Source organism: Aurantimicrobium sp. INA4, from assembly GCF_027924525.1.
In the GTDB taxonomy this organism is placed as follows: domain Bacteria; phylum Actinomycetota; class Actinomycetes; order Actinomycetales; family Microbacteriaceae; genus Aurantimicrobium.
In genome coordinates, this window is sequence record NZ_AP027040.1 from 745373 (window position 1) to 803043 (window position 57671).

Annotated in this window: 51 protein-coding genes and 1 tRNA gene (2 of these 52 running past the window's edge); 30 read left to right on the forward strand and 22 right to left on the reverse strand. The window is 48.1% G+C overall.

What is annotated here, in order from left to right; all coding sequences use genetic code 11:
* Positions 1–611 carry the start of a glucose-1-phosphate adenylyltransferase gene (gene glgC, locus AINA4_RS03735; protein WP_281787585.1) on the reverse strand. Its footprint begins 628 nt before the window's first position, so 611 of the gene's 1239 nt are visible here — the first part of the coding sequence; the start codon lies at positions 609–611; the stop codon falls past the left edge of the window.
* A 95-nt stretch (positions 612–706) separates the two neighbouring features.
* Here glgC and glgA point away from each other — a divergent pair, with 95 nt between their 5' ends.
* The 3 genes from glgA (at position 707) to AINA4_RS03750 (ending at position 3044) form a co-directional block, all read left to right on the forward strand.
* Positions 707–1891, forward strand: a complete 1185-nt coding sequence (glgA, locus tag AINA4_RS03740) for a glycogen synthase (protein WP_281787586.1) — start codon at positions 707–709, stop codon at positions 1889–1891.
* 20 nt (positions 1892–1911) lie between these two features.
* Complete coding sequence (locus tag AINA4_RS03745; protein ID WP_281787587.1) at positions 1912–2697, forward strand: ATP-binding cassette domain-containing protein; 786 nt, start codon at positions 1912–1914, stop codon at positions 2695–2697.
* Positions 2698–2792: 95 nt separating this feature from the next.
* Entirely contained in the window at positions 2793–3044 is a 252-nt protein-coding gene (locus tag AINA4_RS03750) for a type B 50S ribosomal protein L31 (RefSeq protein WP_096381219.1), read from the forward strand.
* A 58-nt stretch (positions 3045–3102) separates the two neighbouring features.
* Here AINA4_RS03750 and AINA4_RS03755 read toward each other — a convergent pair whose 3' ends face one another.
* A complete protein-coding gene (locus AINA4_RS03755) occupies positions 3103–3804 on the reverse strand; it encodes an exonuclease domain-containing protein (RefSeq protein ID WP_281787588.1) in 702 nt (233 codons plus the stop codon).
* A gap of 68 nt (positions 3805–3872) precedes the next feature.
* Here AINA4_RS03755 and AINA4_RS03760 point away from each other — a divergent pair, with 68 nt between their 5' ends.
* Positions 3873–4769 (forward strand): alpha/beta hydrolase, encoded by an 897-nt coding sequence (locus tag AINA4_RS03760; protein ID WP_281787589.1) that lies wholly within the window; start codon positions 3873–3875, stop codon positions 4767–4769.
* Positions 4769–5854 carry a glycosyltransferase family 1 protein gene (locus AINA4_RS03765; RefSeq protein WP_281787590.1) on the forward strand — a complete coding sequence of 362 codons (1086 nt, stop codon included), beginning with the start codon at positions 4769–4771 and terminating at the stop codon, positions 5852–5854. The genes AINA4_RS03760 and AINA4_RS03765 overlap by 1 nt, the downstream gene beginning before the upstream one ends.
* On the opposite strand, the gene AINA4_RS03770 is transcribed toward AINA4_RS03765, so the two are convergent.
* Entirely contained in the window at positions 5819–6685 is an 867-nt protein-coding gene (locus AINA4_RS03770) for a Sir2 family NAD-dependent protein deacetylase (protein WP_281787591.1), read from the reverse strand. The genes AINA4_RS03765 and AINA4_RS03770 overlap by 36 nt on opposite strands.
* A 61-nt stretch (positions 6686–6746) precedes the next feature.
* Between AINA4_RS03770 and AINA4_RS03775 the strand changes: the two genes are divergently transcribed.
* From AINA4_RS03775 to AINA4_RS03785, 3 genes are all read left to right on the forward strand, one after another.
* The gene (locus tag AINA4_RS03775; protein WP_281787592.1) at positions 6747–7550 is read left to right on the forward strand and encodes an RNA methyltransferase; all 804 of its coding nucleotides are present in this window, start codon (positions 6747–6749) and stop codon (positions 7548–7550) included.
* Positions 7551–7593: 43 nt separating this feature from the next.
* Complete coding sequence (locus AINA4_RS03780) at positions 7594–9384, forward strand: DEAD/DEAH box helicase (protein ID WP_281787593.1); 1791 nt, start codon at positions 7594–7596, stop codon at positions 9382–9384.
* Between the two features lie 86 nt (positions 9385–9470).
* A complete protein-coding gene (locus AINA4_RS03785) occupies positions 9471–9932 on the forward strand; it encodes a hypothetical protein (protein ID WP_281787594.1) in 462 nt (153 codons plus the stop codon).
* A 38-nt stretch (positions 9933–9970) separates the two neighbouring features.
* Here the strand turns inward: AINA4_RS03785 and AINA4_RS03790 are convergent.
* Positions 9971–10053: transfer RNA gene (locus AINA4_RS03790), tRNA-Leu, on the reverse strand.
* Positions 10054–10159: 106 nt separating this feature from the next.
* On the opposite strand from AINA4_RS03790, the gene AINA4_RS03795 reads away from it, so the two are divergent.
* Positions 10160–10984 carry an undecaprenyl-diphosphate phosphatase gene (locus AINA4_RS03795; RefSeq protein ID WP_281787595.1) on the forward strand — a complete coding sequence of 275 codons (825 nt, stop codon included), beginning with the start codon at positions 10160–10162 and terminating at the stop codon, positions 10982–10984.
* On the opposite strand, the gene AINA4_RS03800 is transcribed toward AINA4_RS03795, so the two are convergent.
* Positions 10981–11904 carry a PAC2 family protein gene (locus AINA4_RS03800; RefSeq protein WP_281787596.1) on the reverse strand — a complete coding sequence of 308 codons (924 nt, stop codon included), beginning with the start codon at positions 11902–11904 and terminating at the stop codon, positions 10981–10983. The two genes, AINA4_RS03795 and AINA4_RS03800, sit on opposite strands and share 4 nt — an antisense overlap.
* A gap of 65 nt (positions 11905–11969) precedes the next feature.
* Here AINA4_RS03800 and AINA4_RS03805 point away from each other — a divergent pair, with 65 nt between their 5' ends.
* The 13 genes from AINA4_RS03805 (at position 11970) to AINA4_RS03865 (ending at position 28079) form a co-directional block, all read left to right on the forward strand.
* Complete coding sequence (locus AINA4_RS03805; protein WP_281787597.1) at positions 11970–12662, forward strand: HAD family phosphatase; 693 nt, start codon at positions 11970–11972, stop codon at positions 12660–12662.
* Positions 12659–13666: a tRNA (adenine-N1)-methyltransferase gene (locus AINA4_RS03810; protein ID WP_281787598.1), complete on the forward strand. Its 1008-nt coding sequence runs from the start codon at positions 12659–12661 to the stop codon at positions 13664–13666. Before AINA4_RS03805 ends, AINA4_RS03810 begins: the two co-directional genes overlap by 4 nt.
* Before the next feature lie 66 nt (positions 13667–13732).
* Complete coding sequence (locus AINA4_RS03815) at positions 13733–14680, forward strand: FKBP-type peptidyl-prolyl cis-trans isomerase (RefSeq protein WP_281787599.1); 948 nt, start codon at positions 13733–13735, stop codon at positions 14678–14680.
* A 6-nt stretch (positions 14681–14686) separates the two neighbouring features.
* Entirely contained in the window at positions 14687–15679 is a 993-nt protein-coding gene (locus AINA4_RS03820; protein ID WP_281787600.1) for a WYL domain-containing protein, read from the forward strand.
* Entirely contained in the window at positions 15679–16650 is a 972-nt protein-coding gene (locus tag AINA4_RS03825) for a WYL domain-containing protein (RefSeq protein WP_281787601.1), read from the forward strand. The genes AINA4_RS03820 and AINA4_RS03825 overlap by 1 nt, the downstream gene beginning before the upstream one ends.
* Before the next feature lie 35 nt (positions 16651–16685).
* Positions 16686–16892: a Sec-independent protein translocase subunit TatA gene (gene tatA / locus AINA4_RS03830; RefSeq protein ID WP_281787602.1), complete on the forward strand. Its 207-nt coding sequence runs from the start codon at positions 16686–16688 to the stop codon at positions 16890–16892.
* A gap of 7 nt (positions 16893–16899) precedes the next feature.
* A complete protein-coding gene (gene tatC, locus AINA4_RS03835; protein ID WP_348773308.1) occupies positions 16900–17724 on the forward strand; it encodes a twin-arginine translocase subunit TatC in 825 nt (274 codons plus the stop codon).
* A 2-nt stretch (positions 17725–17726) separates the two neighbouring features.
* A complete protein-coding gene (locus AINA4_RS03840; protein ID WP_281787603.1) occupies positions 17727–20168 on the forward strand; it encodes a DEAD/DEAH box helicase in 2442 nt (813 codons plus the stop codon).
* Positions 20169–21653, forward strand: a complete 1485-nt coding sequence (gene lnt / locus AINA4_RS03845; protein ID WP_281787604.1) for an apolipoprotein N-acyltransferase — start codon at positions 20169–20171, stop codon at positions 21651–21653. It begins immediately after the preceding gene.
* A gap of 37 nt (positions 21654–21690) precedes the next feature.
* Positions 21691–25206 (forward strand): DNA polymerase III subunit alpha, encoded by a 3516-nt coding sequence (gene dnaE / locus AINA4_RS03850; protein WP_281787605.1) that lies wholly within the window; start codon positions 21691–21693, stop codon positions 25204–25206.
* Positions 25207–25226: 20 nt separating this feature from the next.
* Positions 25227–26543: a histidinol dehydrogenase gene (hisD, locus tag AINA4_RS03855; protein WP_281787606.1), complete on the forward strand. Its 1317-nt coding sequence runs from the start codon at positions 25227–25229 to the stop codon at positions 26541–26543.
* Between the two features lie 4 nt (positions 26544–26547).
* A complete protein-coding gene (gene nrdR / locus AINA4_RS03860) occupies positions 26548–27015 on the forward strand; it encodes a transcriptional regulator NrdR (RefSeq protein WP_281787607.1) in 468 nt (155 codons plus the stop codon).
* The gene (locus AINA4_RS03865; RefSeq protein ID WP_281787608.1) at positions 27015–28079 is read left to right on the forward strand and encodes a quinone-dependent dihydroorotate dehydrogenase; all 1065 of its coding nucleotides are present in this window, start codon (positions 27015–27017) and stop codon (positions 28077–28079) included. The genes nrdR and AINA4_RS03865 overlap by 1 nt, the downstream gene beginning before the upstream one ends.
* On the opposite strand, the gene AINA4_RS03870 is transcribed toward AINA4_RS03865, so the two are convergent.
* Positions 28076–28633, reverse strand: coding sequence for a DUF3043 domain-containing protein (locus AINA4_RS03870; RefSeq protein WP_281787609.1), 558 nt, complete (start codon positions 28631–28633; stop codon positions 28076–28078). The genes AINA4_RS03865 and AINA4_RS03870 overlap by 4 nt on opposite strands.
* 42 nt (positions 28634–28675) lie before the next feature.
* On the opposite strand from AINA4_RS03870, the gene AINA4_RS03875 reads away from it, so the two are divergent.
* The 5 genes from AINA4_RS03875 (at position 28676) to AINA4_RS03895 (ending at position 33672) form a co-directional block, all read left to right on the forward strand.
* A complete protein-coding gene (locus AINA4_RS03875; RefSeq protein ID WP_281787610.1) occupies positions 28676–30058 on the forward strand; it encodes a dipeptidase in 1383 nt (460 codons plus the stop codon).
* An 81-nt stretch (positions 30059–30139) separates the two neighbouring features.
* Complete coding sequence (locus AINA4_RS03880; RefSeq protein WP_280798899.1) at positions 30140–30496, forward strand: iron-sulfur cluster assembly accessory protein; 357 nt, start codon at positions 30140–30142, stop codon at positions 30494–30496.
* Between the two features lie 136 nt (positions 30497–30632).
* Positions 30633–31523, forward strand: coding sequence for a cytochrome c oxidase subunit II (coxB, locus tag AINA4_RS03885; RefSeq protein ID WP_172418242.1), 891 nt, complete (start codon positions 30633–30635; stop codon positions 31521–31523).
* A gap of 9 nt (positions 31524–31532) precedes the next feature.
* On the forward strand, positions 31533–33245 hold the full coding sequence (ctaD, locus tag AINA4_RS03890; protein ID WP_281787611.1) for a cytochrome c oxidase subunit I: 1713 nt from the start codon (positions 31533–31535) through the stop codon (positions 33243–33245).
* A gap of 7 nt (positions 33246–33252) precedes the next feature.
* Complete coding sequence (locus AINA4_RS03895; RefSeq protein WP_096381164.1) at positions 33253–33672, forward strand: cytochrome c oxidase subunit 4; 420 nt, start codon at positions 33253–33255, stop codon at positions 33670–33672.
* 563 nt (positions 33673–34235) lie between these two features.
* Here the strand turns inward: AINA4_RS03895 and AINA4_RS03900 are convergent.
* The 4 genes from AINA4_RS03900 to AINA4_RS03915 are packed head-to-tail and all read right to left on the reverse strand — an operon-like array spanning position 34236 to position 38442.
* The gene (locus tag AINA4_RS03900; protein ID WP_281787612.1) at positions 34236–35837 is read right to left on the reverse strand and encodes a cytochrome bc complex cytochrome b subunit; all 1602 of its coding nucleotides are present in this window, start codon (positions 35835–35837) and stop codon (positions 34236–34238) included.
* Positions 35834–36898, reverse strand: a complete 1065-nt coding sequence (locus AINA4_RS03905) for a Rieske 2Fe-2S domain-containing protein (RefSeq protein ID WP_281787613.1) — start codon at positions 36896–36898, stop codon at positions 35834–35836. Before AINA4_RS03905 ends, AINA4_RS03900 begins: the two co-directional genes overlap by 4 nt.
* Positions 36899–36936: 38 nt before the next feature.
* Positions 36937–37737: a c-type cytochrome gene (locus tag AINA4_RS03910; protein ID WP_281787614.1), complete on the reverse strand. Its 801-nt coding sequence runs from the start codon at positions 37735–37737 to the stop codon at positions 36937–36939.
* Positions 37738–37758: 21 nt separating this feature from the next.
* A complete protein-coding gene (locus AINA4_RS03915; protein ID WP_281787615.1) occupies positions 37759–38442 on the reverse strand; it encodes a heme-copper oxidase subunit III in 684 nt (227 codons plus the stop codon).
* Between the two features lie 23 nt (positions 38443–38465).
* Here AINA4_RS03915 and trpD point away from each other — a divergent pair, with 23 nt between their 5' ends.
* A complete protein-coding gene (gene trpD, locus AINA4_RS03920; protein ID WP_281787616.1) occupies positions 38466–39518 on the forward strand; it encodes an anthranilate phosphoribosyltransferase in 1053 nt (350 codons plus the stop codon).
* A 105-nt stretch (positions 39519–39623) separates the two neighbouring features.
* On the opposite strand, the gene AINA4_RS03925 is transcribed toward trpD, so the two are convergent.
* Genes AINA4_RS03925 through AINA4_RS03940 form a run of 4 tightly spaced genes read right to left on the reverse strand, consistent with a single transcriptional unit; the run spans position 39624 to position 43482 of the window.
* Positions 39624–39890 (reverse strand): FGGY-family carbohydrate kinase, encoded by a 267-nt coding sequence (locus AINA4_RS03925; RefSeq protein ID WP_281787617.1) that lies wholly within the window; start codon positions 39888–39890, stop codon positions 39624–39626.
* Positions 39806–41029: a glycerol kinase GlpK gene (gene glpK / locus AINA4_RS03930; RefSeq protein ID WP_281787618.1), complete on the reverse strand. Its 1224-nt coding sequence runs from the start codon at positions 41027–41029 to the stop codon at positions 39806–39808. The genes AINA4_RS03925 and glpK overlap by 85 nt, the downstream gene beginning before the upstream one ends.
* A 29-nt stretch (positions 41030–41058) precedes the next feature.
* The gene (locus tag AINA4_RS03935) at positions 41059–42252 is read right to left on the reverse strand and encodes an MFS transporter (protein ID WP_281787619.1); all 1194 of its coding nucleotides are present in this window, start codon (positions 42250–42252) and stop codon (positions 41059–41061) included.
* 18 nt (positions 42253–42270) lie between these two features.
* Positions 42271–43482, reverse strand: coding sequence for an MFS transporter (locus tag AINA4_RS03940; protein ID WP_281787620.1), 1212 nt, complete (start codon positions 43480–43482; stop codon positions 42271–42273).
* A 394-nt stretch (positions 43483–43876) separates the two neighbouring features.
* On the opposite strand from AINA4_RS03940, the gene AINA4_RS03945 reads away from it, so the two are divergent.
* The gene (locus AINA4_RS03945; protein WP_281787621.1) at positions 43877–44476 is read left to right on the forward strand and encodes a DUF308 domain-containing protein; all 600 of its coding nucleotides are present in this window, start codon (positions 43877–43879) and stop codon (positions 44474–44476) included.
* 47 nt (positions 44477–44523) lie between these two features.
* Here AINA4_RS03945 and AINA4_RS03950 read toward each other — a convergent pair whose 3' ends face one another.
* Positions 44524–44982, reverse strand: a complete 459-nt coding sequence (locus AINA4_RS03950) for an NUDIX domain-containing protein (protein ID WP_281787622.1) — start codon at positions 44980–44982, stop codon at positions 44524–44526.
* A gap of 2 nt (positions 44983–44984) precedes the next feature.
* Positions 44985–45749, reverse strand: a complete 765-nt coding sequence (locus AINA4_RS03955; protein WP_281787623.1) for an SDR family oxidoreductase — start codon at positions 45747–45749, stop codon at positions 44985–44987.
* Between the two features lie 65 nt (positions 45750–45814).
* Between AINA4_RS03955 and AINA4_RS03960 the strand changes: the two genes are divergently transcribed.
* A complete protein-coding gene (locus AINA4_RS03960) occupies positions 45815–46537 on the forward strand; it encodes a glycerophosphodiester phosphodiesterase family protein (protein ID WP_281786231.1) in 723 nt (240 codons plus the stop codon).
* On the opposite strand, the gene uvrC is transcribed toward AINA4_RS03960, so the two are convergent.
* From uvrC to polA, 6 genes are all read right to left on the reverse strand, one after another.
* Positions 46522–48390, reverse strand: coding sequence for an excinuclease ABC subunit UvrC (uvrC, locus tag AINA4_RS03965; protein ID WP_281786232.1), 1869 nt, complete (start codon positions 48388–48390; stop codon positions 46522–46524). The genes AINA4_RS03960 and uvrC overlap by 16 nt on opposite strands.
* 4 nt (positions 48391–48394) lie before the next feature.
* Positions 48395–51247, reverse strand: a complete 2853-nt coding sequence (gene uvrA, locus AINA4_RS03970; protein ID WP_281786233.1) for an excinuclease ABC subunit UvrA — start codon at positions 51245–51247, stop codon at positions 48395–48397.
* 4 nt (positions 51248–51251) lie between these two features.
* Positions 51252–53330: an excinuclease ABC subunit UvrB gene (uvrB, locus tag AINA4_RS03975; RefSeq protein ID WP_281786234.1), complete on the reverse strand. Its 2079-nt coding sequence runs from the start codon at positions 53328–53330 to the stop codon at positions 51252–51254.
* 4 nt (positions 53331–53334) lie between these two features.
* Positions 53335–53928: a dephospho-CoA kinase gene (gene coaE / locus AINA4_RS03980; protein ID WP_281786235.1), complete on the reverse strand. Its 594-nt coding sequence runs from the start codon at positions 53926–53928 to the stop codon at positions 53335–53337.
* 63 nt (positions 53929–53991) lie between these two features.
* Complete coding sequence (rpsA, locus tag AINA4_RS03985; RefSeq protein ID WP_096381127.1) at positions 53992–55449, reverse strand: 30S ribosomal protein S1; 1458 nt, start codon at positions 55447–55449, stop codon at positions 53992–53994.
* 149 nt (positions 55450–55598) lie between these two features.
* Positions 55599–57671, reverse strand: partial view of a DNA polymerase I gene (gene polA, locus AINA4_RS03990; RefSeq protein ID WP_281786236.1) — the 3' portion only. Its footprint extends 645 nt past the window's final position; the window shows 2073 of its 2718 coding nt (coding positions 646–2718); its start codon lies off the right edge, out of view; it ends in the stop codon at positions 55599–55601.

A 57671-nucleotide genomic window follows, 5' to 3' on the forward strand; every position in this document is an offset into this window, starting at 1 on the left:
TCAAACACGTAATTACCCATGGAAACAAGAACTTCACTTGGATTATCTGGCAATCCAACCGCATCTGTTGGCTTTTCACGGAATCGTGAAATTTTTGTCACGTCCTTGTCGTCGACTTCGATGACACCAAACTGATCAGCAAGACGAATGGGTTGGCGAATTGCGGCGACAGTGGCTTTGCGGCCAGATTCAATATGAGCTTGAATCATTTGATCAAAATCCATGCGGTAGACGTGATCGGCGCCAACAACAACGACAATGTCAGGTTTTTCGTCACGAATGAGGTTCAAACTTTGCAAGATGGCGTCTGCGCTTCCAGAGAACCATCTTTTTCCCAATCGTTGCTGCGCTGGAACAGAGGCGACGTAGGAGCCAAGAAGACCAGACATTCTCCATGTTTGGGAGACGTGACGGTCCAAAGAATGAGATTTGTACTGGGTCAGGACCACTATTTGGCGAAGACCAGAATTAATGAGATTCGAAATCGCAAAATCAACGAGACGGTATTGCCCGCCGAAAGGGACTGCGGGCTTTGCCCGGTCCTCAGTGAGGGGCATCAGTCTTTTGCCCTCGCCGCCAGCGAGGACAATTCCAAAAACTTTCTTGGCCATTTCTCAACAGTAGGGCACCAAGGTAACGGTTTAGCAACATAAATATTTCTACGTTACGTTCGATAACTATTTGAAGGTGAGATAACGTCTTTGTCATGCGCGTTGATTTACTCACCAAGGAATATCCGCCCGAGATTTATGGCGGTGCTGGAGTTCACGTTGCTGAATTGGTGAAGGCATTGCGTGCCACTGATGAGATTCACGTTCGCTGCTTTGGCGGAGTTCGTGATGAACGTGATGTTACAAACTACCTGGTTCCTCAAGAACTACATTCAGCAAATGCCGCGTTGCAGACCATTGGTGTGAATCTCCTGATGGCAAACGACACAGTTGGGGCTGACATCGTTCATTCGCACACCTGGTATGCCAATGAAGCTGGACGGCTTTCTCAACAGTTGCATGGAATTCCTCACGTCATTACAGCTCACAGTCTGGAGCCTTTGAGGCCGTGGAAAGCAGAACAGCTCGGCGGCGGATACAAAGTTTCCAGCTCCATAGAGCTCAACGCATTTGAGAGTGCAGATGCAGTAATTGCTGTTTCCGCCGGCATGCGTTCGGATATTCTGCGAAGTTACCCCGATATCGATCCCAGCAAAGTGCACGTCATTCACAACGGAATTGATGTTCAGGCTTGGGCTCCAACATCTAATCCTGAACTTTTGGAGCGGTGGGGGATAGATTCGTCACGCCCTTCCATTGTTTTTGTCGGCAGAATTACACGGCAAAAGGGTTTGCCATATTTACTCAAGGCAGCTCAAGCCCTACCTGAGGATGTTCAACTGATTTTGTGTGCTGGTGCTCCAGACACTGAGGAAATCAAGCAAGAAGTAGAACTCAGGGTTTCTCAACTGCAGAAGAAACGTTCTGGAGTTATCTGGATTCCTGATCATCTGCCGCGACACGAGCTTGCAGCCATTTTGACCTCTGCTACTGCTTTCGTATGTCCCTCCATTTATGAACCTCTTGGAATAGTCAATTTAGAAGCGATGGCCTGTGGAATACCGGTGGTGGGAACAGCCACTGGAGGAATTCCGGAAGTTATTGAAGACGGAGAAACGGGTTGGTTAGTCCCTATTGAACAACTTCAAGATGGCACTGGGACGCCTCTAAAGCCTGAACAATATGTCGCTGATTTAGCTCAGGCAATGATTAATGCAGTCTCGGATATAGAACGGGCTCGTCGTATGGGTGTTGCTGCTCGCGAACGAGCACGCACGCACTTCGACTGGGCGGCAATAGCGGTGCAAACACGGTCAATTTACAACCTAGTTCGCGCATAACTAGTCGTTAGCATTGAAACATGGTCCAGGTTTTGAAGTTTTCTCACGCGTCTCTTGTTCGCGACGGGCATTCCGTTGTTTCTGACCTTAATTGGGATGTGACAAGTGACCAACGCTGGATCATCCTTGGTGCTAACGGTGCTGGGAAAACGTCTCTGTTAGATATGGCTGCTGGATGGGACATCCCAACAAGCGGGCAAGTGACTGTTCTCGACGAAGATCTTGCCACGGCAGACCCTGAATGGTTGCGTCCTCGAGTGGGCTATGCCTCCTCGAGCATGGCCAAGCGAATTCCTCCAACAGAAACAGTTTCGGACGCTGTTATTACCGCGGCGTATGCCGCGGCAGAACGTCGTGGTGAACAGTTTGAAGACATTGATATAAGGCGTGCCCGACGCGTTCTAGCAGAGTGGCGTCTTGAAGGTTTCAGCGATCGCACACTTATTTCACTTTCAGAAGGTGAAGCGAAGCGTATGCAAATTGCGCGCTCGATTATGACCGACCCAGAATTACTTTTACTCGATGAGCCAACAGCTGGACTTGATATGGGCTCTCGTGAAGAAATTTTGCAGATGTTGGGGTACTTTGCCGGCAATCCTTCAGCACCCGCAATCGTCATGGTCACCCACCATGTTGAAGAGATTCCACGTGGGTTCACCCATGTTCTTCTGATGAAGGATGGAACCGCTGCTTACGCAGGTCCTATTGAATCCACACTGACGGAAGCGAACCTTTCAGACGTATTCGGAGTAAAAATTTCTCTATTCACCAATGATGGACGCTACTCGGCGCAAGCAACCCTCTAGTTTCTGATAACATAATGAGTCGGCCCGCTGAAAAGCGCAGGCACAATGCTTCTTGTTCGTCGTCTGATGAACAACGTCAATTAAAGGAAATATCGATGAAGTCTGACATCCACCCCGAGTACGCACCAGTCGTCTTCCACGACCTGGCTTCGGGCGAGTCGTTCCTGACACGTTCAACCGCTACCAGCTCAAAGACTGTTAAGTGGACCGATGGCAACGAATACCCCGTCATCGACGTTGAAATCTCCAGCGCATCACACCCCTTCTACACTGGTAAGCAGCGCATCATGGACTCCGCAGGACGTGTGGAGAAGTTCAATAAGCGTTTTGCTGGTTTCGGTCAGTAATTCTCAAGTCTCACCAAAAAAAGCCCGGTCATGCGACCGGGCTTTTTGTGTTTGCAAGCTATCTGACAGGCCAAAGTCCATCTCCAGGGTAAACAGGTAGATTCTGACTCCGACGCCAGTTTGCGTAACTTTCAGCTTGTTCCTTGGCCCAGGTGACTTGGAGGTCATGTAGCTCTTCAGCGGGAAAAGCCAGGTCCGCAGCATACTTTTTCCCAATAGCTTGGGCAACGCGTCCTGCTGCAATCGCATCTGCCGCAGCATCATGGGCATCAGTGAGTGCAACACCATAATGAGCAGCGGCAGCTTCCAACGTTCTTTTACCCTTGCGGTATTTATCGACCTGCTTGTCAATAATGAGGGGATCGATTACTGGTCGGGGGAGTTCAAGTGGATCAAACCCATATCTTTTTGCTTCCCGGTCAAGAATTGTGAAGTCATAAGAAGCGTTATATGCAACGACGCCAATTCCCTGATCCATAAAGCTTGAAATGATCGTCAATAACTCATAAATGCTGTCGGGAGCTGGTGCGCCTTCTGAACGCATGCGTTCTGTCGTGATGCCATGCACAGCCGTTGCTTGCTCAGGAATTTCAATTCCGCAATCGATGAGCCAGTTATGCTCGTCTTCCACCTCGCCATAGGGGTTAAGGATGCTGACGTTCGCTGAGACAATACGTGTCGTCTCAGGGGCAATTCCCGTCGTTTCGGTGTCAAAAACAGCAATTACGTTAGCCCATTCGGGCAATCCAGTGTTGGTCACGTCATTCACTTTAGGTTCTCCGACGGACAAGCAGGCTTTAGCGGCTCGGTGCGCCTACACTTGAGGCAATGCCTGCTGTATCTCCTTATGCTTCCAAGCTTGAACAAATTCCAACCGTTCATGCTTCAGTCGACGTCTCTGGCCTCAGAACCGATTATTGGGAATATGGTGACTCATCATCTCCACTTCAATTGGTTTTAATTCATGGATTTCGTGGAGATCATCACGGCTTAGAACCCATCGTTGCCGAATTAGGGCCTGGTGTTCATGCCGTCGTACCTGATTTACCTGGTTTTGGTCTTTCAGAAGCGCTACCTTCACCAGCAAATATTGTCTCATTCAGCAGATGGCTCATTCAGTTTCTTGACGTAATCGGTGCCGACAAGGATGTCATTGTTTTGGGCCATTCTTTTGGCTCAATTGTTGTTGGTGCTGCCGCTGCTCAGGGCCTAACACAGCGCAGAATAATAATGATCAATCCCATAGCGGCGAATGCACTCAAAGGTCCCCGCGGCATCTTGACTCGTCTTGCAGTGCTCTACTACAAAGCAGCGGCTGCGCTGCCAGCACGTGCTGGTTATGCATTGCTGAAAAACAAAATGATTGTTCGCATTATGAGTGAAACCATGGCCAAGACTGAAGACAAAAACTTACGTGAGTGGATTCACGAACAGCACGATCAATATTTCAGCCTGTTTGACTCCCGGGACTCAGTTTTGGAAGCATTCGAAACTTCCGTTTCTAATGACGTCAGCATGTTTGCTCCCAATATTCATCAGGAATTGCTCATGCTTGTTGCTGATAAAGACGACATCACTGCACTGCCAGAACAGAAACTTCTCGCGTCACGAATTCCAGGAGCGCAGATTGAAGTAGTCGAAGGTGTTGGACACCTTGTTCATTATGAGGCTCCAGATTTCGCAGCCAAGCACATTCAGGCTTTCCTAGATGAGGCTAAAAAATAATGCGCATTGCTTTTGACTGTCGTTATGTGCGCATCGATCATCATGATGGGATTTCGCGCTTTAGTGCTCGACTTGTTGAACACCTCATTCCATTGGTTAGACGTAACGGTGATGAGCTCATCATGCTCATCAGTGATCCTCAACAGCTTGCTATGTTGCCAGAACTTCCATTTCACCTGGTTAGTTCTCCTACGAGTATCAAAGAACGCGGTATCGCAAAGCAGATCAACTCAATCTCTCCGGATATTGTGTTCAGTCCCATGCAGACAATTGGTTCCCGGGGACGCAAGTATCGACTAGTTTTGACCGTGCACGACTTGATCTACTACGCACACCCCACCCCGCCACGAAATTTGTCGTGGCCCATTCGCTTATTGTGGCGGCTCTATCACACAGCCTGGTGGCCTCAACGTTTTCTACTTTCACACAGCGATGCAGTTGTGGCCGTTTCAGAGACAACCAAACAACTCATTCACGAGAACAAACTTACTTCCAAGCCTGTATACGTTGTCCACAATGCTGCAGACAGCATTTCTGAAGAGATTGACGTAGCGGTTGCCAGCGAAAGATCACAATCCCTTGTGTACATGGGCTCCTTCATGCCATATAAAAATGTTGAAACGCTCGTCAGGGCAACAGCTCTACTTCCAGATTTCACCCTTCATTTGTTGAGCAAAATCTCTGATGCTGATCGCACGCGACTGCAAGAAATTGCTCCAAATGCTCAAATCCATTTCCACAATGGAATTTCTGATGAGGATTACTTTGATTTGCTCTCCCACGCCACAGCGCTAGTTTCAGCTTCTAAAGACGAGGGTTTTGGTATTCCTCTTGTGGAAGCAATGAGCCTAGGCACTCCTGTGGTTATTTCAGACATTGGCATTTTTCATGAAATTGGTGGAAACGCTGCCCTTTTTGCTGATCCTGAGAACCCTGAATCTTTTGCGAACGCAGTTCATTCGCTCATAAACCACGAAACCTGGAACACTGCATCTGAAGCAGCTCGCCGACAAGCAAGCAAATTCAGCTGGGAAAGTTCTGCTGAAGAACTATTCGATGTCCTCGTAAAGGTAGCCCGAACCTAATTCATGAGCAAGAGCCGTCAAGATTGGGCTCGTACCACCGTCAAGTTTTATTGCAGCCTTACGATCGCCCTTTGTCACACCTTTATTGATGATGGCTATCGGCATTTTCTCGCGCCTAGCTTGATCTACTAATCGCACAGCAGAATTCACTGCTAAAGAAGATCCAGCCACAATGAGTGCATCTGCGCGTTTGACAAGGCTTTGAGCAGCAGCAAAGATTTTTGCTGGGACGAATTCCCCAAAAAAGACAACATCAGGCTTCAAAATTCCGCCGCAGACCGTACAAGCTGGAATCTTTACCTCGCCGAAATTAGATACATCGACATCACCATCAGGCGCAAGGACAATATTGCTTAGGTCTTCAAGCCACGGATTTTCATCACTCAGTTGTTGTTCAATGCTGACACGATCAAACTGTTGGCTACATTCCAAACAAATCACTCGATCAAGTGAGCCGTGCAAATCTACTACGTGAGAATTTCCAGCACGGCGATGCAATCCATCTACGTTTTGGCTGATAACACCCTCGATGATTCCACCTTGTTCCATGGCGGCGATTGCGAGGTGTCCCTGGTTAGGTTCAGCTTGTGAGAAGCTTTTCCATCCGACGTGTGCGCCTGCCCAATAACGTTTTCTGGCAAGTTCGCTGTTGAGAAAGTCAGAAATGTTCATGGGGGTGCGTTTAGAGGCACCTTTACCGCGATAGTCGGGAATACCGGAATCGGTAGAGACTCCCGCGCCTGTCAGTACGGCAACGCGTCGACCTGCAACTAATTGCACTAAAGAATCCAACCCATCAATGTGGGTGGTTTCTTGGACAATTGCGGCCATGGCCGCAAGCCTAAGTCATCTTCGTTTCGTTCATGTTTCAGAAAACTGGCAAACTGAGGCTATGTCCACGGTTCTGAGACTTTCTGATCTATCTGATCCCAGGCTTGTAGATTTCACTCAACTAACAGACGTTGCTTTACGAAAGGTTCTCGAACCTGAAGGTGGTCTGTATTTAGCTGAATCCATCAAAGTCATTCAACGCTCACTTTCTGCAGGCCACGTCCCTCGTGCTGTTTTGATTCAAGAAAAGTGGCTCAATGACGTAGAGCCACTAGTTGCCCAATATGACTGTCCGATCTTTGTTGCACCGCCTGAACTTATTGCAGAGTTGACGGGTTACGACATGCACAGGGGAGCAATGGCTTCGATGAATCGTCCCCGATTACCTGAGCTGAGTGAACTTCTCTCTGGCGCAAAACGTGTTGTTGTTTTGGAGGATATCGTCGACCACACAAATGTAGGGGCGATATTCAGGGCTGTAGCTGGTCTTGGAGCAGATGCCGTGCTCATATCTCCTCGCTGCGCTGACCCGCTCTATCGTCGATCTGTTCGCGTCTCGATGGGCACAGTGCTCCAAGTTCCTTGGACGAGACTGCCTGAGTGGATTCACGCGCGAGAGATTCTCCACAAATTTGGTTTTCATATATCAGCGCTTGCTCTTTCCAACCAGGCCATGTCACTTAAGGACTTCGTAACAAATCCGCCAGAAAAAATAGCATTGGTTTTTGGCTCTGAGGGCGATGGACTTTCGCGAGAAGCGTTAGGTATCTGTGATTCCGTCGTGACCATTCCAATGAAACATGGTGTTGATTCTCTTAACGTCGCCTCAGCAAGTGCTGTCGTTTTATACGCACTCACCGAGTGAACTCCACACTCATCACTGTCCGATTTCATAGACTAAAAAAACTATGACCGGGGAAACGACACATATTGGTTCGTTTGCCGCAGAACATCTCTCTCCTGCATATCCCGCTCGAGCTCCATGGGGAACTGCAGATAATTTACGTGCTTGGCAAACCGAAGCCTTAGACGTTTATTTCAAGCACGAGCCTAAAGACTTCCTTGCAGCTGCGACTCCAGGCGCAGGAAAGACGACCTTCGCATTGCGTCTCGCAACAGAGCTGTTTCGCCGTCGCGTGATTGATCGCATTACTGTAGTTACTCCAACAGAACACTTGAAAACACAGTGGGCTGATGCTGCGCACAAAGTAGGCATTCGGCTAGATCCGCATTTCACCAATGCGCACAAACGTCACGGTAAACAGTTCCATGGTGTTGCTGTGACTTACGCACAAATTGCGATGAAGGCACATGTGCACAAAGACCTCACGGAGTCAGCTCGGACTCTGGTCATACTAGATGAGGTTCATCATGGCGGAGATACCCTCAGTTGGGGAGACGGTATCAGAGAAGCTTTTTCACGAGCAGAGAGGCGTCTTTCTCTCACAGGAACTCCTTTTCGTAGTGACACAGCACCTATTCCTTTCGTGAGCTATCTCCCTAATCGTGACGGTGTACTAGTTTCTCAAACCGATTATGACTACGGATATGGCCGTGCATTACAGGATGGTGTTGTCCGTCCTGTCATGTTTATGGTTTATGCCGGGTCCATGCGCTGGCGGACCCGAGCTGGGGACGAAATGGAAGCACGTCTTGGGCAGGACAACACCAAGGATGTGACTGCTCAAGCCTGGCGTGCAGCTCTTGATCCAGGCGGAGACTGGATTCCTCAAGTCCTGACTGCGGCCAATAATCGCCTCAGTGAAGTCCGACATTCAATCCCAGATGCAGCTGGTCTAGTTATCGCAACTGATCAGGATGACGCCAGAGCATATGTACGTATTCTTCACACAATTACTGGCGAACAACCCACCGTCGTGCTCAGTGATGAGGCTGGTGGAAGCCAAAAGATTGAAGAGTTTTCTTCTTCGAACAACAGGTGGATGGTTGCTGTCCGGATGGTTTCTGAGGGCGTAGACGTTCCTCGACTAGCAGTTGGTGTGTATGCAACAAGTGCATCTACACCCTTATATTTCGCACAAGCTGTCGGGCGCTTTGTTCGTGCACGACGCCGAGGTGAAACTGCGTCAGTCTTTTTGCCCAATGTTCCTTCACTCTTAGCTTTAGCTCAGGAGCTCGAACTTCAACGTGATCACGCTCTCGAATTCAGGACTAGTGCTGCCGAGAGTGATTATCCGGAAATGTCTGAATTTGAACTTGCGCAGAGGGAAGAACAAGCTTCTTCACAAATAGATGAAGAATTCAATGAGTTCGCGATATTAGGTTCAGATGCAAACTTCGACATGGTCATGTATCAAGGGGAGGAGTTTGGTGGCTACGCTGAACCAGGTTCTCCCGAAGAACATGACTTCATTGGTATTCCTGGTTTATTAGAACCAGAACAAATTGCTGACCTTCTGCGCTTTCGACAGCGACGCCAAGCTCAACGGGGAAGTGGTCGCTCTCGCGATGTTGCCGAGAACCGCAGTATCCCTCTGCATAGAAGCTTGAAAGAGCAGCGGGCTTTGTTGAACTCCTTAGTTGCGTTATGGAGTAAACAAACAAATACGCCACACGGCGTTATTCATACTGAGCTTCGTCAAACATGCGGGGGTCCGCCCGTTGCTCAAGCAACAGTTGCTCAACTTCAAGCACGTATTGATTTGATGAGGCGACGTATTTCTTCCCCCGTGAAATAACTAGATATAGGACTTAATTTCGAAATACACGCAACATGCGGTGTTTCAATCACAAGTTGAAGGTTTTTTGTAAGTACTATTTCTTCATGTCTTGCATACGATTCAACACCCCAGCACAGCGTGCACAGCTTGATATGTTGCGTAACGACAAAAAACTCAACGAAACAGCTGTAGCAAAATTCCTAGGCCCAGAGTTTGGTGAGACCAAGATCAATCGCCTCCGGACCATGGCCCTGGATAAGAATCCAAAAATTCGTGAAAGTGTTGCCTTGAGTTATCACGTACCTGAAGAGGTTATGTGGAAGCTTGCAAAGGATAAGAACGAAGGTGTTCGTATCTGTGTTGCACGAAACGAAACCACTCCTTGCGACATTCTTCGTTTCCTTGCTTCAGACAAGAGTGAACAAGTACGCAGTTGGGTTGCTGTGAACTATTTTGTTCCGCAGGATGTCATGGAAACTCTGGCATCCGACAAGAGCGCATCGGTTCGCAAGCTCGTTGCATGGAAAGCCTCACTTGCAGAGAAAGAACTTCAAGCAGCAAGTTAAAACAAGAAATCCCCGAGAATCTCGGGGATTTCTTATTGTGCGCGAAGGGGGACTTGAACCCCCACGTCCTTACGGACACTAGCACCTCAAGCTAGCGCGTCTGCCATTCCGCCACCCGCGCAGGTGATGGTAGATAACTACCGAGAAACAACATTAGCACGAAGAATTATCTTCAAAGTGCACTGTGCCTCCTCGTACTGAGGTGTAACACAACTACTGTCGAGGTTATGGGTTTTTTTGACGCACTTTTCCTCGGGTTTATTCAAGGTCTGACAGAGTTTATTCCCGTTTCCAGCTCAGCACACCTGAGGATTATCGGCGAATTCCTGCCCAATGGAGCTGATCCTGGGGCAACATTTACTGCCATTACTCAACTTGGAACAGAGGCAGCCGTTGTTGTCTACTTTTGGAGAGACATTGTTCGTATCGTTAAACAATGGTCACGTGCACTAGTAGGAAAAGCACCAAGAAACGACCCAGATGCACGAATGGGCTGGCTCATAATTGTGGGCTCGCTGCCCATCATCGTTTTGGGCCTTGTGTTTCAGGACGAAATTGAGACCACTTTCAGGTCGTTGTGGCTGGTTGCAAGCATGTTGATCATTTTCGGCATTCTGATGGGTATCGCTGATGTCGTTGGGAAAAAGACGCGCAGCCTCCAGCAACTGACCGTCGGTCGGGGTGTTGTCTTTGGCTTCGCCCAAGCTCTAGCTTTGATCCCAGGGGTTTCTCGTTCCGGCGGAACCATTACAGCTGGACTGTTTATGGGGTTCAGTAGAACTGCAGCAGCTAGATACTCGTTTCTTTTAGCTCTTCCAGCAGTTTTTGGAAGTGGCTTATATCAACTTGCAAAAAGTTTTTCAGGACCCCAAGTTTTTGGGCCTCTGGAAACATTATCTGCAACCGTTGTCGCATTTATTGTTGGCATTGGCGTGATTGCCTTTTTGATGAACTGGCTTAGTAAACACAGCTTCTGGCCATTCGTTGTCTACCGGGCTGTACTTGGTGGAACCATATTGGTTCTCTTAGCCACAGGTGTACTTCAAGGCTAAACGCCCTTGGGTGGCTCATTTCCTTCAGGTCCAGGTTTATCCGTTGAACGCAGAAAACGTTCAAATTCCTGCGCCAAAGATTCACCGGTTGCTTCGGGAGAATCAACCATGTCTCTTGCTTGTTCAAGTTGAGAAATGTAGGCGGACATATCTTCGTCTTCTGCGGCAAGTTTGTTGATGTTTTCTTCCCACGCTGCAGCTTCTTCTACGAGCTCTCCTCGAGGAATAACGACATCGACAATTTCTTCGAGTTTGTCGATGAGCGCCAATGTTGCCTTCGGGCTTGGACTTTGATGGACGTAGTGGGGAACTGATGCCCAAATTGCAACGGTGGGAATATCTGCTTCCTCTGCAGCGGCAGCAATCACACTCAAGATACCCACGGGGCCTTCATAACTACTTCGTTCAACATCAAGTTCATGTCGTACAGCAGCGTTTTCACTACTGACAAAGGTTGATATAGGACGGGTGTGCGGTACATCGGCCAGCATTGCACCGAGAAGAACTATTGCGGAAATGTCTGCTGCGAGAGCAATATCCAAAATTTCGTTCGTGAAAGTGAGCCAGTTTCGACTGGGCTCTACGCCCTGCAGTAGATAAATATTTCCTGAATTGGTGCCTGTAACATCGAGCAAATCATTTTCTTGAACTTCATGAACGACATCGCTAGGAACCATGGGGGCATAGAGAATTGAGGTCGGCCATGTCAGAGAACGATTTCCATCGTCATCGAAACCGATAACAGGTCGATTGAACTGGAAGTCGTAGTACGTTTCTGGATCCACAGTGTGGAGCGGAACAACATCTAGTTGTTCTTGCAAAGTTCGGACAGCTGAGCTGGCGGCTTCGCCTGCGTCATTCCACCCTTCAAAAGCAACGACGAGAAGTCTGCCGCGAAAAGGATGACGGTCTTTGTTCACCTGAAATGCCCCGATCTGTTTCAAGATAAGAATATCGGCCCACCACTGACAAGTAGGCTAGTCGAGTGAGTATCGGCAAACCCAACGAGCAGATTCGTCCAGCGGCAATACTGTGGGACATGGATGGCACAATTGTCGACTCAGAAGAGTACTGGATCATTGCTGAACAAGAACTAGTTGAGTTATTCGGCGGATCGTGGTCCCACGAAGATGGTTTAGCTCTGGTTGGTAATGGTTTGCCAACCACTGCGGTGAAACTCCAAGAACGAGGCGTCACGCTATCAGTTGATGAAATTATTCAAACGCTGACTAATCGCGTTCTTGAACAATTGGAGATTGCAGTTCCTTGGCGCCCAGGCGCTGTAGAGCTTATCCGTCAGTTTCAAGATGCAGGTTTGCCCCAGCTATTAGTGACAATGTCCATTGAACGAATGGCTCGTGCCGTTATCGCACTTATTCCGGGTACCCCACTTCACGATGTTGTTGCGGGAGACAATGTGGTGGTTTCTAAGCCAGATCCGGAGGCTTATCTTCTTGCTGCAGAAAAACTTTCAGTAGACCCACGACATTGCGTTGCTTTTGAAGATTCACCCTCGGGGGTTCGTTCAGCATCCGCTTCGGGGGCATTCACTGTTGGAGTAACCAATATAGTTCCGCTGGAGAATCAGCCAGCAGACGTAATTTTAAATACCCTCGCTGGCGTCGATGCTGAACAAATTTTCAACTTATTTGCACAACGATCACAGGCAGCCCAATGAATCACAACGTCTCTCCCCGTTATTTACCCGGCCCCCTGCGAGCAGGTGATCGATGCCAACTGACAGATCCCAAAGGAAAAATCAACACTGTTTCTCTCAAACCTGGTGATGAATTCCATACACATCGTGGCGTCATCAAACATGACGACATCATTGGCCTACCTGATGCTTCAGTTGTGCTGAATAGTTCAGGCATTGAATATTTGGTGATGCGACCTTTGTTGGTTGATTTTGTGATGTCCATGCCTCGCGGTGCGGCCATTATCTATCCCAAAGAAGCACAAGCGATTTTGGGTCAGGCAGATATTTTCCCAGGGGCACGAGTTGTTGAGGCCGGAGTGGGTTCCGGTGCATTGTCACTGTGGTTACTTCGCGCAATTGGGCCACAGGGTCACTTGTATTCCTTTGAACGTCGTGAAGAATTTGCTGAAATTGCTGAACTCAACGTAGCTACCTTTAATGGGTTCACTCCTGAAAATTGGACAGTCACAGTAGGTGATTTGCAAGATGCTTTGCCAAAAACTGTGCGACCAGGCGAAGCCGACCGTGTGGTTCTAGACATGCTCGCACCTTGGGAGTGTGTAGACATGGTTGCTGAGGCTCTTGTTCCAGGCGGTGTAGTACTGATGTATGTCGCTACGGTGACTCAGCTATCACGAGTAGTCGAAGCCTTACGTGCTACCGGTCAATTTACACACCCACAATCCAGCGAAACAATTGTTCGCGGCTGGCACGTTGAAGGACTAGCAGTGCGTCCGGAACATCGAATGATCGGGCACACAGCTTTTTTGGTCACAGCACGAAAACTCGCCCCAGGAGCCTACTTACCTGACCTCAAGCGTCGAGCGTCTAAATCAGACTTCACCGATGAAGATATGGAAGCCTGGACACCGGGGATTTTGGGTGGACGTGAAATAAGTCCAAAGAGTCTTCGTAAACGAGTTCGAAACGCAACAGAAAGTGCAGAACTTTCACAGTCTTCAGACAGCCAGCCTGAAGTCTAGAACGCACACTCAGCTCTAAGCTTGAACCGTGGGGGAGACAACTCTCCAAACGGACTCTGAGGAATTATGCGTCGAATTGTTGCAGCTGTAGCTGGTCTTGCTCTCGTCATTGGTCTTGTCGGATGCTCGAGTGCTAATTCGAGCGCACCAGAGTGCACCCCGTTGGCTTCAAGCGGATCTGTTGTGGATTCGGTCAAGGTTGAAGGTGGCTTTGGTGAGATTCCTACAGCAACTTTCCCAACCCCACTCAAGGCCACCAAGACTGAACGCAAAATTCTTGTCGAAGGAGATGGTGCTCCTGCACTTCCAGGGGGAGCAGTAGCAGTCGACTTCACTCTTTACAACGGTGAAACCGGAGAGCTTATCGGTCAAACCTCTTATGACGGCTCAGATCTTCAAACCACAACTCTTTCTGAAAACACTCTCGTCAGTGGCCTAATTGCAACTCTTCAGTGTGCAAAAGCTGGAAGCCAAATTGTTTCTGTCATTGCACCTACCGATCTTCTGGACCCTAACGGGAACACTATTGGTGACCTTGGTGAAAAAACGCCCATCGTCGTGATCGCTGACCTTGTATCGACGAGTCTTGCTCGAGCAACCGGTAAATCACAGCCATCACCAGATGGCATGCCTACGGTTGTGCTCGACGCGAACGGTGTTCCTGGTATCACGGTTCCCAAAACTGCCCCACCAACAAAGCTTGAAACTGCAGTTCTCATCAAGGGGGATGGTCCAGTTGTTTCTGCTGGAGCATCAGTAACAGTCCACTACACAGGCGTTTTATGGAGTGATGGAACGGTTTTCGATTCAAGTTGGTCACGAAATACTCCAGCAACATTTAGCCTCAACGGGGTTGTTCCAGGTTTTGCTCAAGCGATTGAAGGCCAAACTGTCGGATCACAGATTCTTGCAGTCATCCCACCTGAGCTTGCTTATGGAGAACAGGAAAATGGAACAATTCCTCCAGGGTCAACACTTGTTTTCGTTATCGACATTTTGGGCACAACAAAGTAGTCAAATATGGCTGGAAAAGCAGGGTCTCGTGTCAAGAAAGAAGACCGTCTTTTTAGTTTGATTTTGGCTCTCGTTTCTTCGCGAGAGGGTCTTACGAAGACAGACATTTTGCGGTCTGTTCGGGGTTATGCCGAGATTTATGATTTCAGTGCGAATAGTGCTCTCGACAAAATGTTTGAACGTGACAAAGAAGAAATTCGTGCAATGGGTGTCGTCATCGACACACTTGAACTTCCAGAGGAGGAAGGTCAAACTCACAACATCAGATATTCCATTTCACGAAAAAATTATGACTTCCCCGAAGATGTGACCTTTACCTCGGACGAAATGACACTCATCAACCTTGCCGCTACTGCGTGGCGGGAAGCATCACTCTCGGCTGAATCGCGCCATGCACTCACAAAAATCAAGTCGTTGGGAATCTCCGCAAATGATCCACTTATTGGTGTTGCGCCACATATACGAACCAACGACAAGGCATTTGCAGCTATTGAGGAAGCACTCGACGGTGAACTCATACTTACCTTCAACTACCTCAAACCAGGTATGTCTAAACCACAGCTAAGAACTGTTGCACCCTTGGCAATGCTCCAGTGGAAAGGGTTGTGGTACGTACTTGCGCACGATTTAGATGTGGATGCTCAACGCACCTTCCTGCTCAGGAGAATCGTTTCTAATCCCAATCGAATACCTCAAAAAACTTTTCCACGACCTGAGGCCTCCTATGCAAAGCAGCTCGAGTTGGAACTCATTGAGCTCACAAAAATTAACAAGGCAGTCATTGAAGTTCAACCTGGTTCCGATGCCCAACTTCGTATCGCATCAGAGCAAGCCATCAGTCCTGAGCTCACAACACTTACTTTTGGATACTCAGATCTTGAGATTCTTGCTGATGACCTTGTGAAATTTGGTGATCAACTGAAAGTTGTTTCCCCTCCAGAATTAACCTCCGCGGTCATTTCACGTTTTGAGTCAATGCTTAATCCGAAGGGGCAATAATGGTCAGCTCTTCCCGACTTGAAGCGTCAGATCGTGTGACATTGTTAATGTCTTTCGTTCCTTACCTTTTAGAACATGCACCCGTTTCGGTACTTGAACTAGCGGATCATTTTGACATCACGACTTCTCAAGTAGAGGAATTAGTTCAACTCTTGGCTATGTCAGGAATTCCTGGAGACAACGGTTTTTATCAGCATTCTGACTTGTTTGATATCAATTGGGATTTATTTGAAAATGAAGCACAGGTAGAGCTGTGGTCTCATGTTGGTGTCGAAGCTACTCCTAGGTTTTCCGCGAGAGAAGCAGCGGCACTTGTTGCAGGACTTCAGTACATTTCCGGGATTGTTCCAGATTCCGACAAAGAGATTATTTCGACGTTACTGAAGAAAATTTCCGCTGGAGCTTCAGCTACACCAGAGAATCTCCTTATCAGTGCAGCAGAGATGCCTGTTGATGTTGATGTCATCACAACTGCAGTTGCTTCAGAGAAGTCCATACGTTTTCGTTACAGGAATGGTCAAGGAATTGAACAGCTTCGCACAGTTGATCCCCTGAGACTAGATTTAGTTGGGCCAACTTGGTACTTGCGTTCCTGGTGTCATGACCGACAGGCTCTTCGAACATTTCGGTTAGACCGAATTTCTCAACTCGAACTTTCAGATGAAAAGTATTCTTCACCGGTATCTGCGAACGAGCTAACAGATGAACTCTTCGATGTTTCTGAAACAGATATTCGTGTCCAATTTCACACAGAAACCTCAGCATTGAGCCTCATTTCTGCGTATAACCCCAGGATTGTTTCCCACTTAGGAGATGAATCTGTTGTCATAGAGGTTTCTTTTGCGAGCTTAGAATCTGTCCCGATTTTTGTTTCACAAGTGCCCGGACTCATTCGTGTGATTTCCCCTACGGAAGCAGTTACAGCTGTCCAAGAGTGGGCCAATCAGGCACTTGCCAGATATACCGCCTAAACTAGAACCATCCCTCGTGTAGTAAGGACAAACTGATGCTTGGAAATCTCTCTGGTTGGCACCTGCTCATCATCATTGCTGTTGTCCTGCTGTTGTTTGGGGCACCAAAACTTCCCGGTCTTGCACGCTCACTTGGTCAGTCCATGCGTATCTTCAAGAGTGAAGTCAAGCAAATGAAGGACGATGACAAGCCTGCTGACCAGACCAGCAGCGAGATTAACGACTCTTCCAAGACTTCCTAAATTAGTCATGGCGACACGTCCTCGCCGAAGCTCGGCACGCGAAGCAAGAATGCCCCTGAGTGGGCATCTTGTTGAGTTGCGCAAGAGACTGTATTTAGCCGCGCTGTTCATTGTTTTGGGTGCAGTAGTGGGATGGTTTGCCTCTGATTACTTGCTGGCTCTGTTGCGTGATCCCATCTACGCAGTTGCAGAAACCCAAGACAGAGTCGCTACTATCAACTACAACTCGATTACAAGTGCATTTGATCTCAAGCTACAAATTGCTTTTACAGTCGGAATCGTCATCTCGAGCCCGTTTTGGCTATATCAGATTTGGGCTTTTTTTGTACCGGGTCTGACAAAACAGGAGAAAAAATACACCCTGGGCTTTATGTTCAGCGCAATCCCTTTATTCTTCTTGGGTAGCGCAGCAGGGTGGTACGTCTATCCTCATATTGTCGCGCTGATGACGAGCTTTGCTCCCAGTGAAGATACGTCAATTATCGAAGCTAAGACGTATTTTGATTTTGTACTCAAACTTGTCATCGTGGTCGGCGTTGCCTTTGTATTGCCGGTCTTCCTCGTCTTGTTCAACTTTGCAGGGCTCATCTCTTCTCAGAGCATCCTCAAGTCGTGGCGCATAGCTATTTTGATGATTACGTTGTTCACCGCGATTGCAACTCCTGCAGCAGATGTTCTATCAATGTTCTTGCTGGCTATTCCGATGGTGATGCTTTTCTTCCTGGCTGCTGGCATCGCCTGGCTTCACGATAAAAGGGTCGCAAAAAAGACAGATTCCGTGAACCCAGATGAGGCAAGTGCCTTACCGCCAACAGAACCATTGTCTGCGTAACAATGGCCGAGCTCACAGCTGCTGAACGTTACGCAATGGCACAATCGCGCAAAAAGACGCCCTTGGTCAATGAATTTCGGGAACGAAGAACTTTTGACCTTGACCCTTTTCAAATTGCTGCGGCAAATGTACTCGAGGCTGGTAGCTCAGTATTGGTTGCTGCACCAACAGGGGCAGGGAAAACAGTTGTTGCTGAATTTGCTGTCTTTCTTGCGATGTCGACAGAGACAGACAAATTGTTTTACACGACACCAATGAAAGCGTTGTCGAATCAGAAATATAACGAGTTCGTTGATGAGTGGGGCGCAAGTAACGTTGGTTTGCTCACTGGTGACACCAACATCAATCCCACTGCACGCATCATGGTGATGACCACCGAGGTGTTGAGAAACATGCTCTATGCAGACAGTGACTTACTAAGAAACCTCAAATTCGTTGTGATGGATGAAATTCACTACCTTGCGGACAGATTCCGTGGTGCTGTGTGGGAAGAAGTCATTATCCATTTACCTCAACATGTTCGTCTTGTTGGTTTGAGTGCAACCGTGTCAAACGCAGAGGAGTTCGGAGATTGGCTCCAAGCTGTCCGCGGAAACACTGAAATCATTGTTTCTGAAGATCGTCCCGTGCCGTTAGATCAACATGTGTTGGTAGGTAACAAATTTATTGACCTCTTTGACTCAGCTGGGTCAGGCGCAACCACTCGTGTTAACCCGGAACTTCTGAGGTTGGCACATTCCCATCAACGAGCTCCTCATATTCGCTCAGCAGGGCGCAATTCACATCGCGGCGGAAGAAATAAACCCAATTATGCGATGAATGCACCTCTACAAGGCCGCATGGACCGTGCACAAATTATTGAACTACTTGCAGAGAAGAATCTCCTTCCCGCGATTTCGTTTATTTTCAGCCGAGCTGGTTGTGATCAAGCAGTCTCACAGGTTTTGCGGTCGGGTATTCGTCTGACGACAGCAGAAGAAAGAGAAGAAATTCGCGAAATAGTTGAACAACGATGTTCGCCTATTCCCGATGAAGACTTGGGTGTCTTGGGGTATTGGGACTGGATTGACGGCTTGGAATGCGGAGTTGCAGCTCACCATGCTGGACTTTTGCCTGCATTCAAGGAAGTTGTTGAAGAGTTATTTCAAAAGAAATTAGTCAAAGTGGTTTTTGCCACTGAAACTCTTGCATTAGGTATCAATATGCCGGCAAGGACTGTTGTTTTGGAAAAACTTGAGAAATTTAACGGCGAAGCACGACTTCCTCTGACTCCAGGCGAATACACTCAACTCACTGGTCGTGCAGGCCGTCGCGGTATTGATGTCGAAGGTCACTCACTGATTCAGTGGTCCAATAATTTGGACCCACAAACAGTCGCAAGTTTGGCCAGTAGGAGAACGTATCCGCTGAACTCAAGCTTTCGCCCAACCTACAACATGGCCATTAACCTGATCGAACAATTTGGTCGTGCACGAACTAGGGACATTCTTGAAAGTAGTTTTGCCCAGTTTCAGGCGGACCGTGCCGTTGTTGATTTAGCAAGAAAAGTAAAGCAACAAGAAGAAACGTTAGCTGGTTACGCAGAACCAATGACCTGCCATTTGGGTGATTTTGTTGAATATGCAGCGCTTCGTCGGAAACTGACAGACATCGAAAAGCAATCTGAGTCAGGTTCTCGAGCAGCTAAGGAAAAACGTAGTGCGGAACTGAATTCACTTCGAAAGCAATTGAAGTCTCATGCATGTCATCATTGCCCTGATCGCGAACAGCATGCCCGCTGGGCAGAGCGATGGTGGAGACTCAAACGCGACACCGACAAAATTGTTCAACAAATCAATACGCGCACCGGTGCTGTTGCTCGAATTTTTGATCGTGTTTGCGATGTTCTGGTGGATATTGACTATTTGATGAAAGATCCTCAGGGTACAGAGTTCTCACTCACGCCTAAGGGGGAGTATCTCGGAAAGATCTACGGAGAACGTGATCTTCTGATTGCCGAGAGCATTCGTTTACAGCTGTGGAATGAACTTGATGTGCCCTCATTGGCTGCGATGGCTTGTGCAATTGTCTTTGAACCACGTCGTGAAGAGGGGCTGATCAACGAAAGATATCTCCCTCGAGGTAAATTTCTCGATGCACTTCATGAAACCCAAAGTCTCTGGGCGGACCTGGATGAGTTAGAGAACTATCACAAGCTTCCTGGAACATCTCCGCTAGCTACAGGGCTGTGTTTAGCAATGTATAAATGGGCCAAAGGTGACCGATTAGATAATGTCCTCTTCGATGCTGATATGCCAGCCGGTGACTTTGTTCGCTGGGCTAAACAAACCATCGATCTACTAGATCAACTTGCACAGGTTACTGACGGTGAACTTCAGAAAACTGCTCGCGATTCACTGGACCAGGTCCGTCGTGGCATCGTTGCCTATTCTGCGGTGGTGTAAATGAAGAGAATGAGTTTTGGGATATCTCTAATACTTGCTGTCGTAGCAGGTTTTACACTTTCTGCTGCCTTCCCGGCAACTGCCTTTTGGCCGTTGGCTTTCGTCGGTGTTTTCATTTTGTACTGGAGTCTCATCGGTCGCGGTTTCTGGACTGGGTTTCTTGTCGGAACAATCACGGGAGCTACATTCTGGCTTTCTCTCATTAATTGGCTCACCCTCTATCTAGGCCCAGTTCCCTGGCTTGCATTGGGAATACTTCAGGCACTCTTCTTTGGTGTCGGAGCTGCTGTGTCAGGAATTGTCATTAACCGCGGCCCACAACGATGGCCATCACGTTGGGCTCGAATTGGGGTTGTCAGTATTGTTCTGGCTTCAGTGTGGACTCTTCGCGAGTCAATCACGAGTGTTTGGCCGTACGGGGGGTTTTCTTGGGGCCGGATGGCTCAATCGCAAGCTGAGAGCCCTTTGGCTCAAAATGTCGCGTGGGTTGGCACTGCCGGGCTGACTTTCCTCGTTGTAGTCAGCTCTGCGATATTTTTCCAAACTCTTCGTGAACGACAAACGACATTATTGGCATTCCCAGTTTTGTTTTTTGTGTCAATACTCGCTGTACCCGCATTTCCACATGAAATTACTGGATACACCAACGTCCTTTCTGTTCAAGGCAATTCACGCGCTGGATTATTCGATAGAGGCGCCCCCGGATCAATACTGCAAGATCATGTTTCCGGTACTTTGCCCTATCAGGGCCAAGACATTGACATGATTGTGTGGCCTGAGAACGCAAGTGATCTCAACCCGCTGCAATCTGTTTTGGCGGCACAAGTTCTTACTGCGGTGTCTGCAAAGTTAGATGCCCCCATTGTTACCGGAACAATTACTGTTGATGAACAGGACAGAGTCTTCAACTCTTCCTTGGTATGGACCGATAAAGCCCTTGCGCAATACGACAAAATCCACCCAGTACCTTTTGCCGAATACATGCCAAACCGAGAGTTTTGGCGGCTATTTCAACCTGATCTGGTTGATCTCGTCACCCGAGATTACAGTTTTGGAACACGACCAAATGTTGTCGACATCAATGGTGTTCTTGCAGGCATATCTATCTGCTTCGACATCACAGATGATAACCAGGCCTATTTGATGATTGGTGATGGCGCAGAAATTATCCTTGCCCAGACAAATAATGCTGATTTCGGTAAAACATCAGAGAATCTACAACAGCTTTCTATTGCTCGGCTTAGGGCTATTGAAACAGCTCGATCTGTTGTGAACATTTCAACCGTGGGTACTTCAGCTGTTATCAGTCCAGATGGTTCAACCTTAGATAGCATTCCTGCTTACCAGCCTGCTGAGATGTTGACTACTGTTCCCTTGAGTACCACTATCACTCCTGCGATGTCATTTGGCCGTGTTATTGAATGGTCTATTGGAGCAGTCGCCATAGCCGGCGTGCTCCTCATTCTCATACGGCGTAAGCCATAGAATGGGCTAGCTGAGACTGTTACTAACTGGAGTGAAGATGGCGAAGAACAACGACTCGTTCGTTCATCTCCACGTACATTCTGAATACTCCATGCTTGATGGCGCTGCTCGCGTCAAACCACTTATCCAGGCAGCTGTTGATGCTGGTATGCCGGCAATTGCGATTACCGACCATGGAAACATGTTTGGGGCCTACGACTTCTGGAACACCGCGACCGATGCCGGAATTAAGCCCATCATTGGTACAGAGGCTTACCTCACTCCGGGAACACACCGTACAGACAAAACTCGTGTTCGTTGGAACAACGGGGGAGATGATGACGTCTCCGGTGGTGGTGCTTATACCCACATGACGCTCCTATCGGCATCGACGGAGGGTATGCATAACCTCTTCAAGATGTCGTCTCTTGCGTCGCTAGAGGGCTATTACTTCAAGCCTCGCATGGACAGAGAACTACTCAATACCTACGGCAAAGGATTGATTGCGACAACAGGATGCCCAGGTGGTGAAATACAAACCCGTTTGCGTATAGGCCAATACGCAGAAGCTCGTGAAGCAGCAGCTGAGTTCCGAGACATTTTCGGAGCTGAGAATTTCTTTGTTGAAATTATGGATCATGGGTTAGATATTGAGCGACGGGTAGTTACTGATCTGATCAAGCTCTCCAAAGACTTGGGATTGCCTCTTGTAGCAACGAATGATCTTCATTACACGCATGCACACGATGCAGACGCGCATGCTGCATTGTTATGTGTTCAGTCGGGCTCAACTCTTGATGACCCAAACAGATTTAAATTCGAATCTAACGAGTTCTATCTTAAATCTGCAGCAGAAATGCGTCGACTCTTTGCCGATTACCCCGAGGCATGCGACAACACTCTCCTCATCGCAGAACGTTGCGAAACCAGTTTCGAAAAGCGTGACCTCATGCCGCGTTTTCCTGTGCCTGAAGGAGAAACTGAGGCCAGCTGGTTTGAGAAAGAAGTAGCTGCCGGGTTGGAAAAAAGGTTCCCTCTGGGCGTTCCTGAAGCACATCAAGCTCAAGCTAAGTATGAAGTTGATGTCATTATTCAAATGGGTTTCCCCGGCTACTTCCTAGTTGTTGCGGATTTCATTGCATGGGCCCGAAAGCAAGGCATTCGTGTTGGACCGGGCCGCGGTTCGGCAGCAGGTTCACTCGCTTCTTATGCCATGGGAATTACTGAACTGGACCCTCTGCATCACGGTCTCATTTTTGAGCGTTTCCTCAACCCTGAGCGTGTTTCTATGCCGGATGTTGACGTTGACTTTGATGATCGTCGCCGCGGTGAGGTCATCAAATACGTCACCGAAAAATATGGTGATGATCGTGTTGCACAAATCGTGACCTATGGCACAATCAAGGCAAAACAAGCACTGAAAGACTCTGCCCGTGTACTTGGTATGCCATATTCGGTCGGTGAAAAACTGACAAAGGCAATGCCGCCCTCGATTATGGGCAAAGATATCTCCCTTACCGAGATCATGGATCCCCAGTCAGCGCGATATAAAGAAGCAAATGATTTCCGCTCAGTCTTGGAATCTGATGTTGATGCGCAAACAGTGTTCAACACAGCTCAGGGAATCGAAAATCTCAAACGCCAATGGGGTGTTCACGCTGCTGGTGTGATCATGTCGGCTGAACCGCTGATGGATGTTATCCCCATCATGAAACGCGAAGATGATGGAGCAATCATCACCCAGTTTGACCAGCCCCCTTGTGAGTCTTTGGGGCTACTCAAAATGGACTTCTTAGGTCTTCGTAACCTCACGGTTATTCAGGATGCTTTGGTCAATATCAAGAACAACCGTGGAATTATCGTAGAACCTGAAACACTTGACCTAGATGCAGACCCTGCAACGTACGAACTCCTCTCTCGAGGGGACACACTTGGAGTTTTCCAGCTCGATGGCGGTCCCATGCGTGCACTATTGAGGCAATTGAAACCAACAAACTTCGAAGATATTTCCGCGGTTATTGCCCTTTACCGACCAGGTCCAATGGGAATGAATTCGCATACAAACTATGCGCTTCGCAAAAATGGTCTGCAAGAAATTGAGCCGATTCACCCTGAACTTGAAGAACCACTTTCTGAGATTCTGGGAACAACATACGGCCTCATTGTCTATCAAGAGCAAGTGATGGCTGTCGCGCAAAAAGTCGCAGGCTTCACACTCGGGCAAGCAGATGTTTTGCGTCGCGCCATGGGAAAGAAGAAAAAGTCGGAACTGGATAAGCAGTTTGCCGATTTCGAAGCGGGAATGATTTCCAACGGATATTCGCCCAGTGCCGTCAAGATTCTCTGGGATACCCTCATGCCATTCGCTGACTACGCATTCAACAAGGCTCATTCTGCAGGGTATGGCGTGTTGAGTTATTGGACCGCGTATCTCAAGGCAAATTTCCCAGCAGAGTACATGGCTGCACTGTTGACTTCTGTGGGTGATTCCAAGGACAAACTTGGTATTTATCTCTCTGAATGTCGACGTATGGGTCTGAACGTCCTCGCTCCCGACGTCAACGAATCTGATGGTGTCTTTTCGGCAGTTGGAACAGATATCCGTTTTGGCATGGGTGCCATACGTAACGTGGGATTTGGCGTCGTTGAACATATCAAAGCAGCACGCTTGGAAAAAGGAAGATTCGATTCATTTCATGACTTCTTGAAGAAAGTCCCACTTCCAGTAGCAAATAAAAAGACTTTGGAATCACTTATCAAAGCCGGTGCTTTTGACGCTATGGGTAATACCCGAAGAGCACTGGTCGAAATTCATGAAGACGCGGTCGAATCAGCCGTCAGCCTGAAGCGTAACGAGGCAAACGGGCAAGTTGACCTTTTCGGCGACATGTTTGAATTTGAGCAGGATCACACTCAAGTTCCTGATCGTCCCGAATTCACAAAGCGTGACAAACTCGCCTTTGAACGTGAAATGTTGGGTCTTTACGTATCTGATCACCCTTTGGCAGGGCTAGAACTCCAATTGGCGAAACACGCCACTATCACCATCAATGAACTCACTACGAGCGATCAAACAAATGATGGCGACATTGTTGTTCTGGCTGGACTGGTGACAGAAGTTCAACGGCGCATTGCTAAAAAGTCAGGAAACGCATACGGAATAATCAAGCTCGAAGATTTCGGGGGAGAGCTTGACATAATGCTGCTGGGGCGCACGTATCAAGAATTTGGCCCCATGCTCGAAACTGACATGGTGCTTGCAGTCAAGGGTCGAGTTAATGTTCGTGATGACGGTGTCAACATCCAAGCTATGAGCATGTTTGTTCCAGATCTCGGATCAAACATCACGAACAATGCACCGCTAAATCTTGTGCTTCCGGAAATCAGAGCAACATCTTCGACAGTGTCAGAGCTATCAGAAGTACTCAAAAGACACCCAGGTGAATCAGAAGTTCGACTCAAGCTCACACGAGGAGATGTTGCCCGTGTTTTCGAATTGCCAGCACGAGTGAACGTGAATTCTGATTTATTCGGTGAACTCAAGTCACTTCTCGGTCCTGGCTGTCTCGGGTAGGGAAATAGACTGGACTGGCCATGATTCGAACTATAGACCTTCGCGGAACACGACCTAATCGAGAAGAATTACTTGCCTTAATTCCACGTAATTCACTTGATGTTCAGACCGCTTCAAGCATCGCTGCTGAGTTAATCTCAGACGTTTGTGAACGTGGCGTTCTCGCATTACAGGAGCAAGCGTTCAATTTAGATGGTGTCTCAGGCCACAATATTCGTGTCCCTCAACAGCATATTGACCAAGCTGTTGCTGAACTCAGCTCACAACTTCGCTCTTCACTCGAAGAAACTATTTCTCGCGTTCGGCTCGGATCTCAAGCTCAGGTTCCTTCTCAAACTTCCACAATGATTGCTCCCGGAGCGACCATCATTCAACGCTGGCAACCAGTTGAACGGGTCGGTTTATACGTACCTGGCGGCAAGGCAGTTTATCCATCCAGCGTGATCATGAATGTAGTTCCTGCCCAGGTAGCAGGCGTGACCTCTATCGCATTAGCCTCACCGCCCCAAGCGCAATATGACGGAAGAGTTCATCCGACCATCTTGGCTGCTGCTGGTCTCCTCGGAATTTCTGAGGTTTATGCAATGGGCGGTGCAGGAGCTGTTGGAGCGTTCGCATTTGGCGTTCCAGATTTGGGACTGACACCTGTTAATGTCGTCACCGGTCCAGGAAACATTTATGTTGCCGCGGCAAAACGCTTGGTCCGGGGAACTGTTGGTATCGATTCTGAAGCTGGACCAACGGAAATATTGATCATCGCAGACTCTTCTGCCAATCCCGCTTTCGTTGCAGCTGATCTTATTTCCCAAGCAGAACATGATGAAATGGCATCTGCAGTCCTGGTGACAGATTCTGAAGTTTTCGCTGCTGCAACTGCGCAGGAAATTTCTCGGCAGGCGCCGTTAACAAAACATGCAGAACGTGTGGAGACCTCACTCAATGGCAATCAATCAGCGCTTGTCATTGTCGATGACCTCAATATTGCTGTTGATTTCAGTAATGCCTATGCTCCGGAACATTTAGAAATTCATACCTCTAATGCACATCAGCTTGTTTCTTCGATCAAAAATGCAGGAGCTATTTTTGTTGGTGATTTCACTCCGGTGAGTCTGGGGGATTATTCAGCGGGGTCTAATCACGTTTTGCCCACGGCTGGACAGGCTCTCTTTTCATCAGGCCTTGGAGCGTATACATTTTTGAGACCTCAGCAAATTGTGGAATATACCAAGGACGCCTTGTCGTCAGTAGCCGAAGGCATCAGATCACTCTCCGATGATGAGGACTTACCGGCTCACGGTGATGCTGTAGATATTCGTTTCGAACAAGAGGACAATTAGCCGAATGTATTGCCCATTTTGCCGTCATTCTGATTCTCGAGTGATTGATTCTCGAACAAGCGATGATGGTTTGTCGATTAGACGTCGTAGACAGTGTCCTGAATGCAACGGCAGATTCTCGACCCTTGAAACCGCATCACTCTCAGTTATCAAACGATCAGGTGTTGTTGAAGCTTTCTCGCGCGAAAAAGTCGTTCTCGGAGTCCGTAAAGCGTGTCAAGGTCGTCCGGTTACAGATGCTGATTTGGCTGTTTTGGCTCAGAAAGTTGAAGAAACTATTCGCGCCACTGGCGCTTCACAAATTGAGGCAAATGAAATCGGTTTAGCGATCTTGCCGTCTCTTCGTGAATTAGATGAAGTTGCATACCTGCGTTTTGCGAGCGTTTATCAAGCTTTTGAATCTCTAGAAGATTTTGAGGCCGCTGTTCGAACATTGCGTGCAGAACGAGCGAATGGTCCTGCCTCAGAATAATGACGACGCACAACGGTAGCCACGGTTTCTACAATTTCATTTTTCATTCTTTTTTCAAACATCTTGATGCTGAAAAGGCTCATCATCTCGGCGCGTTTGTCATTCGGATTACTGGACTTCCCGGAATTCGCCACGTAAAACATGCATTTACCCGGCCTGCTCCAGAACTCCATGTCCAAGCTCTAGGCCTGAACTTTGATTCGCCTTTCGGCATGGCTGCAGGTTTTGACAAGGATGTCAACATGGTTTCTGGCCTTTATGCGCTGGGATTTGGTCACGTAGAAGTCGGAACTCTGACAGCACACGCACAACCAGGCAACCCGAAACCTCGACTATTCCGTCTGATTCCTGATAGGGCCCTCATCAATCGGATGGGTTTCAATAATCATGGTGCAGCAGCGGCAGTTCCACGGCTCAACAAACTTCGTAAACTCAAACACCGCCCCGTTATCGGAGTGAACATTGGTAAATCACGCATCGTGGATGTTGAGAATGCGATAGATGATTACCTGACCAGTACACGCCTTCTTGCTCCGCTTGCTGACTATCTCGTTGTCAACGTGAGTTCCCCCAACACTCCAGGTTTGAGGGGATTACAAGAAACTTCTTCGTTGTCACCGTTATTGACGGCTGTGAAGGAAGCCTCAGGAAATACTCCGTTGTTAGTGAAGATTGCTCCTGACCTGAGTTCTGAAGAAATCCGTGAAATCGCTCAATTAGTCACCACGCTCAAACTAGATGGAATTATTGCGACGAACACCACCATCAGCCGTAGTGGTTTGTTAACTCCTCTAGAGAAAGTGGACGCAATCGGTGCAGGAGGGTTATCTGGTGCACCGCTTCATGACAGATCCCTTGAGGTACTCAAAGAGCTTCGTGACGTTGTTCCTGCTGAAATGTGTGTGATTTCGGTCGGGGGTATTGAAACTGCACAACAAATTCAGGAACGTCTCGATGCTGGTGCAACCCTTGTGCAGGGATACTCGGGATTTATCTACAACGGCCCTGCATGGGCGTTGTCTATAAACAGACGTTTGCGCAAAATGCGCAAAGAACAGCTTTAGCTGGGGAACTGACGTCGTCCAACTTGTGGCTTGGGTAAGCGCAAGGGGCGCATTTGCAAGCTTCGCATGCCGGCATACCAACGAACACCCTTATCAATGGAGCCGAACTTTTCAGTCATCTTCTTGCGCAGACGAATACTCAGAATCATGGCATCAGTAAGCGCAATAAAGAAGAAGGTCCACAGCACCAAGAATGAACTTTCTTGGACCGGCAAGCTCGGAATAAAGGTCATGATGATGACCAAGAACATGAAAGGAACCATTAATTCACCGACGTTGTAGCGAGCATCTACATAGTCACGGGCATATTTCTTCTGAGGTCCGCGGTCGCGTAGTGGAAGGTATCGTTCATCGCCAGAAGCTAAACCGATGCGAGCACGGTTACGTTCTTCGTTCATGCGTGCGCGTTCTAGTCGACGAGCTTCTTTGCGGTCGTCAGGGACCAAAGGGCGCTTGTTGGCTGCTTCACGCTCTTTACGGCTAGGGGTTGGATGTCCTTTTCCTACAACTTCTTGTGAAGTAGTTTCAGGGGTCTCTTCAGACTTTTTCGCCACGGTATTCCTTCAATCGATACGTTCGAACATAAGATTACCGGCATGACCGTTTCACTTCCTGACGTTGAGCTCAAAGTTTCGTCTCATTTCCCTCAAGTAATCGATACTTTGACAGAACTGGTGGCAATTCCCTCAGTCTCATGGCCTGCCTTTGACCAAATTGAAGTAGAGCGCAGCGCCGAGAAAATTGTTTCTCTAGTGGACGAACTTGATTTTTTTGACTCTGTTGAGCTTCTGAAGGCTTCTATCGGTGAGACACAAGATCTTGGACAACCAGCGGTTGTTGCCAGAAGAGAAGCTTCGACTGGATATCCCACAATCCTTTTATATGCCCACCATGACGTTCAGCCCCCTGGTGATATTTCATTGTGGGAAACACCACCTTTTGTAGCGACGCAACGAGACGGGCGATTATTCGGTCGAGGATGTGCTGATGACAAAGCTGGAATTCTTGTTCACTTGACGTCTATTCGAATCTTGAAAGAACTGGAAAACACTCCGAATCTTGGTGTTGTTCTTTTCATTGAGGGCGAAGAAGAATATGGATCACCTTCGTTTGATAACTTTCTTTCGCTCTACCGAGCCAAACTTGAATCAGATGTCATCGTTGTTGCAGACTCAGGAAATTGGGACACTTCGATCCCTGCACTGACAACAACTTTGCGCGGAAACGTGACGTTCAAACTCAGTCTCAGAACACTCGACCATGCGCTTCATTCTGGAATGTTTGGGGGAGTGGTTCCCGATTCATTTTCTGTATTTAGCCAACTTGTTTCTAGCTTCTATGACAAGTCTGGTTCTGTCGATATTCCAGGTCTAGACAAGACTTTAACTACGGATCTGTCTTATTCTGAGACGCGAATTCGAGAAGAAAGCGGTGTGCTTCCTGAAGTGGATCTGATTGGGAGCGGTGACGTTTTGTCCAGGCTTTGGACGCAACCTTCTATCACCGTTACAGGCGTAGATTTCCCCTCAATCGAAAATGCTTCAAACACTCTTGTCCCAGAAATTTCGGCCCGCATCAGTCTTCGCGTCGCTCCTGGGCAACGTGCACAGGATGCATTCGAAGCGTTTTCTGGCTACGCAGAAGCGTTTTTGAAGTCGAAGGCTGTTTATTCCATAACCGATGTCAGTACCGGGGAAGGATTTGTTACAGATATTCAAGGTTGGGCTGCGAAATCTATGGAGAAATGTCTTTCTGAGGCGTTTGGTACAGAATGCGTTGAGATGGGCGTCGGCGGTTCAATTCCATTTATTTCAAGTTTTGTTGATGTTTTCCCAGGCGCCCAGGTACTCGTCACAGGTGTGGAAGATCCTGATTCCTGCGCTCACAGTCCCAATGAATCTTTGGACCTCAGCTCATTCCAAAAGGCAATTACTGCTCAGTCACTTTTTTTGCTTCGGTGTAATCAGAAATCGACTTAATGCACAGGAATACTTCAGCACCTCAGCACGTTGTCAGAATAGAATCTAAACAAGCGAAGAATCACCTTCCAAGGAGCGGAAATGACTGAAACGACAACCACGCAATCTCGTGCACACGGTGTTGGTTTGACCGATGCTGCTGCTGAAAAGGTTAAAACTCTTCTTGCACAAGAAGGGCGAGATGATCTCCGTCTTCGGATTGCCGTTCAGCCCGGTGGTTGTTCCGGTTTGATTTACCAGCTTTACTTTGATGAACGCTCGCTCGAGGGCGACGCAGTCGTTGATTTTGGGGGAGTAGAGGTCGCTGTCGACAAAATGAGCGTTCCCTATCTAGATGGTGCCACTATCGACTTCGAAGACACCATCCAAAAGCAAGGATTTACCATTGACAACCCTAATGCTGAGGGTAGCTGTGCATGTGGGGATTCATTCCACTAAAGAACTTTCATTTTTGCTTCACCAGAGCGAAAATTAGGCCGTTTGTTACAAAAATAACCTCTCTACTGAGGGTAGAGTTGAACATGTTCGTTTCTGTGTGATTCGAACTTTGAAAAGTGTTTGTGAAAGGCCAAAAGTGCGTTCTACACGTCGAATCCGATGGGCTGCCATTCCGTTAGCAGCAACGCTGGTACTTGCCATGACGGCGTGTACAGATCAAGAACTCGCAGGCTACATGCCTGGTTTCGTTTCTGGTGCAGAGCCAGTAACCAATCACACAAAACTCATCACCGATTTCTGGGTAAACAGCTGGATTGTTCTCTTCGCAGTTGGTTTCATTGCTTGGGGCTTGATGCTTTGGTCGATGGTTGTTTACCGCCGTCGCAAGACTGACACTGGGCTCCCAGTACAGCTGCGTTACAACATGCCGATCGAAGTTTTCTTCACAGTCGTGCCACTCATCCTTATCCTGGGTTTCTTCGCATTCACAGCTCGTGATGAAGCAATTATCGAAAAGCGATTTGATAACCCTGAAGTCACTATTCAGGCTTTTGGCAAGCAATGGGCCTGGGACTTCAACTACACCAACGAAGATGTTTACTACTCTGGCATCCAGGTCCAGCCTGATCTTTCTCCAGATGCTCCTCAAGGGGCGATTCTTCCTGAATCATTACCAACCCTTTACTTACCTGTTGGTAAAACTGTTGAAATTCAACTCAATGCCCGTGACGTTATTCACTCGTTCTGGGTAATTGACTTCTTATATAAAAAGGACATGATTCCGGGTAAGACCAACTACATGTCCATCATTCCTCAGCGTGAGGGTACTTACGCTGGAAAGTGTGCTGAACTGTGTGGAGAATTCCACTCACAGATGCTCTTCCAGGTAAAGGTTGTCTCTCAGGCAGAATACGATGCCTATATTGAAAGCCTCCGCGAACAGGGCTTCGAGGGCCAACTTGGCAACGAATATGACCGTGTTACAAACCAAGCGAATGTTGTTGCATCCGCTACAGAGTCGAAGTAAGGAACTGCGATGAGCTCAACTCTGACTCCAACGCCCGTCGTTACTACTACTGAGAAGCCTCAGACAGTAGGAGTGACTCGTCCTGTCAAAAAGGGAAACATCGTCGTTAAGTGGCTTACCTCCACTGACCACAAAATCATTGGTCACATGTACAACATCACCTCGATTTTGTACTTCCTGCTTGCAGGTGTGATGGCACTGATTATTCGTGCACAACTATTTGCACCTGGTCTCAATGTTCTGCAGACTAAAGAGCAGTACAACCAGATGTTCACCATGCACGGAACAATCATGCTTCTGTTAGTGGCCACTCCATTGTTCGCTGGTCTAGCAAACGCAATTCTTCCGCTTCAAATTGGAGCTCCTGACGTTGCTTTCCCACGTCTGAACATGCTCTCGTTCTGGCTCTACTTTTTCGGTGCGCTTATCACCGTAGGTGGATTCTTGACTCCTCAAGGTGCTGCGAGCTTCGGTTGGTTTGCTTATGCGCCATTGTCCGACTCCACCTTCTCACCTGGTATTGGCTCCAACATGTGGGTACTAGGTCTTGCAATGGGTGGTTTTGGAACCATTCTTGGTGCTGTGAACTTCATCACAACCATCATCACCATGCGCGCACCCGGCATGACCATGTTCCGCATGTCGATCTTCTCGTGGAACATTCTGATTACATCGATCCTTGTTCTCCTGGTATTCCCAATTCTCGCTGTAGCTCTCTTTGGTTTAGCTGCTGACAGAATCTTTGACGCACACGTATTCGATGCGGCAACCGGCGGGGCAATTCTCTGGCAACACATGTTCTGGTTCTTTGGTCACCCTGAGGTTTACATCCTCGCGCTGCCATTCTTTGGTGTTGTCTCGGAAATCATTCCAGTCTTTAGCCGCAAGCCCATCTTCGGTTACAAGACTTTGGTTTACGCAACCATTGCTATTGGTGCTCTGTCCATGACTGTCTGGGCTCACCACATGTATGTCACCGGTTCGGTTCTACTTCCATTCTTCGCTCTGCTGACCATGCTTATTGCGGTCCCCACAGGTGTGAAGATTTTCAACTGGATTGGAACCATCTTCCGTGGATCTGTCACATTCGAAACACCAATGATGTTTGCATTAGCTTTCGTATTCAACTTCGTATTTGGTGGTCTTACCGGAATCATCCTGGCTTCGCCAGTGCTCGACTTCCACATGTCTGATTCCTACTTCGTCGTCGCTCACTTCCACTACGTCATTGTTGGCGCTTTGATCTTCGCTCTATTTGGTGCCTTCTACTTCTGGTGGCCAAAGTGGACCGGAAAGATGCTCAACGAACGCCTCGGAATGTGGCACTTCTGGCTGTTCTTCATCAGCTTCCACATGACATTCCTCGTTCAGCACTGGCTAGGTGTCATCGGTATGCCACGTCGTTACGCCACTTATTTGCCAGAAGATGGTTTCACCTGGATGAACCAGCTCTCCACAGTTGGCGCTTTCTTGATGGCTGTATCTCTTCTTCCGTGGGTTCTCAATGTCTACCTCACCGCTCGTTATGGAGCTAAGGTGACGGTCAACGACCCTTGGGGTTACGGCCGCTCGCTGGAGTGGGCTACTTCTTGCCCACCCCCACGTCACAACTTCACTTCTATTCCACGTATCCGTAGCGAGTCTCCTGCGTTCGATCTCAATCACCCAGAACTTGCACCTAGCGGTTACACCAGCGCTCCTGCTCTAGCTGCAAAGGCATAACCTAAATATGAAAAGCAATGTCGTCATGCTCCTCGTTTTGGGGGCATACTTCCTACTTTCAGGAATCGTTTACATCATCTGGAACCATCTAGCTGGTCAGGAATTTGAAGCTACGGGATCCATAGGTCTGCTTCTTTCGGCTGTTCTCGCAGGTTTCGTAGCGTTCTTCCTCAACATGGTGAACCGCTCACAAGGCGGAATCCTGCTACCTGAAGACACTCCTAATGCAGACATTGATGATGCAGATCCTGATCTGGGACACTTCAGTCCGTGGAGCTGGTGGCCACTCATCCTTGGTGCAGCCATTGGACTTGTATTCCTCGGTCTCGCTGTCGGCTTCTGGATTATTTTCTTAGCTATTCCATTTGTATTGATTGCAGTGACAGGTTGGACATACGAGTACTACCGAGGAAACTTCGGTCACTAACTCACAACAAATTTACGGGCCCCAGATCTATTTCTGGGGCCTTTTTGTTTGTGCACAAGTATCGTGAAGAACCGCACTACAAATGAATCCAGATCAATCCATTGAGTACTGAATACCTGCGTGATCTGTACAGCATAATCACGATTCCCCCAGAAGACTATGAGCTCTGAACAGATGCGATTTAGACCCTGAGATTTTTCTGTGGGCAATTTCATAACGAATTACTTTTTTATGTGCCTACCGGAGGTTATTGTGACGCTACAGAGCTACACAGCTACAGAGCTACACAGCTACACAGCTACAGAGCTACACAGCTACAGAGCTACACAGCTGCCCTGAATAACCCCCCCAGTGGTTGCTGACTAACTGTTGAGTAAAGAATCAGGAAACAAACTTCAACTCGTTGAAATTTCTCTTTTGATCGTTCAGCGGTATTCATTTCTGTCTTGAAACGTATGAATGTTCGCTAGACAGCCCTTATCGATACGCGTGTGACACATTTTGTCTCGAAAATGAGCATAAAAAGAGAACCCCTCCGGAGAGGGGTTCTCTTTCGTGTGAATTTAGTGGTGTGCGTGCTCGAGAGCAAGCTTGTACTCTTCCTGTGTTACAGGAGCAATACGGTCTTCAAAGAAGAAGCGTGAGAGCGATGCTCGCATTCGCATGCCTGTTGTGATTTTTCCCTGAGGGTTAGGTCGCAACATGATGGGTGCGTTGTCGTTATACGAGACAAGCTGCCAACGGTCATAAGCGTCCAATTGTTGGTGAACTTCAATGAATTCTCCGCCTGGAAGACGAACAATGCGACCAGTTTCATAACCGTGAAGCAGAATCTCACGATCCTTCTTCTGTAGTGCCAGAGCAATTCGCTTTGTTACAACAAACGCAATAATTGGGCCAACGATCAGGAGAATTTGGAGTGTGTTAATGACACCCTCCATAGTCACCTTGAAGTGAGTAGCAATGATGTCGGAAGAAGCTGCTGCCCACAGAACTGCGTAGAAGGTCACACCAGCAGCACCGATAGCGGTACGTACGGGAGCGTTTCGAGGACGATCGAGTAGGTGGTGCTCGCGCTTGTCACCCGTTACCCAAGCCTCAACGAAGGGGTAAGCAAATGCAGCAGCAAGGAACACAACTAGAATTAGTACCGGAATGATGATGTTCCAGGACCATGTGTAACCGAACCAGTATGTTTCCAGGTGGGGTGGGATCAGACGCAAAGCACCATCGGCAAAACCGATGTACCAGTCAGGCTGAGTACCTGCAGAAACAGGGGAGGGGTCGTATGGTCCGTAGTTCCAAATTGGGTTGATTGTTACTGTTGCTGCCATGAGCATGACAACACCGAATACCAGGAAGAAGAATCCACCTGCCTTCGCTGCGTAAACAGGAAGGATGGGGAAGCCAACAACATTCTCCTCGGTCTTACCTGGGCCAGGGTACTGGGTGTGCTTGTGAATGATGACGAACATCAGGTGAAGCACGATGAAAATTAGCACGAAAGCAGGCAACAGGAGGATGTGCAAGGAATAGAGGCGACCAACGATGTCGTCACCGGGGAATTCGCCACCGAAGAGGAGGAAGGTGATCCAGGTACCCACTACAGGCAAACCTAAGATCATTCCGTCGATAATGCGAAGACCATTCCCAGAGAGCAGATCGTCGGGAAGTGAATATCCGGTAAATCCCTCTGCCATAGCAAGCACAAACAGAACGAATCCAATGGACCAGTTCAGTTCACGTGGCTTGCGGAAAGCACCAGTGAAGAACACACGCAACATGTGCAAACCGATACTTGCTACGAAAAGAAGAGCAGCCCAGTGGTGGACTTGACGCATAAGCAATCCACCGCGGATATCAAAAGAGATATCAAGTGTTGACGCCATAGCCGCTGACATTTCAATTCCCTTGAGGGGTACGTAAGAACCCTCATAGTGAACTGGAGTCATGGATGCTTGGAAAAAGAAAGTTAAGAAGCTTCCAGAAAGCAAGATGATGACGAAGCTGTACAGAGCGACTTCACCGAGCAGGAAGGACCAGTGGTCGGGGAAAACTTTGCGACCGAATTCCTTGACGGCGCCAGAAATACTGGTTCGCTCGTCAAGGTAGTTGGAGAACTTTCCTACAACGCCACTTTGTGCAGGTGCCGTTACATTACTCATTTAGCGCGCTCCCAAAAGCTAGGTCCAACAGGTTCAGTAAAGTCACTACGTGCAATAAGGTAGCCTTCGTCATCCACAGTGATAGGTAGCTGGGGGAGAGGGCGGGCTGCGGGTCCAAAAATCACGGCACATTCGTTGGCAATGTCAAACTGTGACTGGTGACAGGGGCACAGTAGGTGGTGTGTTTGCTGTTCATAGAGCGCAACTGGACAACCAACGTGCGTACAAATCTTTGAATATGCAACAATTCCGTCGTAAGACCACGACTCTCGTTCTTTGCTGGTCCATTGTAAATCTTCCTTCTTCAAGCGAACAAGGAGAACAGCAGCTTTAGCCTTTGCGTTGAGCATTTCGTGTTCTGGAAGATCAACAAGACCTTCGGGGATTACCTGGAATGCTGAACCAATGGTGAGGTCAGAAGCCTTGATTGGTGTTCCTTGTGGGTCACGAGTCAGACGAAGACCCTTTTTCCACATGGTGTGCTTCAGTTCATTATTTGGGTCAACATCCATTGGAGCTAGACCGCGGAACAAAGCAATTGCTGGAAGCGGGAATGCAATCAACGCACCGATGAGACCATTGCGAATGAGAGTCCTACGGCTGAAACCAGATTCTTCATCAGACTCACGGAAAATTTCTACCGCACGAGCTCGTGTTTCCTCCGTGCCGCGCACTGGGTGTCGGTGATCAATGGCTTCTTTGTCTGCCATCAAAGCCTTGCCCCAGTGAACTGCGGCAATACCGATAGCAAGTAGTGAGAATGCGATACCCAAGCCCAGGTAGAGCGTATTCATACGAACTGAATGCACATTTTCAGGCTCAATGGGAACAAACATGTAAGCCCAGACAGCGAAAACGCTTGCTGCAATGGAGAAGTAGAAGAGTCCGTAGACAACACGTTCGGCTCGCTTGGCTGCTTTGGGGTCAAGGTCAGTTATGCGTGGGCGGTGTGGGGGAAGACCTGGGTTGGTGAATGCGTCGGGTGCAACTACACCAGTCCCGGTTACTTCTGCATTGTCTGCAGGAACGATGTCGGCTTTGCCGTTCTCGTTCTTAGCCATGTTTCTCCTTTAGATTCTTTCTAAACTTTGGTGAAGTCTTAGTTCGACTTAGCAGTAACCCAGACAGTCAGCGCAACGATTGCACCGAGACCGAAGACCCAGAGGAAGAGACCTTCTGATACTGGACCAAGACTTCCCAGTTCAAGACCTCCAGCTGAAGGGTTTTCCTGGATGTAGGTCAGGTAAGAGATGATGTCCTTCTTCTCTTCGGGGGTGAGATTCAGGTCATTGAAAACGGGCATGTTCTGGGGACCAGTCAACATTGCTTCATATACGTGTACTGCAGCTACACCCTTGAGTTCAGGGGCATATTTACCTTCAGTTAGAGCACCGCTAGCTCCAGCGACGTTGTGGCACATTGCACAGTTGATGCGGAAGAGCTCACCACCGTTGGCAACGTCGCCTCCTTCAAGCATCGACTGGCTTGGAATTGCAGGGCCGGGAGCCAATGAAGCTACATATGCTGCGAGTGCTTTGGTTTGCTCGTCGGTAAATTGAACTGGCTTTTGCTCTGCCTGGGGACCAGACATCTGCATTGGCATGCGGCCAGTACCAACCTGGAAGTCGACAGATGCGGAGCCGACACCAATCAGAGTCGGTCCATTTTCAGTACCTTGTGCTTGCTTGCCGTGGCATGTTGCACAGTTAGCAGCAAAAAGCTTTTGGCCCTCTTCGATAACAGCGGGCGAGCTCAAGTCAGTGTTTGCATTAGCTGTGCCGGTGCTGAAGGCAGTGTAAGCACCTCCAGTTGCGACAAGACCAATCAGAATCAAGGCAACAGAGGCAAGAGGGCCACGGCGGCCTTGACGAGCTGTTTGTGCAGTCTTCTTCTTAAACATGAACTATTTACCGTCCGTTATTTATTTGAGTACGTAGATGACGAGGAACAGGCCGATCCAGACAACGTCCACAAAGTGCCAGTAGTACGAGACAACGATTGCACTGGTTGCCTCTTTGTGACCGAAGTTCTTGACGGCATAGGCACGTCCAATGATCAACAAAAATGCAATCAAACCACCGGTAACGTGCAAACCATGGAATCCAGTGGTGAGATAGAAGGCAGTTCCGTAAGCATTTCCGTTGAGCGTAATTCCTTCGCTCACGAGCACGGCGTATTCATAAACCTGACCGGTTACGAAGATTGCTCCGAGAACATATGTGAGGAAGAACCACTCAACCATTCCCCACTGTGAAAGCTTCCAACCAGTCGAACGAGGTTGCATGCGTTCAGCAGCGAAAACACCAAATTGAGCGGTTACCGACGAGAGAACCAAGATGATGGTGTTTGTCAAAGAGTAGGGGAAATTGAGAATTTCAGCCCCAGCAGCCCACTGTTCTGGGGCTGCAGTACGCAGTGTGAAGTAAATCGCAAACAAGCCAGCGAAGAACATAACTTCGCTGCCAAGCCAGACGATAGTTCCAACCGCAACAGGGTTGGGTCGACTCACAGTTGGAGTAATAGATGCTGAGTTCATAGTGGCTGCTGTCACCTTTCTATTATGGCGGAAATGACAAGTGGCGTGGGCGCAATCGACGACCGCCACGCTGTACAAGTAGCCTGTTACCTATGAGCGAAAACTACTCGTGGCCACAAATCCTCACTTCACTTCTTGAAGGCATTGATTTGACCATTTCTGAAGCTGAATGGGCAATGAACCAGATCATTACTGGAAACGCAACAAATGCCCAAATTGCTGGTTTTATGATTGCATTGCGCTCCAAAGGTGAAGCAGTACACGAGCTAGTCGGATTCCGCGACGCTGTTCTTTCTAATGCCCTCGAACTCCCCGTGCCTGCAATGGCTCTAGACATCGTTGGTACGGGCGGAGACCGTCACAACACAGTTAACATCTCGAGTACAGCAGCCATTGTGTGTTCTGCAGCAGGCGTTCCAGTCGTTAAGCATGGAAATCGTGCAGCAAGTAGTGCGTCTGGTTCCTCAGATGTTCTCTCTGAACTCGGAATTAATCTTGGCCTGACCAATACCCAAGTGGCTCAGGTACTAGACAAAGTAGGAATCACTTTTGCGTACGCGGCGGCTTTCCATCCAGGATTCCGGCACGTAGCAGAAGCCCGACGTGATCTTGGGGTACCAACAATTTTCAATATCCTCGGTCCCTTGTGTAACCCTGCACGCCCAGAAGCATCCGCTGTAGGAGTTGCTCAGTTGGATAGGGTTCCTCTGATAACCGGTGTTTTTCGCACACGTGACGCAACGGCTCTTGTCTTTAGGGGCGATGATGGTCTCGATGAGTTGACGACCACAGGCCACAGTCACATCTGGGAAATCTCACGTGGTCAAATTGTCGAACACGACGTTGATCCATCAGATTTTGGTATCCCTCGCGCGCGGTTGGAAGATATTCGAGGCGGGGAACCAAGTTACAACGCACAAGTGCTCAAAAACACTCTGAATGGTGAATCTGGCCCTGTTAGAGACATTGTCTTACTCAATGCAGCAGCAGGTTTAGTCGCCTATGAGTTGGCTCAAGACTCTTCACAGGTTCTTCGGCCCATCGCAGAAAGACTCCACGAAAAGTTAGAACAGGCAGCTCAAGCTGTTGATTCTGGTGCTGCCGCATCCAAACTCAATGATTGGGTTCTGGCAACTCAGAATTAAATCTGAGGAGAGTCAAGATCTACCCAATTCAGACTCTTTTCAACTGCCTTGTTCCATACTCGGAGCCGTCGAGTTCTCTCATCCTCAGACAATCTTGGTTCCCATCTAGTTTCTTCTTGCCAGAGTGATCGCAGTTGATCGGTGCTCTTCCAATAAACCAACTGCTAAGCCTGCAGCGTAGGCCGCTCCGAGTGCAGTTGTTTCTGCGATTACTGGTCTAACAACGGGAACACCCAAAATGTCTGCTTGGAACTGCATCAACAAATTGTTGGCAATCATTCCACCGTCTACTCGAACTTCTTTGAGCGGAAGACCCGTATCTGCATTTGTCGCATCAAGTACTTCTCGAGTTTGGAATGCAACAGCTTCCAATGCTGCGCGCGCAATATGTGCTTGTTGACATAGCGGGTGAGCCCAACAATAACTCCTCGAGCATCTGGTCTCCAATGAGGGGCAAAGAGACCGCTAAACGCGGGAACAAAATATGCGCCCCCGTTGTCCTCAACGCTTGCGGCCAATTCCTCGATTTCACTTGCGCTGGAGATAATCCCGAGATTGTCCCGTAACCATTGAATCAGTGACCCTGTGACTGCAATTGACCCTTCCAAGGCATAATGAGCAGGTTGTTCTCCTAGCTTGTAGGCAACTGTTGAAAGAAGACCGTTTTGTGAATGAACAACCTCGTTGCCGGTGTTGAAAATCAGGAAATTTCCTGTTCCATAGGTGTTTTTGGCTTCTCCAGAGGCAAACGCTGCTTGACCAAAAGTTGCGGCCTGTTGATCGCCAAGTATTCCGGCAACGGGCACGCCTGGAAGGACCTCTTGAGAAAACCCATAAATTTCAGATGAAGACCTAATTTCAGGCAGTATTTCCTGAGGAATACTAAAGAAACCGAGTAATTCGGAATCCCACTCAAGGGTGTGAAGGTTCATCAACAGCGTGCGCGATGCATTAGTCACATCAGTTGCATGTATGCCGGTGAGATTCCACAGCAACCATGAATCGATAGTGCCAAACGCGAGTTTGTTTTGTGCCGCTAATTCACGAGCCTGAGGCACATTCTCAAGAATCCACTTTATTTTCGTGGCAGAGAAATAGGAGGCCAGTGGCAATCCCGTTTTCTCTTTGAGTTTATTGAAATCTTGAGAACCATCAGCATTTGCGGCCAGAAGATCAACTAGTTGTTGAGTTCTGGTGTCTTGCCAGACAATCGCGTTGTAAATCGGAAGGCCAGTTTCTCTATCCCAAATGACGGTTGTTTCACGCTGGTTAGTAATTCCTATGGCACTGATTTGATCCGGATTTACACCTGCGTCTTCGACGGCAAGCTCAATCACTTTTTTGGTATTTGCCCAAATTTCGACTGGATCGTGCTCAACCCAACCACTGCGAGGAAAGAATTGAGTGGTTTCTAATTGTCCTGTTCCCCGCTTATTGCCTGACCTATCAAAAATGATTGCTCGGGTGCTGGTTGTTCCATTATCAATGGCAAGAACATAGGTGTCAGTCATGGCTGAAAACTATCAGGAAAGTAAGAAATTTACTGATTGTTTTCTGTATCTAAAGGCTTTGCAGCACCTGCAAAAAAAACTGCGCAAGCGACAAAGAGAGCAAGAAGATAGAACATGTTGAGAAGTCCCCAAGCTTGACCAATAAAACCTAGAAGGGGAGGGCCTACTAAAAACGCGGCGTAACCAAATGCCGTTACGGTTGCAACGCGCTGGGAAGAATTTTCTCCATCTGCGGCTGCTGAGATAAACAAGGGGAACCCCAGAGCAACACCTGCACCCCAAAGCGCTGCTCCGAGCCAGGCCAAATAGATTGTGGGGGAGAGGATGACCAGCAAAATACCGATAACGCCAGCAGTTCCCAACACGCGTAATGCGAATACTCGTCCAAATCGATCGACTAAACGACCACCAGAGAATCGAGTAATAACCATGGCCAACGTCATAATTGCAAAAGTTATACCTGCAGTTGTTGTATCAAGACCGTAGCCGTCAACCACTGACAGAGCTAACCAGTCATTCGAGCCACCTTCGGCAAGCGATAACCCCATGATTCCAAGACCCAGAAAAACAATTCGTTTGGAAAGTACAACTGGTTCACGATGTGCTTGATTCTCTCCGTGGGAGACATGGGTTTTGCCCGTTGATAAAGGAAGTTTTTTGTATGTGAACCAAGCAATTGCGGTTGTTATCACTGCAATAACAATCATTTGCATGACCAAAGAGAAGTTGGTGACGATAGCCAGGGTTCCGATGCCAGCACCAGCGAGAGCACCCAAGCTATAGGCCCCGTGAAGCTGAGGAAGGAGGCTCTTTCCTCGGAGCTTTTCTAGTTCTGCACCTTCAACATTGATTCCGACGTCACCGATTCCGTAACCCAATCCAGCGATGAGTCCACCTATGGCAACCCCAACTGCTGAGCCTTCGATAAGTGAAATAGCTTGAACCACTTGGCCGATGCCAAGGGCAGTAAATCCAACGACGACGGCCGTGCGAGCACCAAATCTTGCAACGAATCTTCCAGAAGCAATAAGTGCAGTCATCGCTCCTACTGAACCGGCAAAAAGCACCCACCCCAAAATTGCAGTAGAGACTTCAATGAAACTGCGAACATCTGGCAGCCTTACAAGCCAGGAAGCTCCTCCGACGCCGAATACAAAAAAATACGCAAAGAGAATAACGGCCTGCGCGCGGAATGATTTAACCTCAGGAACAACGGTGTTCATAATGGTATTGAATCACATCTATCGACGCGCGTCGACAGAAGAGTGAGTTTTGGTTGCTTTATTGAACAACATTCCTGAAAGTAAAAGGAAAAATGGCACCAGGAAAGCGCTGAAGAGACCGGCAACTTGCCCGATAAATCCCAAAAGCGGGGGACCGGCAATACCTGAAGTGTTACTCGCAATAACAAGAACACCAACTCGAGTACCTGCCAGGCGAGGATCTTCTGAGACCGCTGATACACACAATGGGAAACCAATTGAATTCCCAAGACCCCAAAGAGCTGCACCGACTAAGGGGAGCGCTATCCAACCTGTCAAAATAACGATCAGGATACCCAATGCCGTCAGGGCAGCAAAAGCTAGTAATGCCTTGGATCTTCCCAACTTATCTACAATTGGACCACCCGAGAGACGGCCAAGTGCCATTGCACCAGCAAAAACTGTGTATGAAGCAGTTGCAATGGCCGCTGATAAACCTGCGTCTACTAGAGCAATAGGAAGCCATGTACTAGCTGTTCCCTCCGCAAGATTGAATCCGATGACAATAAACGCAACCATAAGTGTCTGAGGTTCACGCCACACTCGCCGACGATCACGCGCCGTGGCAACGGTCTGAATTTCTTCAGTATTCATATCTTCATGAACATGCTTCCCAGAGGATTTAGGCAATGGAATGCAGACAACCAGAGTGGCTATCAAAACGAGGGCTGACATACCCAAGAAATTTGTAAAGACGCTAACGCCAGAGATGATGGCAAGAGTGCCGATAGCACCCCCGAGTAATGAACCTAGACTGAATGATCCGTGTAAAGAGGGAAGAAGACTCTTCGGGGACTCGCGATCAACATTCGCACCTTCAATATTGATTGCAAGACCACCCGAACCGCCGGAAAATCCGACCAATACAATAGCCAGTGTTGAAAGTGGTAACAGCCCGAATTGCGCAAAAAATCCCAAGGAAGCAAGAAAAACCGCTCCTGCCGAATATGCCCAAATGAGGACTATTCGAGTACCAAAACGGGCAATAATTGGCCCACTTAGAAGTAAGCCAGTAAGGGAGCCAAGCGCCATAGCCAGTGTAAACAGTCCCATCTGGGCTGTATCAAGACCGAGCAGTTTTTGTATCTCAGGAGTTCGGCTTACCCACGTGGAAAAATACAATCCTTGAACGCCAAAAGCAGCAAAAGTTAACCAATACCAAGTACGACCTGAAATATTCTTTTTGCTCACCTAGACAGCGTAGGGGAAATGAGAGGAAAAACATTCTCAATGTGGATTAATGATTACTTCAAATTCAACGAGAGTGGGGAGGCTACACTCAATCACAACTGACATAATGTGTATTATCCGCTTTATAGTCAGTTCGGTGATCCCTTGAGCCAACCCCATTTCTACAGCAGTATTGCCGGTGAATGCACTTAGTATGCGGCTAACTCTGATTGCTCAATACAGTTATCAGCTCAGCAATTTGATTGATTTATTCCTCAAACATAGTTGCGCCGGACCCAAGAGTTTTTGGAAAGTAGAAACACCTCTTGTAACTCAAATTCAGCGCGGAATCCCAGTCGTGTTCCCATTACGGCTCTATAGTGTGAAGGCGCTTATCGCGAAATTAAGGAGAAACATGTCTACCCAAACCCCAGATCTTCAGGGTTTTGCCTTCTACGGAGATGGCCACGAAAACTCTAAGCAAGCAGTAAAAGTGATTCAGACTGGTCTCTGGATCGGTGCAGTTCTAGCCGGTCTGTTTGGAGGCATGATCCTCGCTTGGCCCGGAGCGACCCTTCTGGTCATTGCGGTATTGCTTGGTTTGTACTTCCTGATCCGTGGACTAGTTCGACTCGTTGTCGGAATCTTTGCCCCGGGCCTCACAGCTGGTGGACGCGTACTCAGTATCGTTTTAGGAATTCTTCTTATTGTCGTTGGCATCTTCGCAATGAGAAACCCAGGAACATCGCTTGAGTTGCTTGGAATTCTGATCGGCCTTTCGTGGATTCTCGATGGAATCGCGACTCTTATCGAGTCTGGACGTGCTGCCTCGCGCGGTTTCGCAATTTTTGCAGGAATTATCGGCATTGTTGCCGGTATCGTCATGCTCTTTGTACCGCTCGGTGGTGTCGCTGTACTGACTATGGTTGCCGGTATTTTCTTGATTGCACTCGCAATCATTCAGGTAATTGGAGCAATCGTGATCGGTATACAGGCCAAAAAGGCCGGTATCTAGTAAATATTGAAGAAGAAAGGCCCTGGTTAATTCCAGGGCCTTTCTTCTTATCTGAGCGAGATAGCTTTGTCGATTAGATCAAATAGGGGTTCTGGTGAATATTTTTCGCCGGATGAGGCCAACTCAGGGATGTTCCACCAGCGAATGTCAGAAATGTCTACAAACTCGTTTTCCATCCAGTTGTCATTTACTGGCTGGAAGTTTTCTGTGTGAACGACAAAGAACTCACTATAGGTGGTTTGTACATGACCATCATTAAAAACTGATTCACTACTGATGGACCAAATCGGATCGCCTACATTATCTATGAGCAACCCTGTCTCTTCAAAGAGCTCTCGTTTCGCACCTTCTGCGTGACTCTCGTGGTCCTCTACTCCCCCACCGGGTGTAATCCAACGAGTTCTTGGCACAAGAAGGTTTGGCGAATGAGTCTTTAGAAGAAGAAAATGATCTTCAGGATCAAGCAGAATAACGCGAGAAACGCGCCTATGCGCTGGTCTTGTCATGATTATTCAGCGACGAAAGAACTGACATCTCCAACAAGCCTGGTGTGATCAGCGGGAACAGGTTCAACAGCTGCGAGAGCAACTTCAGCAGCAAATTCACTGACGTTGTAAAGCTTTCCTGCTGATTCCTTTCGAGCATTAATCGCGCCAGGATTAGCTCGTTCAAGCAAAGTAGCTGTGATGGTGCCTTCAATCATGTCACCAGAAACGACGGTGAAACCTATTCCTCGCTTTTCAAGCAAAGGAATCATTTCTCTCAGTGCATCCTCTCCGGCACGCTTGGAAAGCGCTACAGGAAGATATTCATCCATGGTCGGAGTAGTACGGATGAAATGTGCTTGATGGCTGGTCACGAACACCACACGAGCCCCATCTGCAAGGACATTCAGTGCTTCCGAGAGAAGATTTACTTGAGAATCTCGGTTGAGTTTCATGGCGTAATCCTCGCCCATTCCTGCCTCCATGCCTCCGGAAGCATTCATGACGAGGATATCTAGGCCACCAAAAGCTTCTTGTGCTTGAGCAAACATTGCAGCAACTGATTCTCTGTCAGTCAGGTCTGCGCCAACGGCAATTGCCTCTCCCCCATTGGCGATGATTGCATCAACAATCTTTTGGGCACGTGCTTCTTTGTTTCGGAAGTTAACAACTACCTTTGCCCCGGCTTCAGCAAAATAGTTGACAGTATCAGCACCGATACCACGGGAAGATCCAGTAACAAGGGCACGTTTTCCTGCAAGTGAACCAGGTGCAAGAGGGTTAGACACGGAAGACTCCTTCATAAATACTCAACAAGCAGACTAGCAAGCATCTGGGATGTTAGCCTCGAGCCGTGCACGCATATTCTCAGCTTCCCAATCCCTGTATCTTGGCCCACCAAGGTCTGTGGCAAACGTGCCCACCGAACACACTTGAAGCGTTTTCACGAGCGATTGAATCCGGTGCCGACGTTATCGAGACAGATGCACACTCCTCTAAAGAAGGAATTGCAGTCCTGTTTCACGATGACAAGATTAATGGAAGGAGAATCAAGGAATTCAGTATTGAAGAGCTACCTGCCTATGTACCAACTTTGGAAGCTGCCCTGACGTCATTTCCTCAAACTCTCTTCAATATCGATATCAAGTCTTCAGCTGCAGAACGACCAGTAGCTCGAACCGTGTCTGACCACAATGCGCAGAACAGAGTTCTTATTACCTCCTTCAGTTCACAGCGGAGAAAGCGAACTATGGAACTAGTTCCGGGTGTAGCACTCTCCCCTGCAATGGCAGAGATGATACGCACCGTTGTGTGGTCAACACTGGGTGCACACAAGCGTGCAGTAAACATCCTCAAAAGATTTGAAGCAGTTCAAATTCCTACTTCCGCCTACGGAATCAATATGGTTTCTTCAAAAATGATGAATATTTATCGAGAAGCCCAAGTTCTGGTTCATGTGTGGACGATAAATGACCCTGAAGAAATGAAGAAACTATTTTCTTTGGGAGTCAACGGAATTGTGACTGATAGAACTGATTTAGCGCATCAAGTACGAAGCAATTACTTCGATAAATGATCTTTAATTGCCTGAGCTAAAGCCAACGAAATGTTTGGAGTGGATGCAATTTCTTCCACAGTTGCTTTTCTTAGCTGTGAAACGGAGCCAAAAGTTTTCAGAACAGATTTGACCTTTGCAGGTCCCATGCCAGGGACTTCAGTTAGGACTGTGGAGATGTCACGTTTACGGGAAGAGCGTTGAAAAGTAATCGCAAATCGATGTGCCTCATCTCGTAACTGTTGCAATAGGAACAAAGCTTCAGAATTTCGAGGAAGAATAATCGGGTATTTGTCATCTGGCAACCACAGTTCTTCAAGTCGCTTTGCTAGACCCACCACAGGAATGTCTGTGATCCCAGCCTCTTTGAGGGCAAGTGCGGCAGCTTTAGCTTGTGGACCAGCACCGTCGACAAGAAACAATCCCGGAGGGTAAGAAAAGCTCGATCGCGATGTTGCTTCTTCCTTACTCTCAACTAAATACGCTGCCCTTCTTGCAAGCACTTGGTTCATCGCATCGGTATCGTCCCGTGCTTGAGCAATGCTGAATTTGCGGTAATCGCTCTTCTTTGGCAGGCCATCTTCGAAAACAACCATGCTTGCAACAATTTTCGTGCCACCAAGATGAGAAATATCAAAACATTCAATACGCAATGGCGAATCTTTCAGCCCAAGAGCCAGTTGAATGTCCCCTAAAGCTTTAGTGCGCGAAACGTAATCATTGCGTCGTTTGGTTTTATACAGCACTAAAGACTGTTGAGCATTGAAGGTGACGGTACTTCCCAAAGCTGCGATGTCTCCGCGCTGCGCTTGTTTCAGTTTGACAGAAGTCTGTCGAGAATTTTCAGTACGTTCATGACGAATATTCGTTAGCCAAGAGGTTATGGCTTCAGCGTCTTCTGGTATTTCTGGAACATAGATAGATCTAGGTGGAACAAGCTCAGTTTCATATGCTGTTCGAAGCATATTATCGATGAGCTCGTCTGCGTTCACATCAAGTTCAGTGTCGACATTCCATGAATGCACTCCACGAATGCGGCCTTCTCGAACGATAAACATCTGGACTGCTGCTGAGAGTTCATCTTGTGCAATGCCAAAAATATCAGCATCAACTTCGTCGCTGAGAACTACAGCACTCTTTGACGCAACTGTCTCTAGTGCGACAATGTTGTCTCGAAATTTCGCTGCTGACTCATAGTCCTGCTCCTTGGAGGCATGCTCCATTTTGTCGCGCAATACCTTGATGTAATCAGAATTCTTTCCGGTCATGAAATTGGCAAAATCTAAAGCTAAGGACCGATGTTCTTCTGGGGTGATTCGTCCAGCACACGGAGCAGCACAACGCCCAATATCGCCTAAAAGACAAGGGCGTTTGGCACGTTCTGCTTTTTTATATACACCCTCAGAGCAAGTGCGAACAGGAAAAACAGGAAGCAACAATTCAAGAGTCTCTCTTATGGCCCAAGTTTTTGTGTAGGGCCCAAAATATCGAGCATGAGGAATCTTTTTTGTACGCGTAACCATCACACGCGGAATTTTCTCACCAAGTGTTATCGCTAAATAGGGATAGCTTTTGTCATCTTTGAATTGAATATTGAAAGGAGGATCAAACTCTTTGATCCAGGTAAATTCCAGTTGAAGAGCTTCAAATTCGGTTGAAACAATCGTCCATTCAACTTTTTCTGCAGAGGTGACCATCCGACGCGTACGTTCATGAAGTGTGTCCAGTGGCGCAAAATAGCTAGTCAGACGTGCGCGTAAATTTTTGGCTTTGCCAACGTACAGCACGCGACCATTACTATCCTGGAAGCGATACACTCCTGGATTTGTAGGAATGTCACCCGTTTTGGGGCGGTACGGGACTGTGTCGGCCATTTGTTTACTTCACTGAAATGATTTCTCTGAGGAAGATTCCGGTGTGACTGCGTGTGTTTGTCGCTACGTCTTCCGGTGTTCCTTCGGCAATAATCTCGCCACCACCAGATCCACCCTCAGGGCCCAAATCGATAATCCAGTCTGCACTCTTGATGACATCGAGGTTGTGTTCGATGACTATCACGGTGTTCCCCTTGTCAACAAGAGAGTTCAGCACAAGGAGTAGTTTACGAACATCTTCAAAATGTAAACCTGTGGTGGGTTCGTCGAGTACGTAAATACTTCTTCCGTTGCTACGTTTTTGCAGTTCTGTGGCTAATTTGACGCGTTGAGCCTCTCCGCCTGAGAGCGTTGTTGCGCTTTGTCCCAGACGTACGTATCCCAAACCAACATCTACGAGTGTCTGAAGATAGCGATGTATGGAAGAAATTGGCTCGAAGAATTCAGCTGCTTCTGCAATGGGCATATCGAGTACTTCAGAGATGTTTTTTCCTTTATAGCGAACCTGAAGGGTTTCACGGTTATAACGTTTTCCGTGACAGACCTCACAATCGACGTAGACATCAGGAAGGAAATTCATCTCAATCTTGAGCGTGCCATCACCTGCACAGGCTTCACAGCGACCACCTTTGACGTTGAAGCTAAAACGACCCTGTTGATAACCGCGGGTTTTCGATTCAGTGGTTTCTGCAAATAGATTGCGAATCTTGTCAAAAACACCCGTGTATGTCGCTGGGTTTGATCGTGGTGTGCGACCAATTGGGTTTTGGTCTACGTGGATTACTTTGTCGAGATGTTCTAGACCTGTCACACGTGTGTGCTTGCCTGCAACGGTGCGAGCACCGTTGAGTTTATTCGCAAGTACTTTGTAGAGGATGTCATTGACGAGAGAAGATTTTCCAGAACCTGATACACCTGTTACTGCCGTGAGGGTTCCTAGCGGAAATGTAGCGGTGACATTCTTCAAATTATTGGCCTGTGCACCAACGACAGTTATTTCACGATCCTTGTTACGTGGTCTTCTGCTTGTGGGAATTTTGATCTGGGTTCGTCCAGAAACATAGTCTGACGTGATTGATTCGGTGTTCTTGAGCAGAGATTCATAATCGCCCGAATGAACAACTCGCCCACCATTGACTCCAGCTCCTGGACCAATATCGACAATCCAGTCAGCGGTGTGAATTGTGTCTTCATCATGTTCAACAACAATGAGGGTATTGCCTAAATCACGGAGCTTGATGAGGGTTTCAATCAGTCGACGATTATCTCTTTGATGCAGACCGATAGAGGGTTCATCAAGAACATAAAGTACTCCGGTTAGGCCAGATCCAATCTGCGTTGCCAAGCGGATTCTTTGCGCCTCTCCCCCGGATAACGAACCTGCGGAACGAGAAAGGTTGAGATAGTTCAAACCCACCTCAATAAGAAAATTCAACCGTGCACGTATTTCTCGGAGCACTTGTGCAGCGATCATCGCATCACGGTCATTCAAGGTGAGCGAATCCATAAACGCTCGTGCCTCCGACAAAGGAAGTTCTGTGAGTTCAGAAATAGAAAGACCATTGATTTTCACTGCTAAAACTTCTGGCTTAAGCCTTTGTCCGTGGCATTCAAGACATGGCACTTCACGCAGATATTCTGACCACCGAGCACGCTGAATATCTGTCTCAGCCTGCAAATACTGACGCTCGATGTAGGGAACAACGCCTTCAAAGCCTGAACTGTATTGGACTTCGCGCCCATATCTGTTCTTCCATTTCACCCGTACGCTGAAGTTGTTGCCATTCATGACGGCTTCACGGATTTCTTCATCCAGTTCTTGCCAGGGTGTATTCAGAGAGAACTCTAAATCGTTTGCCAACCCCATGAGGAGCTTTTCGTAGTACTGAAACAAACCCTTACCTTGGGTTGCCCAAGGAATAATGACTCCCTCATTGATGGAGAGGCTTGGATCACCCAGAAGAAGTTCTTCGTCGACTGACATCTTTGTTCCAAGGCCAGAACAAACCGGACAAGCACCAAAAGGTGAATTAAACGAAAAAGTACGGGGCTCAATCTCTGCAAGTTGGATGGGATGCGCGTTTGGGCATGACAGTTTCTCACTGAACGATTGCCATGCTGAATCCCCCTGCTCGTCAACGAAATTGATATCTACGGTTCCGCTGGTCAGCTTCAAAGCTGTTTCTAAAGAGTCAGTAAGACGGTTCAGTATTTCTGGGCCAGCGACAAGACGGTCGATGACGACGGAAATATCATGCTTAAAGCTCTTTTTCAGGGCAGGTGCTTCGCTTAACTGAACAACCTCTCCATCAACTATGACGCGAGAATATCCACTTGCAGTGAGCTCTGTGAACAAGTCAACAAATTCGCCTTTTTTCTGTGACACGACAGGTGCGACTACTTGATATCTCGTTCCCTCCGGGAGATCCATTAACTGATCAGCAATCTGTTGCACAGTCTGAGATTGAATGATTTCTCCACACTCCGGACAGTGCGGAACACCAATGCGTGCCCAGAGCAAACGCATGTAGTCATAAATTTCTGTAATGGTGCCAACCGTTGATCTAGGATTCCTGTTCGTTGACTTTTGATCGATTGAAACGGCAGGTGAAAGACCTTCGATGAAATCAACATCGGGACGGTCTACCTGGCCCAAAAACTGTCGTGCATATGCAGACAAGGACTCAACATAACGACGTTGACCTTCGGCAAATATGGTGTCGAAAGCCAAAGAAGATTTCCCCGAACCAGACAGTCCAGTGAATACAACTAAGGAATCACGAGGAATTTCGAGATCTACATTTTGAAGGTTGTGTACACGTGCACCCTTCACGCTCAGATGAGAATGAGTAGTCATAGATTTAGGCATGGCCAGCTTCCTTCATGATTCGAAGCTCACGTTTGAGCTCCGAAAGTTCATCCCTTAATCGTGCTGCGAGTTCGAATTTGAGTTCAGCTGCAGCAATGAGCATTTGTTCATTGAGGTCAAGAATGATGTTTTCTAATTCTTCTGCACCCTCGGTCCCAATTAATCGTGTTTGTGAGCTTGGGCCCGGAGTTGACGCGGTTCCCCGCTTAGATTTTTTAGTGTTATCTGAAAGAAGTTCAGCTGTATCCGCTTCCTCACGCTGAAGCATCGCTGTGATGTCCGCAATCTTCTTCCTGAGCGGTTGAGGATCAATACCGTTGGCGATGTTGTAAGCAATTTGTTTTTCACGGCGGCGCGTTGTCTCTTCAATCGCTTGCTGCATTGATTTTGTCACCAGGTCTGCGTACATATGCACTTCACCTGAGACGTTTCGTGCAGCCCGACCAATAGTTTGGATCAATGAGGTAGCTGATCTGAGGAAACCTTCTTTATCTGCATCCAAGATAGCGACAAGAGAAACCTCAGGAAGATCGAGACCTTCACGCAACAAGTTGATTCCGACCAACACGTCAAAGACACCCTGACGAAGTTCGGTCAAAAGTTCAACGCGGCGAAGTGTGTCAACATCTGAGTGGAGGTAGCGCACGCGCACACCTGCCTCTGTGAGGAAGTCTGTGAGTTCTTCAGCCATCTTTTTGGTCAACGTTGTCACCAACACACGCTCATCCTTGGCGGCACGTACACGGATTTGCTCAAGGAGATCATCGATTTGACCACGGGAGGGTTTGATGACAATTTGCGGGTCGACGAGACCTGTAGGACGAATGATTTGTTCGACAACCCCGTCTGCTATCCCCATTTCATATTTGCCAGGTGTTGCTGAAAGATAAACGGTTTGACCTACACGATCCTTGAATTCGTCAAAACGAAGAGGCCTATTATCTAGTGCAGATGGAAGCCTGAATCCGTGTTCAACCAAGGTTCTTTTCCTCGATGCATCACCTTCATGCATTGCACCAATTTGAGGAACTGTGACATGCGACTCATCAATGACACAGAGAAAATCATCTGGAAAATAGTCCAAAAGGCACTGAGGTGCCTCTCCGGGCTCTCGAACATCGATATGGCGAGAATAGTTTTCGATTCCGGAACAAAATCCAATCTGTTCCATCATTTCAAGATCGAACGTTGTCCGCATACGAAGGCGCTGAGCTTCAAGAAGTTTGTTTTGCTTTTCGAGTTCAGCAACGCGCTCTTCCATCTCTTCTCTGATGGTGATGATTGCTCGTTTCATGATGCCTTCGCTGGCCACGTAGTGGGAAGCAGGAAAGACGGAAACCATGTCGAGCTTTTCTACGACATCCCCAGTCAGCGGATGAAGGCTATAGAGAGCTTCGATTTCATCTCCGAACATCTCTATACGAACTGCTAGTTCCTCGTACATTGGAATAATTTCGATGGTGTCTCCACGAACACGAAAATTTCCACGTGAGAAATCAATATCATTACGTGCGTATTGCATTGAAACAAATTGACGCAGGATGGCGTCACGTTGAATTCGTTCACCGACCCGGAGAGTAATCATTGCTTCGAGGTATTCCTGTGGAGCACCCAGTCCATAAATACAGGAAACAGTCGAGACCACGACAACATCCCTGCGAGTCAATAGTGAATTGGTCGTTGAGTGTCTCAGTCGTTCAACTTCAGCATTGATAGAACTATCTTTTTCGATAAATGTATCTGTCTGAGGTACATACGCTTCTGGTTGGTAGTAGTCGTAATAGGACACAAAGTATTCGACAGCATTGTCTGGTAGAAGTTCTCGAAATTCTGTAGCAAGTTGAGCTGCCAGTGTTTTGTTATGAGCCAGAATCAATGTAGGACGCTGGACTGCCTCTACTAACCATGCGGTCGTTGCAGATTTTCCGGTACCAGTAGCACCCAGAAGTACGACGTCTGTCTCACCAGCTTTGATGCGACCGGCTAACTCAGCAATTGCAGCAGGCTGATCTCCACTGGGAGAATACGGACTTACGACCTTGAAAGGCTTCTCAGATCGTCTAGGTTGCACTCCCCTAGTCTACTTTCGTCAGCTCCTGCCACAGTGCGTCAACTTGGTTGTATGTATGGAGTAAATCGCCGCTTGTATCAATAACGTGATTGGCCAATCGAAGCCGCTCTTCTTCTGGAGCTTGTGACTGAATTCGCGCAAGTGCTTCTGATTCGAGCATCCCTCGATGCTCCATTAACCTCTCAACACGTACTTGTTCAGGAGCTGAGGCGACAACAATTGCATCGAAAGTGTATGAGTTTTCACTCTCAACAAGTAATGGTACGTCGTACACCACAATCGAATCTTGTGGGGCTTGAGTGATCAAGAAGTTAGTTCTTTCACGTACAGCAGGATGAACAATGGCGTTAAGTTTTCTCAGCGCTTCTGCGTCTGTAAAGACAATATCCCCCAGGGCGACCCTATTCAGACTTCCATCTTCCTTGAGAATATCACGGCCAAAAAGCTCTGAGAGTTGAACAAGTGCCGGAGATCCAGGTTCAACAACTTCCCTGGCCACCTTATCGGCGTCGATGATGTACGCTCCGTGATCTGCTAAACGGCGGGCAATAGTCGACTTGCCTGATCCGATACCACCGGTAAGGCCAATGAGCTTCATAACACCATGTTAATGACTAATGGGTGAGACCGAACGGCCTCACCCATTAGAAACAACAAACTGTTAGTTGTTTGCGAGCTTTTCACGAAGAGCGGCAAGCGACTCATCATCAGCAAGAGTTCCTGCAGATTCAGCCTCACTGGAGAAAGACGTGCTTTCTGCAGCTGGCGCTGGTGCATCAGGGATGTTTGCCTCTGCTTCAAGAGTTGCCTTGACCTGAGTCTTGTGGAGTTCCCAACGTGCCTGAGCAGCTGCGTAGTCCAATTCCCACTTCTCACGTGCGGCATCAAAGCCTTCACGCCATTCGTTGGTCTCTGGGTCGAAGCCTTCTGGGTACTTGTAGTTTCCGTTCTCGTCATACTCGGTGAGCATTCCGTAGAGTGCGGGATCAAACTCGGTACCTTCAGGGTCAACACCCTCATTAGCCTGCTTGAGGCTGAGCGAGATGCGACGACGCTCGAGGTCAATGTCGATGACCTTAACGAATACGTCGTCACCAACAGAAACAACCTGCTCTGCGAGTTCAACGTGCTTGCCGGAGAGCTCAGAGATGTGAACGAGACCTTCGATGCCGTCTGCAACGCGAACGAATGCACCGAATGGAACAAGCTTGGTGACCTTACCGGGAGCAACCTGACCGATTGCGTGGGTACGGGCAAATACCTGCCATGGGTCTTCCTGAGTTGCCTTGAGCGAAAGCGATACACGCTCGCGGTCCATGTCAACCTCAAGGATTTCGACGGTAACTTCCTGACCAACTTCTACAACTTCAGAAGCGTGCTCGATGTGCTTCCAAGAGAGCTCAGAAACGTGAACGAGACCGTCTACGCCACCGAGGTCAACGAATGCACCGAAGTTGACGATCGAAGAAACGACACCCTTGCGGATCTGACCCTTCTGGAGGTTAACCAGGAAGGTGCTGCGGCTTTCAGACTGTGTCTGCTCAAGAAGTGCACGGCGAGAAAGAACTACGTTGTTACGGTTCTTGTCCAGCTCGAGAATCTTGGCTTCAATGTCCTGTCCGAGGTAAGGAGTGAGGTCACGAACACGACGAAGCTCGATGAGAGAAGCAGGAAGGAATCCACGAAGACCGATGTCTACGATGAGACCACCCTTAACAACTTCAATAACCGAACCGGTAACGATTCCGTCAGCGTCTTTGATCTTCTCAACATCGCCCCATGCACGCTCGTACTGTGCACGCTTCTTGGAGAGAATAAGGCGACCTTCTTTGTCTTCCTTTTGAAGAACAAGTGCCTCAACAGTGTCGCCAACCTTGACGACCTCGGAAGGGTCAATGTCGTGCTTGATAGAAAGTTCGCGGGAAGGGATAACACCTTCGGTCTTGTAGCCAACGTCAAGGAGAACCTCGTCGCGATCTACCTTGACAACGGTTCCTTCAATTAGGTCACCATCGTTGAAAAACTTGAGTGTCTTTTCGACAGCGGCGAGGAAGTCCTCAGCAGAACCGATGTCGTTGATTGCAACCTGAGTGGCTGCTTTCTTTGCTACAAGCGTCATGTAAAACGTGCTCCAGTATTTATTTAGTTCGGGCCTTGAGACACAGCAAGCTGATTCAATTGTCTTTTGGGCAGACGGATAGGGCGCACATATGTGCACTTATCAGAGTACTTGACTCGAGAGTTCCGCGCAAACTCGCGGAAAGATGACTAATGGGCAGCGTCGTTCCAGTTGCGTCCAAGACCAATTTGAACGTCTAAGGGAACACGCAATTTGGCAGCGTGGGACATTCTTTCAACAACGATTTTTTCAACTTGTACACGCTCAGATTCCACGATTTCTAGAACTAATTCATCATGAACTTGAAGTAATAGTTGTGATTTCAGGTCTAGTGCTTGGAGATCTTGTTCAATCCCTATCATTGCTATTTTCATAATGTCTGCAGCCGTACCCTGCATAGGTGCGTTGAGAGCGGCACGTTCAGCATTGTCGCGAAGTACACGATTTGGACTAGCAAGATCTGGAAAAGGTCTTCTGCGCCCAAAAAGAGTTTGGGTGTAGCCCTGAGCTCGTGCTTGTTCCACAACACTTCTGAGGTAGTCGCGCACTCCCCCAAATCGTTGGAAGTAATCCGCCATCAATTTCTTAGCGGCACTGTTGTCGATACCAAGCTGTCTTGCTAACCCAAAAGCACTGAGACCATATGCGAGGCCATAACTCATTGCCTTGACCTGGCTCCTCATTTCTGAAGTAACCTCAGCTGGATTGACACCGAAAACTCGTGCGCCTACAAAGCGGTGTAAATCTTCACCGGAAATAAAGGCTTCGATAAGACCCTCATCTTCAGAAAAATGGGCCATGATTCGCATTTCGATTTGTGAATAGTCAGCCGTGAATAGGGTGTCGAAACCTTCCCCTACCTCAAACGCTTCGCGAATACGACGGCCATCAGCTGTGCGGATTGGAATATTTTGAAGATTGGGGTTCGCCGAAGAAAGTCGCCCAGTACTGGTCCCCGTTTGGCCATAGGTGGTGTGTATACGCCCATCCGGCCCAATAGCTTGAATGAGTGTTTCAACTATTTGTTTGAGCTTGGTGACATCACGATGTTCTAGTAGCAAACCTAAGAATGGATGCGGGTTTGTAGCTTGAAGGTCGGCTAATGCAGTGGCATCGGTGGTGTATCCCGTTTTCGTAGCACGTGTTTTTGGCATGCCTAGCTGATCAAACAACACTTCTTGCAATTGTTTTGGTGACGCAAGGTTAACTTCGCGGCCAATAACTGCAAATGCCTCTTGTTTGGCTTTTTCAGCTCGCTCACCAAGTTCACGTGAAAGATTTTCCAGTTTTGCTTTGTTCACGGTAATGCCACGAAGTTCCATGGCTGCCAAAGTTGTCAACGTTGGAAGCTCGATCTCCAAAAACAATGCAAGTGTTGCCGCATCCATAGTCGAACGAATGGCCTCATCGATTCGACGAATAAACCACGCACGACCCGCAACGTCTAGCGCTGAATCATCAGGAACAAGTTGATTTGGGTCAGGCTCAGGCAAAATTTCGTTGAGATATAACTTTGTTAGATCGCCAAGTTCTCTCTTCGTAGAATCCGGCCTCAAAACCCAATCGGCAATTTCTGTATCGAAGCCAAGATTCTCAACAACAACTCCAACTGCAGATAATGTCTTGAGTTGTTCTTTAGCACCATGAAAAATCTTGGGAGTTGGTCCGGCCAGCCAATCTATCAAGGGTCTAATGTCAGCGAGCACTGGGGACCAAGGAACGAGAACTGTTTCATTTTCAGTGGCTAGCCCAATTGATGAAGTTCCAGAGGCATACACCTCAACTTCAACTGCGATACCTTGTGGCGACGAATCTGAGGCGCGGTGGAGCCATGCAGCAAGTTCTTCATCAAGTATCTGTTGGGAACGCGGAGGAACAGCGCCATGAACAGGCGATGATGGAGTCAGCGGATAAAGAGCTGGTTGGTTGTTTTGAGCAGATGGAAGTGGAGCTGATTGACGAGGCGTAACGTCTGTTTCCCCTGCAAGACTCAATACTCTGGTAAGTAAAGATTTGAATTCCAGACGACCGAACACGTCTCTAATAGCTTCAACATCGAAAGGTTGACGTTCTAGGTCAGCAGGGCCTACCGGTAGGTCAACATCGTTGACGAGTCTGTTGAGCTTTCTATTTCTAATGGCGTTGTCTTTGAACTCTCTGAGGCTTTCACCGACTTTGCCACCAATCTCGTCTGCACGACGAAGAATTTCATCTAAAGAGCC

Excerpts from the sequence above, each read along its gene's own strand:
- AINA4_RS03810 (WP_281787598.1), top strand. The coding sequence starts at position 12,659 with ATGAATCACAACGTCTCTCCCCGTTATTTACCCGGCCCCCTGCGAGCA.
- lnt (WP_281787604.1), top strand. The coding sequence starts at position 20,169 with ATGAAGAGAATGAGTTTTGGGATATCTCTAATACTTGCTGTCGTAGCA.
- AINA4_RS03820 (WP_281787600.1), top strand. The coding sequence starts at position 14,687 with ATGGCTGGAAAAGCAGGGTCTCGTGTCAAGAAAGAAGACCGTCTTTTT.
- AINA4_RS03795 (WP_281787595.1), top strand. The coding sequence starts at position 10,160 with ATGGGTTTTTTTGACGCACTTTTCCTCGGGTTTATTCAAGGTCTGACA.
- AINA4_RS03875 (WP_281787610.1), top strand. The coding sequence starts at position 28,676 with ATGACCGTTTCACTTCCTGACGTTGAGCTCAAAGTTTCGTCTCATTTC.
- AINA4_RS03950 (WP_281787622.1), bottom strand. The coding sequence starts at position 44,982 with ATGACAAGACCAGCGCATAGGCGCGTTTCTCGCGTTATTCTGCTTGAT.
- hisD (WP_281787606.1), top strand. The coding sequence starts at position 25,227 with ATGATTCGAACTATAGACCTTCGCGGAACACGACCTAATCGAGAAGAA.
- AINA4_RS03905 (WP_281787613.1), bottom strand. The coding sequence starts at position 36,898 with ATGGCTAAGAACGAGAACGGCAAAGCCGACATCGTTCCTGCAGACAAT.
- AINA4_RS03880 (WP_280798899.1), top strand. The coding sequence starts at position 30,140 with ATGACTGAAACGACAACCACGCAATCTCGTGCACACGGTGTTGGTTTG.
- AINA4_RS03785 (WP_281787594.1), top strand. The coding sequence starts at position 9,471 with ATGTCTTGCATACGATTCAACACCCCAGCACAGCGTGCACAGCTTGAT.
- AINA4_RS03865 (WP_281787608.1), top strand. The coding sequence starts at position 27,015 with ATGACGACGCACAACGGTAGCCACGGTTTCTACAATTTCATTTTTCAT.
- tatA (WP_281787602.1), top strand. The coding sequence starts at position 16,686 with ATGCTTGGAAATCTCTCTGGTTGGCACCTGCTCATCATCATTGCTGTT.
- trpD (WP_281787616.1), top strand. The coding sequence starts at position 38,466 with ATGAGCGAAAACTACTCGTGGCCACAAATCCTCACTTCACTTCTTGAA.
- dnaE (WP_281787605.1), top strand. The coding sequence starts at position 21,691 with ATGGCGAAGAACAACGACTCGTTCGTTCATCTCCACGTACATTCTGAA.
- AINA4_RS03825 (WP_281787601.1), top strand. The coding sequence starts at position 15,679 with ATGGTCAGCTCTTCCCGACTTGAAGCGTCAGATCGTGTGACATTGTTA.
- AINA4_RS03750 (WP_096381219.1), top strand. The coding sequence starts at position 2,793 with ATGAAGTCTGACATCCACCCCGAGTACGCACCAGTCGTCTTCCACGAC.
- AINA4_RS03815 (WP_281787599.1), top strand. The coding sequence starts at position 13,733 with ATGCGTCGAATTGTTGCAGCTGTAGCTGGTCTTGCTCTCGTCATTGGT.
- ctaD (WP_281787611.1), top strand. The coding sequence starts at position 31,533 with ATGAGCTCAACTCTGACTCCAACGCCCGTCGTTACTACTACTGAGAAG.
- AINA4_RS03760 (WP_281787589.1), top strand. The coding sequence starts at position 3,873 with ATGCCTGCTGTATCTCCTTATGCTTCCAAGCTTGAACAAATTCCAACC.
- AINA4_RS03765 (WP_281787590.1), top strand. The coding sequence starts at position 4,769 with ATGCGCATTGCTTTTGACTGTCGTTATGTGCGCATCGATCATCATGAT.
- uvrA (WP_281786233.1), bottom strand. The coding sequence starts at position 51,247 with ATGACTACTCATTCTCATCTGAGCGTGAAGGGTGCACGTGTACACAAC.
- AINA4_RS03910 (WP_281787614.1), bottom strand. The coding sequence starts at position 37,737 with ATGTTTAAGAAGAAGACTGCACAAACAGCTCGTCAAGGCCGCCGTGGC.
- AINA4_RS03945 (WP_281787621.1), top strand. The coding sequence starts at position 43,877 with ATGTCTACCCAAACCCCAGATCTTCAGGGTTTTGCCTTCTACGGAGAT.
- rpsA (WP_096381127.1), bottom strand. The coding sequence starts at position 55,449 with ATGACGCTTGTAGCAAAGAAAGCAGCCACTCAGGTTGCAATCAACGAC.
- AINA4_RS03780 (WP_281787593.1), top strand. The coding sequence starts at position 7,594 with ATGACCGGGGAAACGACACATATTGGTTCGTTTGCCGCAGAACATCTC.
- AINA4_RS03775 (WP_281787592.1), top strand. The coding sequence starts at position 6,747 with ATGTCCACGGTTCTGAGACTTTCTGATCTATCTGATCCCAGGCTTGTA.
- coaE (WP_281786235.1), bottom strand. The coding sequence starts at position 53,928 with ATGAAGCTCATTGGCCTTACCGGTGGTATCGGATCAGGCAAGTCGACT.
- uvrC (WP_281786232.1), bottom strand. The coding sequence starts at position 48,390 with ATGGCCGACACAGTCCCGTACCGCCCCAAAACGGGTGACATTCCTACA.
- AINA4_RS03745 (WP_281787587.1), top strand. The coding sequence starts at position 1,912 with ATGGTCCAGGTTTTGAAGTTTTCTCACGCGTCTCTTGTTCGCGACGGG.
- AINA4_RS03840 (WP_281787603.1), top strand. The coding sequence starts at position 17,727 with ATGGCCGAGCTCACAGCTGCTGAACGTTACGCAATGGCACAATCGCGC.
- glpK (WP_281787618.1), bottom strand. The coding sequence starts at position 41,029 with ATGACTGACACCTATGTTCTTGCCATTGATAATGGAACAACCAGCACC.
- AINA4_RS03895 (WP_096381164.1), top strand. The coding sequence starts at position 33,253 with ATGAAAAGCAATGTCGTCATGCTCCTCGTTTTGGGGGCATACTTCCTA.
- nrdR (WP_281787607.1), top strand. The coding sequence starts at position 26,548 with ATGTATTGCCCATTTTGCCGTCATTCTGATTCTCGAGTGATTGATTCT.
- AINA4_RS03900 (WP_281787612.1), bottom strand. The coding sequence starts at position 35,837 with ATGAGTAATGTAACGGCACCTGCACAAAGTGGCGTTGTAGGAAAGTTC.
- glgA (WP_281787586.1), top strand. The coding sequence starts at position 707 with ATGCGCGTTGATTTACTCACCAAGGAATATCCGCCCGAGATTTATGGC.
- tatC (WP_348773308.1), top strand. The coding sequence starts at position 16,900 with ATGGCGACACGTCCTCGCCGAAGCTCGGCACGCGAAGCAAGAATGCCC.
- AINA4_RS03935 (WP_281787619.1), bottom strand. The coding sequence starts at position 42,252 with ATGAACACCGTTGTTCCTGAGGTTAAATCATTCCGCGCGCAGGCCGTT.
- AINA4_RS03770 (WP_281787591.1), bottom strand. The coding sequence starts at position 6,685 with ATGGCCGCAATTGTCCAAGAAACCACCCACATTGATGGGTTGGATTCT.